Source organism: Methylobacterium sp. E-016, assembly GCF_022829745.1.
Lineage (GTDB): Bacteria > Pseudomonadota > Alphaproteobacteria > Rhizobiales > Beijerinckiaceae > Methylobacterium.
Genome location: NZ_JAKSYF010000202.1, coordinates 1 through 49,603, shown reverse-complemented (window position 1 = coordinate 49,603; position 49,603 = coordinate 1). Strand labels below are relative to the sequence as shown.

50 protein-coding genes and 1 tRNA gene are annotated in these 49,603 nt (G+C 70.7%); 26 read left to right on the top strand and 25 right to left on the bottom strand.

Annotation, left to right across the window (positions count from 1 at the left end):
• The first annotated feature begins 241 nt into the window (after window positions 1–241).
• The 6 genes from panB (at window position 242) to MKK68_RS28530 (ending at window position 4,823) form a co-directional block, all read left to right on the top strand.
• The gene (panB, locus tag MKK68_RS28555) at window positions 242–1,066 is read left to right on the top strand and encodes a 3-methyl-2-oxobutanoate hydroxymethyltransferase (protein ID WP_244033637.1); all 825 of its coding nucleotides are present in this window, start codon (window positions 242–244) and stop codon (window positions 1,064–1,066) included.
• Between the two features lie 101 nt (window positions 1,067–1,167).
• On the top strand, window positions 1,168–1,404 hold the full coding sequence (locus MKK68_RS28550; RefSeq protein ID WP_147841765.1) for a hypothetical protein: 237 nt from the start codon (window positions 1,168–1,170) through the stop codon (window positions 1,402–1,404).
• 105 nt (window positions 1,405–1,509) lie between these two features.
• The gene (locus MKK68_RS28545) at window positions 1,510–2,883 is read left to right on the top strand and encodes an MBOAT family O-acyltransferase (protein WP_244033636.1); all 1,374 of its coding nucleotides are present in this window, start codon (window positions 1,510–1,512) and stop codon (window positions 2,881–2,883) included.
• A 4-nt stretch (window positions 2,884–2,887) separates the two neighbouring features.
• The gene (locus MKK68_RS28540) at window positions 2,888–3,907 is read left to right on the top strand and encodes a hypothetical protein (RefSeq protein WP_244033635.1); all 1,020 of its coding nucleotides are present in this window, start codon (window positions 2,888–2,890) and stop codon (window positions 3,905–3,907) included.
• Window positions 3,908–4,083: 176 nt separating this feature from the next.
• The gene (gene dksA / locus MKK68_RS28535) at window positions 4,084–4,503 is read left to right on the top strand and encodes an RNA polymerase-binding protein DksA (RefSeq protein WP_147728054.1); all 420 of its coding nucleotides are present in this window, start codon (window positions 4,084–4,086) and stop codon (window positions 4,501–4,503) included.
• A 140-nt stretch (window positions 4,504–4,643) separates the two neighbouring features.
• On the top strand, window positions 4,644–4,823 hold the full coding sequence (locus MKK68_RS28530) for a hypothetical protein (RefSeq protein WP_147728053.1): 180 nt from the start codon (window positions 4,644–4,646) through the stop codon (window positions 4,821–4,823).
• 19 nt (window positions 4,824–4,842) lie between these two features.
• Here the strand turns inward: MKK68_RS28530 and flgH are convergent, their stop codons facing one another.
• Genes flgH through flgF form a run of 4 tightly spaced genes read right to left on the bottom strand, consistent with a single transcriptional unit; the run spans window position 4,843 to window position 8,295 of the window.
• On the bottom strand, window positions 4,843–5,607 hold the full coding sequence (gene flgH, locus MKK68_RS28525; RefSeq protein ID WP_147841768.1) for a flagellar basal body L-ring protein FlgH: 765 nt from the start codon (window positions 5,605–5,607) through the stop codon (window positions 4,843–4,845).
• Between the two features lie 33 nt (window positions 5,608–5,640).
• Window positions 5,641–6,726, bottom strand: coding sequence for a flagellar basal body P-ring formation chaperone FlgA (gene flgA, locus MKK68_RS28520; RefSeq protein ID WP_244033634.1), 1,086 nt, complete (start codon window positions 6,724–6,726; stop codon window positions 5,641–5,643).
• A 22-nt stretch (window positions 6,727–6,748) separates the two neighbouring features.
• Entirely contained in the window at window positions 6,749–7,540 is a 792-nt protein-coding gene (flgG, locus tag MKK68_RS28515; protein WP_147728051.1) for a flagellar basal-body rod protein FlgG, read from the bottom strand.
• 14 nt (window positions 7,541–7,554) lie between these two features.
• Complete coding sequence (gene flgF / locus MKK68_RS28510; protein ID WP_147841770.1) at window positions 7,555–8,295, bottom strand: flagellar basal-body rod protein FlgF; 741 nt, start codon at window positions 8,293–8,295, stop codon at window positions 7,555–7,557.
• Between the two features lie 280 nt (window positions 8,296–8,575).
• Between flgF and fliL the strand changes: the two genes are divergently transcribed.
• The 4 genes from fliL (at window position 8,576) to MKK68_RS28490 (ending at window position 11,760) form a co-directional block, all read left to right on the top strand.
• Window positions 8,576–9,091 (top strand): flagellar basal body-associated protein FliL, encoded by a 516-nt coding sequence (fliL, locus tag MKK68_RS28505; protein WP_244033633.1) that lies wholly within the window; start codon window positions 8,576–8,578, stop codon window positions 9,089–9,091.
• A 52-nt stretch (window positions 9,092–9,143) separates the two neighbouring features.
• Window positions 9,144–10,358, top strand: coding sequence for a flagellar motor switch protein FliM (gene fliM / locus MKK68_RS28500; protein WP_147728048.1), 1,215 nt, complete (start codon window positions 9,144–9,146; stop codon window positions 10,356–10,358).
• A gap of 17 nt (window positions 10,359–10,375) precedes the next feature.
• Entirely contained in the window at window positions 10,376–10,879 is a 504-nt protein-coding gene (locus MKK68_RS28495; RefSeq protein WP_147858121.1) for a DUF6468 domain-containing protein, read from the top strand.
• A gap of 128 nt (window positions 10,880–11,007) precedes the next feature.
• Complete coding sequence (locus tag MKK68_RS28490) at window positions 11,008–11,760, top strand: MotE family protein (protein ID WP_244033639.1); 753 nt, start codon at window positions 11,008–11,010, stop codon at window positions 11,758–11,760.
• A 70-nt stretch (window positions 11,761–11,830) separates the two neighbouring features.
• Here MKK68_RS28490 and MKK68_RS28485 read toward each other — a convergent pair whose 3' ends face one another.
• Both MKK68_RS28485 and MKK68_RS28480 read right to left on the bottom strand, forming a co-directional pair.
• Window positions 11,831–12,382 carry a GNAT family N-acetyltransferase gene (locus MKK68_RS28485; protein ID WP_147858120.1) on the bottom strand — a complete coding sequence of 184 codons (552 nt, stop codon included), beginning with the start codon at window positions 12,380–12,382 and terminating at the stop codon, window positions 11,831–11,833.
• Window positions 12,383–12,523: 141 nt separating this feature from the next.
• Window positions 12,524–13,690, bottom strand: a complete 1,167-nt coding sequence (locus MKK68_RS28480) for a type III PLP-dependent enzyme (protein ID WP_244033632.1) — start codon at window positions 13,688–13,690, stop codon at window positions 12,524–12,526.
• Between the two features lie 763 nt (window positions 13,691–14,453).
• Between MKK68_RS28480 and MKK68_RS28475 the strand changes: the two genes are divergently transcribed.
• Window positions 14,454–14,987, top strand: a complete 534-nt coding sequence (locus MKK68_RS28475; protein WP_244033631.1) for a GNAT family N-acetyltransferase — start codon at window positions 14,454–14,456, stop codon at window positions 14,985–14,987.
• Between the two features lie 10 nt (window positions 14,988–14,997).
• Here MKK68_RS28475 and MKK68_RS28470 read toward each other — a convergent pair whose 3' ends face one another.
• Window positions 14,998–15,234 carry a hypothetical protein gene (locus tag MKK68_RS28470; RefSeq protein ID WP_243934707.1) on the bottom strand — a complete coding sequence of 79 codons (237 nt, stop codon included), beginning with the start codon at window positions 15,232–15,234 and terminating at the stop codon, window positions 14,998–15,000.
• 188 nt (window positions 15,235–15,422) lie between these two features.
• Between MKK68_RS28470 and MKK68_RS28465 the strand changes: the two genes are divergently transcribed.
• From MKK68_RS28465 to glcF, 3 genes are all read left to right on the top strand, one after another.
• On the top strand, window positions 15,423–16,865 hold the full coding sequence (locus MKK68_RS28465) for a lipopolysaccharide biosynthesis protein (protein WP_243935445.1): 1,443 nt from the start codon (window positions 15,423–15,425) through the stop codon (window positions 16,863–16,865).
• Window positions 16,866–16,967: 102 nt separating this feature from the next.
• Window positions 16,968–18,152: an FAD-binding protein gene (locus MKK68_RS28460; RefSeq protein ID WP_244033630.1), complete on the top strand. Its 1,185-nt coding sequence runs from the start codon at window positions 16,968–16,970 to the stop codon at window positions 18,150–18,152.
• Window positions 18,153–18,283: 131 nt separating this feature from the next.
• The gene (glcF, locus tag MKK68_RS28455; protein ID WP_244033629.1) at window positions 18,284–19,624 is read left to right on the top strand and encodes a glycolate oxidase subunit GlcF; all 1,341 of its coding nucleotides are present in this window, start codon (window positions 18,284–18,286) and stop codon (window positions 19,622–19,624) included.
• Window positions 19,625–19,630: 6 nt separating this feature from the next.
• Here the strand turns inward: glcF and MKK68_RS28450 are convergent, their stop codons facing one another.
• A complete protein-coding gene (locus MKK68_RS28450) occupies window positions 19,631–20,611 on the bottom strand; it encodes an MBL fold metallo-hydrolase (protein ID WP_244033628.1) in 981 nt (326 codons plus the stop codon).
• A gap of 82 nt (window positions 20,612–20,693) precedes the next feature.
• On the opposite strand from MKK68_RS28450, the gene MKK68_RS28445 reads away from it, so the two are divergent.
• Window positions 20,694–21,467, top strand: a complete 774-nt coding sequence (locus tag MKK68_RS28445) for an AraC family transcriptional regulator (protein WP_244033627.1) — start codon at window positions 20,694–20,696, stop codon at window positions 21,465–21,467.
• Window positions 21,468–21,474: 7 nt separating this feature from the next.
• On the opposite strand, the gene MKK68_RS28440 is transcribed toward MKK68_RS28445, so the two are convergent.
• From MKK68_RS28440 to fumC, 3 genes are all read right to left on the bottom strand, one after another.
• Window positions 21,475–21,690, bottom strand: coding sequence for a ribbon-helix-helix domain-containing protein (locus MKK68_RS28440; RefSeq protein ID WP_147727339.1), 216 nt, complete (start codon window positions 21,688–21,690; stop codon window positions 21,475–21,477).
• Window positions 21,691–21,938: 248 nt separating this feature from the next.
• Complete coding sequence (locus tag MKK68_RS28435; protein ID WP_244033626.1) at window positions 21,939–22,130, bottom strand: DUF4169 family protein; 192 nt, start codon at window positions 22,128–22,130, stop codon at window positions 21,939–21,941.
• A 30-nt stretch (window positions 22,131–22,160) separates the two neighbouring features.
• Window positions 22,161–23,573, bottom strand: coding sequence for a class II fumarate hydratase (gene fumC, locus MKK68_RS28430; RefSeq protein ID WP_147842217.1), 1,413 nt, complete (start codon window positions 23,571–23,573; stop codon window positions 22,161–22,163).
• Between the two features lie 135 nt (window positions 23,574–23,708).
• On the opposite strand from fumC, the gene MKK68_RS28425 reads away from it, so the two are divergent.
• Window positions 23,709–25,103 (top strand): cytochrome P450, encoded by a 1,395-nt coding sequence (locus MKK68_RS28425; protein ID WP_243935435.1) that lies wholly within the window; start codon window positions 23,709–23,711, stop codon window positions 25,101–25,103.
• Window positions 25,104–25,115: 12 nt separating this feature from the next.
• On the opposite strand, the gene MKK68_RS28420 is transcribed toward MKK68_RS28425, so the two are convergent.
• Window positions 25,116–25,865 (bottom strand): phosphodiester glycosidase family protein, encoded by a 750-nt coding sequence (locus tag MKK68_RS28420; protein WP_409567339.1) that lies wholly within the window; start codon window positions 25,863–25,865, stop codon window positions 25,116–25,118.
• A 196-nt stretch (window positions 25,866–26,061) separates the two neighbouring features.
• On the opposite strand from MKK68_RS28420, the gene MKK68_RS28415 reads away from it, so the two are divergent.
• Complete coding sequence (locus tag MKK68_RS28415) at window positions 26,062–26,517, top strand: hypothetical protein (protein ID WP_244033625.1); 456 nt, start codon at window positions 26,062–26,064, stop codon at window positions 26,515–26,517.
• Window positions 26,518–26,578: 61 nt separating this feature from the next.
• On the opposite strand, the gene MKK68_RS28410 is transcribed toward MKK68_RS28415, so the two are convergent.
• The gene (locus tag MKK68_RS28410) at window positions 26,579–26,989 is read right to left on the bottom strand and encodes a DUF4174 domain-containing protein (protein WP_244033624.1); all 411 of its coding nucleotides are present in this window, start codon (window positions 26,987–26,989) and stop codon (window positions 26,579–26,581) included.
• 125 nt (window positions 26,990–27,114) lie between these two features.
• Here MKK68_RS28410 and MKK68_RS28405 point away from each other — a divergent pair, with 125 nt between their 5' ends.
• The 5 genes from MKK68_RS28405 to MKK68_RS28385 all read left to right on the top strand — a co-directional run bounded on the left by MKK68_RS28405 (window position 27,115) and on the right by MKK68_RS28385 (window position 32,187).
• The gene (locus tag MKK68_RS28405; protein WP_244033623.1) at window positions 27,115–28,131 is read left to right on the top strand and encodes an NADP-dependent oxidoreductase; all 1,017 of its coding nucleotides are present in this window, start codon (window positions 27,115–27,117) and stop codon (window positions 28,129–28,131) included.
• A 210-nt stretch (window positions 28,132–28,341) separates the two neighbouring features.
• Window positions 28,342–28,875: a single-stranded DNA-binding protein gene (gene ssb / locus MKK68_RS28400; protein ID WP_244033622.1), complete on the top strand. Its 534-nt coding sequence runs from the start codon at window positions 28,342–28,344 to the stop codon at window positions 28,873–28,875.
• A 362-nt stretch (window positions 28,876–29,237) separates the two neighbouring features.
• On the top strand, window positions 29,238–29,843 hold the full coding sequence (locus tag MKK68_RS28395) for a TadE/TadG family type IV pilus assembly protein (protein ID WP_147727330.1): 606 nt from the start codon (window positions 29,238–29,240) through the stop codon (window positions 29,841–29,843).
• Window positions 29,837–30,502 carry a TadE/TadG family type IV pilus assembly protein gene (locus tag MKK68_RS28390; RefSeq protein ID WP_409567338.1) on the top strand — a complete coding sequence of 222 codons (666 nt, stop codon included), beginning with the start codon at window positions 29,837–29,839 and terminating at the stop codon, window positions 30,500–30,502. Before MKK68_RS28395 ends, MKK68_RS28390 begins: the two co-directional genes overlap by 7 nt.
• On the top strand, window positions 30,493–32,187 hold the full coding sequence (locus MKK68_RS28385) for a pilus assembly protein TadG-related protein (protein ID WP_409567337.1): 1,695 nt from the start codon (window positions 30,493–30,495) through the stop codon (window positions 32,185–32,187). Before MKK68_RS28390 ends, MKK68_RS28385 begins: the two co-directional genes overlap by 10 nt.
• On the opposite strand, the gene MKK68_RS28380 is transcribed toward MKK68_RS28385, so the two are convergent.
• Window positions 32,188–34,860: an MGH1-like glycoside hydrolase domain-containing protein gene (locus MKK68_RS28380; protein WP_244033621.1), complete on the bottom strand. Its 2,673-nt coding sequence runs from the start codon at window positions 34,858–34,860 to the stop codon at window positions 32,188–32,190.
• A 191-nt stretch (window positions 34,861–35,051) separates the two neighbouring features.
• Here MKK68_RS28380 and MKK68_RS28375 point away from each other — a divergent pair, with 191 nt between their 5' ends.
• Entirely contained in the window at window positions 35,052–36,026 is a 975-nt protein-coding gene (locus MKK68_RS28375) for a phosphoribosylaminoimidazolesuccinocarboxamide synthase (protein ID WP_244033620.1), read from the top strand.
• A gap of 72 nt (window positions 36,027–36,098) precedes the next feature.
• Here the strand turns inward: MKK68_RS28375 and MKK68_RS28370 are convergent, their stop codons facing one another.
• Window positions 36,099–37,460 carry a nucleotide sugar dehydrogenase gene (locus tag MKK68_RS28370; RefSeq protein WP_244033619.1) on the bottom strand — a complete coding sequence of 454 codons (1,362 nt, stop codon included), beginning with the start codon at window positions 37,458–37,460 and terminating at the stop codon, window positions 36,099–36,101.
• Window positions 37,461–37,649: 189 nt separating this feature from the next.
• Here MKK68_RS28370 and MKK68_RS28365 point away from each other — a divergent pair, with 189 nt between their 5' ends.
• Complete coding sequence (locus MKK68_RS28365; protein WP_244033618.1) at window positions 37,650–38,192, top strand: hypothetical protein; 543 nt, start codon at window positions 37,650–37,652, stop codon at window positions 38,190–38,192.
• A 126-nt stretch (window positions 38,193–38,318) separates the two neighbouring features.
• Here the strand turns inward: MKK68_RS28365 and MKK68_RS28360 are convergent, their stop codons facing one another.
• Window positions 38,319–39,788, bottom strand: a complete 1,470-nt coding sequence (locus MKK68_RS28360) for a sensor histidine kinase (protein WP_244033617.1) — start codon at window positions 39,786–39,788, stop codon at window positions 38,319–38,321.
• A gap of 49 nt (window positions 39,789–39,837) precedes the next feature.
• Window positions 39,838–40,539: a response regulator transcription factor gene (locus MKK68_RS28355; RefSeq protein ID WP_243935262.1), complete on the bottom strand. Its 702-nt coding sequence runs from the start codon at window positions 40,537–40,539 to the stop codon at window positions 39,838–39,840.
• A gap of 300 nt (window positions 40,540–40,839) precedes the next feature.
• Between MKK68_RS28355 and MKK68_RS28350 the strand changes: the two genes are divergently transcribed.
• Entirely contained in the window at window positions 40,840–42,048 is a 1,209-nt protein-coding gene (locus MKK68_RS28350; protein WP_147842201.1) for an oxalate decarboxylase family bicupin, read from the top strand.
• Between the two features lie 10 nt (window positions 42,049–42,058).
• On the opposite strand, the gene MKK68_RS28345 is transcribed toward MKK68_RS28350, so the two are convergent.
• On the bottom strand, window positions 42,059–43,192 hold the full coding sequence (locus tag MKK68_RS28345) for a DUF2778 domain-containing protein (RefSeq protein ID WP_244033616.1): 1,134 nt from the start codon (window positions 43,190–43,192) through the stop codon (window positions 42,059–42,061).
• 225 nt (window positions 43,193–43,417) lie between these two features.
• A complete protein-coding gene (locus MKK68_RS28340; protein WP_409567336.1) occupies window positions 43,418–44,224 on the bottom strand; it encodes a lytic transglycosylase domain-containing protein in 807 nt (268 codons plus the stop codon).
• A gap of 152 nt (window positions 44,225–44,376) precedes the next feature.
• Here MKK68_RS28340 and MKK68_RS28335 point away from each other — a divergent pair, with 152 nt between their 5' ends.
• On the top strand, window positions 44,377–44,664 hold the full coding sequence (locus MKK68_RS28335) for an MTH1187 family thiamine-binding protein (protein ID WP_147725575.1): 288 nt from the start codon (window positions 44,377–44,379) through the stop codon (window positions 44,662–44,664).
• Between the two features lie 39 nt (window positions 44,665–44,703).
• On the opposite strand, the gene MKK68_RS28330 is transcribed toward MKK68_RS28335, so the two are convergent.
• The 6 genes from MKK68_RS28330 to MKK68_RS28305 form a co-directional block, all read right to left on the bottom strand.
• Window positions 44,704–44,907, bottom strand: coding sequence for a hypothetical protein (locus tag MKK68_RS28330; protein ID WP_147725574.1), 204 nt, complete (start codon window positions 44,905–44,907; stop codon window positions 44,704–44,706).
• Between the two features lie 362 nt (window positions 44,908–45,269).
• Window positions 45,270–45,359 (bottom strand) — tRNA-Ser (locus tag MKK68_RS28325).
• Window positions 45,360–45,469: 110 nt separating this feature from the next.
• On the bottom strand, window positions 45,470–45,814 hold the full coding sequence (locus MKK68_RS28320) for a hypothetical protein (RefSeq protein ID WP_147841394.1): 345 nt from the start codon (window positions 45,812–45,814) through the stop codon (window positions 45,470–45,472).
• A gap of 239 nt (window positions 45,815–46,053) precedes the next feature.
• Window positions 46,054–46,923 carry a MipA/OmpV family protein gene (locus MKK68_RS28315; RefSeq protein WP_243935265.1) on the bottom strand — a complete coding sequence of 290 codons (870 nt, stop codon included), beginning with the start codon at window positions 46,921–46,923 and terminating at the stop codon, window positions 46,054–46,056.
• Window positions 46,924–47,091: 168 nt separating this feature from the next.
• Window positions 47,092–48,543 carry an amidase gene (locus tag MKK68_RS28310; protein WP_244033615.1) on the bottom strand — a complete coding sequence of 484 codons (1,452 nt, stop codon included), beginning with the start codon at window positions 48,541–48,543 and terminating at the stop codon, window positions 47,092–47,094.
• Between the two features lie 22 nt (window positions 48,544–48,565).
• Complete coding sequence (locus tag MKK68_RS28305) at window positions 48,566–49,558, bottom strand: ABC transporter ATP-binding protein (RefSeq protein WP_244033614.1); 993 nt, start codon at window positions 49,556–49,558, stop codon at window positions 48,566–48,568.
• Between the last annotated feature and the right edge of the window lie 45 nt (window positions 49,559–49,603).

The following is a 49,603-nucleotide window of genomic DNA, read 5'->3' as shown; positions in this document are numbered from 1 at the left end:
CCGAATGGGCGCGCAAGCCCGTCTCCGCCGGCGAGCGCTAGCGCCTTCTCGAGCGCGCCGCATGCCGGCTCGCGTGGACGCGTCCCGCCCGGCGGAGCCTGACACCCTCCCGCAAAGGAAAAGCGGCGGGCGGGATTCTCGGCGCCGGACGGTGTAGAGGAGGCGCGCGGGCGATCCTGATCGGCCGCGAGCCTCCGGCCCGTCAGCCGCGGGCGAGGTGACGAGAACGGAGTCCAAGACCATGTCGCAGGTCGTGCAGTCGCGGCGCGTGATGGCGGTGGATCTCGCCAAGCGGAAGGCCGAAGGCGCCAAGATCATCGCGCTGACCGCCTACCACGCCCACACCGCCAGCATCCTCGATCCGTATTGCGACTTCATCCTCGTCGGCGACTCGCTCGGCATGGTGATGCACGGCCTCGAATCGACCCTGCCGGTCACGCTGGAGATGATGATCCTCCAGGCCCAGGCGGTGATCCGCGGCACCTCGCGGGCGCTGGTGGTGGTCGACATGCCGTTCGGGTCCTACGAGGCGTCGCGCGAGCAGGCGTTCATGAACGCCGCGCGGGTGCTGAAGGAGACCGGGGCCGGCGCGATCAAGATGGAAGGCGGCGCCCGCTTCGCCGACACCGTCGCGTTCCTGACCCAGCGCGGCATCCCGGTGATGGGCCATATCGGCCTGACGCCGCAATCCGTGAACACCATGGGCGGTTTTCGCGTCCAGGGCCGCGGCCCGGACGGCGAGCGCATCCTGATGGAGGATGCCCGCGCGATCAGCGAGGCCGGCGCCTTCGCGATCGTGCTGGAAGGCATCGTCGAACCGGTGGCCAACGCCATCGCCCGGTCGCCGGCCGTGACCGCGCCGACGATCGGCATCGGCGCCTCTGCGGCCTGCGACGGCCAGATCCTGGTGCTCGAGGACATGCTCGGCCTGAGCGACCGGGAGCCGAAATTCGTGAAGAGCTTCGGCTCGCTGCGTGCCCACATCGAGGAGGCGGTGCGTACCTACGCCGACGAGGTCCGGTCCGGGCGCTTCCCCGCCGAGGATCACACCTACGGGCCGCGTTGAGGGCCGGTTCACCCTGTTCGGGACGAAAACCCTCGATCGCGCATACCGGGCGATCGATCGGGCGTGGTCGTGCGTTACCCTCCCGATCATTCGGAGACGGCATGGACGCGCGCTGCATCACCCTGAACAACGAGGCGGTCCGCATCGGATCGGAGCGGCTGCTCAGCCACCTCCGCAGCGAGGGCCTGAATTACGACCTCTGGGTCACCGGCACTGATTGCGGGAGCACGGTGCACCTGCGAGTCGACGACCTCACCGACAGCCTGGACAGCCGGATCCGAGCGGTGCTGGTCGGAACCGCCACGACGCTGGACCTCGCGACCCGGCCCCACGCGTAAGGCGCGACGCCGTCGATTGACGCATCCCGGTCGATCCCCGACAAGGCGGCCGCCCGACGCTCGGTCCGAGCGGCGCGGCATCCCCCCGCCGCGCCGCCCCGGCCGATGCTGTTCAACTCCTTCGTCTTCCTCCTCGCGTTCCTGCCCGCGGCGCTCGCGCTGCACGCCCTCGTCGAGCGCCATCGGCCGGGCCTGCGGCTGCCGCTGCTCGTCCTGCTATCGTTCGTGTTCTATGGCTGGTGGGACGTGCGATTCGTGCCCCTGCTGCTCGGCTCGATCCTGGCGAACTGGCTCGTCGCCCGCGCCTTCGTCAGGGCGCCAACCCGCTGGCTGATCCCGGGTGCGATCGCGGCGAACCTCGTCATCCTGGCGCTGTTCAAGTACCTCGATTTCTTCGCCGACCTCGCCGGCCTGATCCCGGGGATCGAGGCGCCGCGGCTCGGCTGGGTGCTGCCGCTCGGGATCTCGTTCTTCACCTTTCACCACATCATGTACCTGACCGACCTTCGGGCCGGCCGCGCGCCGGCCTTCGGGCTGACCAAGTACGCGCTCTACATCGCCTTCTTCCCGCAGGTTCTCGCCGGCCCGCTCGTGCGCTGGAGCGAGATCATGCACCAGTTCGACGAGCGCCCCTATGCGCGCCCGGATGCGGCGGAGCGGATCGGCCGCGGGCTGATGCTGGTCACCGTCGGCCTGTCGAAGAAGGTCTTCTTCGGCGATCCGCTGGCGGGCTACGTCAACCCGGTGTTCCAGGCCGCCGCCGCCGGCAAGGCGGTGACGACCGCCGAGGCGTGGCAGGCCACCCTCGGGTTCACCTTCCAGATCTACTTCGACTTCTCGGGCTACACCGACATGGCGCTGGGCATCGCGCTGCTGTTCGGGCTCGTGCTGCCGCAGAACTTCGACGTGCCGTACCGGTCGGCGTCGCTGCGCGACTTCTGGCAGCGCTGGCACATGACGCTGTCGCGGTTCCTGCGCGACTACCTCTACATTCCGTTCGGCGGCAACCGCCGCGGCCTCGCCATCCAGGTCGCGGCCCTGTTCGCGACGATGACGCTCGGCGGCCTCTGGCACGGGGCCGGGCTGACCTTCGTCGCCTGGGGAGCGCTGCACGGGGCCGGCCTCGGGGCGGGCATCCTGTTCCGCCGGGCGAACCTTCGGATGCCGATGGTCCTCGGCTGGGCGCTGACGTTCCTGTTCGTGGTGCTGACCTGGGTGCTGTTCCGCGCCACCAGCTTCGAGGCGGCGCTGATCGTGTTCAAGGGGCTGGCCGGCTTCGGTCCGTCCGGCACCGGCTTCAAGTGGCGGACCATCGCCGTCGCCGCGGCCGTGGCGACGGTCGGGCCGAGCGCCTGGGCCGCGGTCCACCGCATGCCGCCGACCCGGCTCATCGCCGCCGCCTTCGCGCTGCTGTTCGTCGTCGTGCTCCTGAAGATCGGCGACGACGGCAATTACGACTTCATCTATTTCCAGTTCTGAGCCGATGCGGACCCCGTCGCCCGACACGGCCTGGCACGATTTCGCCCGTACCGCCGTGCTGACGGCGATCGGGCTCCTGTACGGCTACCTCGCCCTCGCGATCGCGATCGATCCCTACGACAGCGGGCGCTCCACGCTGTTCTCCGTCGGCGGCGTCCGGCCCCAGGGGCCGCGCACCGCGCTCGCGGTCCGCGGGCGCGACCCGGTCTTCACGGGGGCCGTCATCGGCAATTCGCACATCCAGCTCGTCGAGCCGGCCAGCCTCTCGGCCGCCACCGGCATTCCGTTCGTGCAACTCTCCGTGCCGGCGACGGGCCCGGGCGAGCAGCTGCTGGTTCTCGACTGGTACCTGCGCCATCATCCGAAACCCGCCGCCTTGGTGATGGCGGCCGACGACTTCTGGTGCACCGACGATCCGGCGCTGCCGCCCGGCAAACCGTTCCCCTTCTGGCTCCTGGAACGCGACCCCGTCGCCTACGCCTTCGGCCTGCTGCGCTTCAACGTGGCCCAGGAGGTCGTCGGCCGGATCGGGTGGCTGCTGCGCAGGAAGCGGCCGATGGCCCGCGCCGACGGGTGGTGGGATTACGAGCCGGATTATCTCAAGCTCGGGTTCGGCGGCGGCGACCGGCGCGCTCCGAGCGCGGGGCCGCCCGTGCCGGACATCCCCGATCCGCACAAGGCCGGCCGATTCCCCGCGGCCGCGCGCCTGACCGCGATGCTCGCTCGCGTCCCACCCGCGACCCCCGTCGTGCTGGTGTTTCCGCCGATCCATGCCTCGGCCCTGCCGCGCCCGGGGACCGCCCGCGCGGCGGCCGAGCAGGCCTGCAAGGCCGCCATCGCGGCGGCGGTCGCGACCCATCCGCTCGGCAGCGTGCTCGACGAGCGCCGCGACACGCCCGAAACGCACGAGGATGCGCAGTTCTTCGACCAGAGCCATTACCGGCACCCGATCGCCCGGGCGCTCACCGATGCCGTCGCCGCGGCGATCGTCCGCCTCCGCGGTCCGTCGGCAATCCACGATTGAGCAAACCAATCTCCGTCGCACGCGCGCGACCGTGGCACCTTTGCCGCATCAATTGGCGCAGCGTGTGCAAGCACCGCAGCTTGAACGCGGGTGCGTTGTAGCAGCAATCCACCTCGACTATACGGCAGGCAATTATCGCCGCGGACCGGCCGTACGGGACTATGGAAGGGCGACGAATGGCGAAGGTGACGCTGGAGGACGGCTACGTTCCGTCCGACGACGAGCCCTTCATGAACGAGCGTCAGCGCGAGTATTTTCGGCGCAAGCTGCTCGGCTGGAAGAGCGACATCCTGCGCGAGGCGCAGGACACCCTGGTTGCGCTGCAGAGCGAGAACGAGAACCACCCCGACCTCGCCGACCGCGCCTCGTCGGAGACCGACCGGGCGATCGAGCTGCGGGCCCGCGACCGGCAGCGCAAGCTCACCGGCAAGATCGATGCGGCCTTGGCGCGGATCGAGGACCGCTCCTACGGCTATTGCGAGGAGACCGGCGAGCCGATCTCGCTGCGCCGGCTCGATGCCCGGCCGATCGCGACCCTGTCGTTGGAGGCGCAGGAGCGCCACGAGCGCCGCGAGCGCGTCTACCGCGACGACTGAATTCTCTCGCGGTGCAGCATGCGGTTTTTCAGTAACCGGACGGTCTCGACTGTGCCGTAGCCCTGAAAATCGCAAGCTGAGCCGCGGGAACCGCCGGGCTTGACCGTGCTTTACCCGATCACATCATCGGAGGCACGTCCATGGACAACGATGTTCTGATTCCGGTCCTCGCCATCGGAACGATCGTGGTCGCGACGGTGATCGCGGTCTGGCAGCGGACGCGCGTCGCGAAGATCAAGCACGATCCCACCCGCTCTGCGGTGATCTCGGGGCACGGCGAGGCGCCGCGCCCCAACCGGCCCGGCACCGAGCACACCTGATCGGAGCGTTCGGCCCTGATCAGAACGGCAGCAGGATGTCGACGATCTGCTGGCCGTAACGCGGCTGCTGCACGTCGGTGATCTGACCGCGGCCGCCATAGGCGATGCGCGCCTGGGCGATCTTGGTCGATTCGATGGTGTTGTCCGACTCGATGTCCTCCGGGCGGACCACGCCGGCCACGATCAGCTCGCGCACCTCGAAGTTGATCCGGATCTCCTGCTTGCCCTCGACCACCAGGTTCCCGTTGGGCAGGACCTGCGTCACGATCGCGGCGACGTTGGTCGACACGGTCTCGTTGCGCTGGACCGAGCCGACGCCGTCGTTCGAGGAGCTCGACGTGGCGGCGAGCAGCTTGTCGGGCGAGACGCCGGCGGCGAGCACGGCGGCGTTCTTCTCCAGGCCGCCGGCATTCGGCAAGCCGAAATTCTCGGTGTTGCTGCGCGAGCGCTTGGTCTCGTTCGAGATGTTGGCCTGATCCGTGACGTTAACCTTCACCGTGACGAGGTCGCCGATCCGCGCGGCGCGCTGGTCCTTGAAGAAGGCACGCGAGCCGGTGCGCCAGAGCGAGTTCGGCGCATACGAGACCGGCTGCACGTCGGGCATCGGCAGGCGGACCGGCTTGTAGCCGGCCTGCGCCGTCGGATCCTCGATCGCCGACAGGTTGGGCTGCGCGCCGACCTGGGACAGGCGGTCCATGGTGTTGCAGGCGCCGAGCCCGGCGCAGGCGACCAGCGCCGCGGCGAGGGGCAGGGCGCGGCGCGGGGAGCGCGAAGGATGACGCATCGGATCGTCTCTGCCTGATCTTGATGGGTGCGGTCAGCGAAGCGTGGTCGGCGGCTCGGCGCTCGCCTGCCGCTGCAGCGGGGCCGGGCCGACCGAGACGCGGCCCGGGCCGATCACGATCGCCTGGAGAACCTTCTTCGAGGCGATGTTGACGACGTTGACCGTCGCGCCCAGCCGTCCGGCATCGGTGGCCTGGCCGCGCATCGCCAGGCTGATGCCGGGGGATTCGTAGACGATGGTCACCGCCTCGCCGCGGGCGACGAGTTCCGGCGGGGCGGTATCGCCGGTGCGGAGGATCGCGCCCTGGCTCAGCGTGCGCTGCGCGACCTCGCCGACCAGCGTCGCGCCCGAGGCCAGCGCGTCCGGCGGCGAGCCCTCCCGCGGGCGGCGCTCGATCGTCAGGTCGGCGGCGGTGACCGGCTCGCCGCGGTTGAGGGTGCGGCTGACGATGGCGACGTCGCGCATCTCGATCACCACGCCGGAGACCCGCAGCGAGGCCTGGCGCTCGCCGAGCGTCATCAACCCGCCGACGCGGCGCGAGCGCGGATCGTAGTTGAGATCGAGGGCGACGACCTGGCCGTCGAGATCGACCGGCGCCAGCAGCATCGGCCCGTCCCCGTCGAGGCGCACGCTCACCGATTTCGCGTCGACCCCGTAAGCGGTCTCGAGCGCGCGGCGCAGCGCCGCCTCGATCTCCTGGGCCCCGACTCGGCGCGCGGCGCGCTGCACCGCGACCTGGAGCCGGCCGCCCGTCTCGACGGCGCCGAGGTTGAGGGCGGCGACCGCCTCGAGGATGCGGCGGGCCTGGATCGTGCCGGTGGCGCCGAGCGCGGGCGCCCGGAACAGCGGGCGCTTGGCCGCCGAGCTCGGCGCGCCTTCGACGAGATCCTCGAGGGTGAGCACGTCGCCGCGCGCGGTGACGTCGCCGCGCAGGCGCATCGCCTCGTCGGCGAACGCCGGCAGCGTGTAGGCGCCGAGAACGGCCAGCGCGAGGAAGGCGAAGGCCGCGCGCAACAGCACGGCGACGCCGAGCGGGGCGGTGCGCAGGCCGGCGGAACGCGTGATCGGCCGCAGCTCGGCCTCCTGGCGCGGTTCGTCGTAGGCGGGGGAATGGAACATGACCGTCGGGCTCCGGGCGGCGCTAGCTGCGGAACATCTGCGAGGTGGTGGAGAGCATCTGGTCGGCGGCGGTGACGACCTTCGAGTTCATCTCGTAGGCGCGCTGCGCGGCGATCAGCGACGAGATCTCGGTGACGGCGTTGACGTTCGCCTCTTCCAGGTACGATTGCTGGAGGTTGCCGAAGCCCTCGCCGCCGGGCAGCCCACTGACCGCCGGACCCGAGGCCGCGGTCTCGATGAACAGGTTGTCGCCGATCGATTCGAGGCCGGTCTTGTTGACGAAGCGGGCGAGCTGGAACTGGCCGAGCGATTGCGGTGCGGTCTGCCCGGGCAGCGTCGCCTGCACCGCGCCGGTGGCGCTGATGGTGACGGCGGTGGCGGTGTTCGGCACGGTGATGCCGGGATCGACGAGGTAGCCGTCCCGGGTGACGAGCTGCCCCTGCGCCGACAGGTCGAAGGAGCCGTCGCGGCTGTAGGCGGTGCGTCCGTCCGGCATCGTCACGCGGAAGAAGCCCTCGCCGCGGATCGCGACGTCGTAATCCTTCTCCGTCGAGGTCAGCGTGCCCTGCGACATGATGCGGGCGGTCGACACCGTCTTCACGCCCGAGCCGATGGCGAGGCCGGCCGGGAGCTGCGTGTTCTGGTCCGAGGTCGAGGCGCCGGCGCGGCGCAGGTTCTGGTAGAGCAGATCCTGGAAATGCGGCTGCTGGCGCTTGTAGCCGGTGGTGCGAAGGTTGGCGATGTTGTTCGAGATGACCTGGACGTTGAGTTCCTGGGCCGCCATGCCGGTGGCGGCGGCGTAGAGCGCGCGCATCGTCTAGCTCCCGCTCAGGCGACGTCGGCGAGTCGGCGGATCGCCGTGCCCCGCAGATCGTCGAGCCGCGTGATCACGCTGGAGACCATGGCGTAGGTCCGGTTCACGTCCATCAGCCGGGTCATCTCGAGCACCGGGCGCACGTTGGACTTCTCCAGCGCACCCGATTCGAGGCGCCCCCTGATCCCCGCGGGCTGCGGCTGCGCGCTCGATTCGTAGAGGTTGGCGCCGGCATTGGTCAGGGTCTGCGGGTTGGCGAAGGTCACGAGCCGCACCTTCCCGCGCACGCCGAGATTGGTGGAGACCGTGCCGTCGGGGCCGATCGAGAGCCCGGTCTCCTGCGGGTTGACGGTGATCGGGCCGCCCTCGCCCTGCACCGCGTAGCCGTCGCTGGTGACGAGGGTGCCCTGCGCGTTCACCTCGAAGGCGCCGTTGCGGGTGAAGCGCACGCCCTGCGGCGTCTGCACCGAGAAGAACGCCTCGCCCTGGATCGCCACGTGGGTCGGGTTGCCGTCGGGCTCGATCGCGCCCTGGCCGAGGTCGAGCGCGGTGCCCTGGTCGATGACGTAGGAGAGGCGGCGATCCGAGCCGGCGAAGGTGTCCGCGCTCGCCGTCGGCATCAGGTATTCCTGGAAGCGCGTCGAACGGCCCTTGAAGCCGGTGGTCGAGACGTTGGCCATGTTGTTGGCGATGACGTCGAGCTCGCGCTGAAGCGCCATTTGGCTCGACACGCCGACGAGGAGGGCATTCTGCATCGTGGACTCGATCCGTCGTGCCGCGGTGGCGGCGAGGGGATATCCGCATCCCCTGTGCCAATGTGCGAAAACTGATTTTCGTGTTTTAAGGCAACGGCTTGGCTGCGCTATCGCGGGTCGGCCGGAACGACCGGATCGGTCCGGCGGCAAAGCCGACCCGGCAGATTGTGCCGGCTTAACGGCGCGTTAACCCTGCGGGCCGATACCGGAGCCTCGAAGGGGCGCGCACCCGATAGGCGTGGGCCCGGATGCTCACCCGACGGATCGCGGACCACCGCTCATGGCCAAGAAGCCCAAGAAAGCGGATGCCGCCGAGGGTGCCGGCGGCGAGGCCGCAGCCCCGAAGAGCAAGAAGAAGCTCATCATCATCGTCGCGGCCGCCGTGCTCCTCCTCGGCGGGGGAGGGGGCGCGTTCGTGATGAAGAAGCGCGCCGCCGCCGAGGCCGAGGCCGAGCACGCCGCCGAGGTCGCCGAGGTGAAGAAGCCGTCCATCTTCCTCGACGTCCGCGAGATGGTGATGAACCTCAGCCCCGAGGCCGGCGTCGAAAAGGCCAAGTTCGCCAAGGTCCGCATCGCCCTCGAGCTCAAGGACGCGAAGGTCGAGAGCGAGGTGAAGCCGCTGATGCCGCGGGTCGAGGACGCGCTGCAGATCTACATGCGCGACCTGCGCGGCAGCGACCTCTCCGGATCGCTCGGCCTGTATCGCCTCCGCGAGGAGCTGCTGAAGCGGGTCAACGTCGCGGTCTATCCCGCCCGCGTCGAGGCGGTGCTCTTCAAGGACGTGATCGTCCAGTAGCGACCGGCCGCAAACCCGAGCCCGACCGCGCCCCTCTGCAACCGAGCCCCTCATGGAACCCGACGACCCGAACGTGGAGGACGACTGGTCGGCAGCCCTGATCGAGCAGGGCGCCGAGGGCGGGGACGCGTCGCTCGCCGACGAGTGGGGCGCCGCGCTCGCGGAGCAGGGCACCACCCGCAACGCCAGCGACGTCGCCGCCGAGTGGGCGACGATGATCGAGGACGGGGAGAGCGACAACCTTCCCGAGCTCGCCGGCAACGACCGCATCCTCAGCCAGGACGAGATCGACGACGTCGTCGGCTTCTCGCTGCGCGAGCTGTCGGCCTCGGGCGCCGGCGGCGTCCGCGCCATCGTCGATTCGGGCGTCGTCCAGTACGAACGCCTGCCGATGCTGGAGATCGTCTTCGACCGGATGATCCGGTTGCTGTCGACCTCGCTGCGCAACTTCTTCCAGGACAACGTCGAGGTCACCCTCGACAACATCACCTCGGTCCGCTTCGGCGACTACCTCAACGCCATCCCGCTGCCGACCCTGCTCGGGGTGTTCAAGGCCGACGCCTGGGAGAATTCCGGGCTGGTCACGGTCGAGTCGAACCTCGCCTACTCGACGCTCGACCTGCTGCTCGGGGGCAAGCGCGGCGGCTCGTCGAGCCGCCTCGACGGGCGTCCCTTCACCACCATCGAGATGCAGCTGGTCCGGCGCCTGGTCGAGATCATCCTCGGCGACCTCGAGCTGTCGTTCCAGCCGCTGTCGCCGGTGCGGTTCGCGATCGACCGGATCGAGACCAACCCGCGCTTCGCCACCATCACCCGGCCGGCCAACGCGGCGATCCTGATCTCGCTCCGCCTCGACATGGACGGGCGCGGCGGCCTGCTGCAGATCCTGTTCCCCTACGCCACCATCGAGCCGATCCGTGAACTGCTCATGCAGAGCTTCATGGGCGAGAAGCTCGGCCGCGACCACGTCTGGGAAGGGCACCTCGCCACCGAGATCTGGCAGGCGGACATGACGATGGAGGCGGTGCTCCACGAGATGACGCTGCCGCTGAAGCGCGTCATGGCGCTGAAGGTCGGCGACACGCTGATGTTCGACGCCAAGCCGAGCGACCTCATCACGGTCCGCTGCGGCGAGTGGGCGCTGACGCAGGGGCGGATCGGGCGCGTCGACGACAGCATCGCCGTGCAGGTGACGCGGCCGCTGCGGCGCTCGCGCACCACGCTCCAGGCCTACGAGGCCTCGATGAACAACCGAAGCGACACCTGAGCGATGGATTTTCGGTCATGAGCCTCCTCGTCACGCTCGCCGCAGACGGCCTCGTCGCCGTCTTGCTCGTCGCCACCATCGTGTCGTCGATCAAGCTGTCGCGCCGCATCGCGCAGCTGAAGGGCGACGAGGCCGCCCTGCGCCAGACCATCGGCGACCTGATGGTCGCCACCTCGACCGCCGAGCGCGCCATCGCCGGCCTGCGCAGCACGCTGGACGAGTGCGACCGCACGCTGGCGGAACGCCTCGGCACCGCCGAGCGCTACGCCGCCGACATCGCCGCGCAGGTCGAGGCCGGCGAGGGCGTGATCGCGCGCATCGGGGCGATCGTCACGCAGATGCGCGGCGCCGCGCCTCGGCCCGTCGCGCCCGAGCCGGCCGTGCAGCGCCCGACGATGCGCGTCGCGAGCGAGACGCCGGCCTCCGACGGCCCGAACGGCGAGCGCCTCGGCGCCGCCGCCGCCGCCGCCCTCGCGATGACCGAGCGCGCCCTCCACAGGGTGCGGAGCCGCGCCGCATGAGTGCTGGGCCTCCCGCCCGGACCGACCCCGCCCGAACCGCGCTCGCGGCCGCCGAAGGCGCGCGCGCGGCCAAGGTCGTCCGGGGCGCCAACAATGCGAAGGCCCTGACCGCCCTGGCGCGCGCGCGCATGCGCGCGATCCGTCCGTTGCGCCTGCGGATGATCGATGCGGTCACGCTCGCCGCCGCCGGGCTGTTGGTGCTGAAGCTCATCGCGATGTCGGTCGAGACGCCGCAGGTCGACACCGAATTGCCGGCCCTCGCCCAGGTGCTCGCCAAGGCCCGCGCCGGCTACGAGCTGGCCGACCCCGCCACCACCGGATCGGTGACGCCCAAGGACGAGACGAAGGCGGATGCCAAGAAGCCCGAGCCGCCGCCCCAGGCTCAGCCGCCGATGCCCGAGCCGGTCTCGCCGAGCGAGCGCGCACTGCTGGAGAAGCTCGGCGCCCGGCGCGACGCGCTCAAGCAGAAGAGCGACGAGCTGGAGCTGCGCGAGAAGATGCTCGGCGAGGCCGAGCGCAAGCTCGAGACCGGGCTCGGCGACCTCAAGCAGGCCGAGGACAAGGTCGACACATCCGGCAAGGCCAAGGCCGAGGCCGAGAAGGCCGGCCTGAAGAACCTCGTGACGATGTACGAGACGATGAAGCCGAAGGAGGCCGCCCGGGTCTTCGACCGTCTCGGCCAGGACGTCCTGGTATCGCTGGTGCTGGCGATGAATCCGCGCAAGATGGCGGAGGTGCTGGCCGTGATGCAGCCGGATGCCGCCGAGAAGCTGACCGTGGCCCTGGCCAATCGCGCCCGCGGCGTCGCCGGCCCGCAGGCCGCGGCCGGCGGAAGCCTCGGCCCGAACGAGCTGCCGGCGATCGAGCCGGGCAGCCGCTGAGCCGCCCGGCTACGCTTCCGTTGCGCCACCCGGGTACGCGGCCGTGCCGCCCCGGCCGGCTCGGTCGCGCTCAGGCGGCGCGTCGTCGTCCGTCCGCCGCGCCCGCCGTGCCGAGATCCGCCGGGGCATCGAGGACGCCCGACGCCCGCACCAATCCTTCGGCGCCGGTGAGCGCGCCCGCCCGCAATTCGAGGCCGAGGAAGCGTTCGCGCGCGAACGGGCCGGGCAGCGTGAGGCCGGCCGCCAGCGCCCCCGAGAAGCCGAAGCGGTCGTAGTAGGGCGCATCGCCCACAAGCAGCACGGCGCCGTGCCCGAGGGATTCGGCCCGGCCGAGGGCGGCATGCATCATGACCCGGCCGAGGCCCTGGCGCTGCAGCGCCGGGTCGACGGCGAGCGGCCCGAGAAGCAGGGCCGGCCGGGCGCCGGCCTCGACGGTCCAGAGCCGCAGCGTCCCGATCAGGCGCCCGTGGCGGGTCGCCGAGAAGGCGAGGCCGCGGGCGGGCAGGCGGCCTTCCCGCAGGCGCTCCGAAGTCTTCGCGCGGCGGTTCGCGCCGAAGCAGGCGTCGAGCAGGCGCTCGCGCGCCGCGACGTCGAGATGATGCTCCGCCCGGATCTGGATCATGACCGTAACCGCCCCGTCATGGCGTGACGCTCGAGGATCCGCGCATCCCCGCCGGCGACCGGATGAGAGCCGGCCGATCGGGATGCGCGGTCTGGGTTCAGATGCCGTAACGACCCGCGGCCGCCGAAGGTGCGGATCGGGTCAGATCACGATCTGTTGCAGCGGCGGGAAACCGTTGAAGGCGACCGCGGCGTAGGTCGTGGTGTAGGCGCCGGTGCCCTCGATCAGCACCTTGTCGCCGATGGAGAGGGAGACCGGCAGCGGGTAGTGATCGCGCTCGTAGAGCACGTCCATCGAGTCGCAGGTCGGGCCGGCCAGCACGCACGGCGCCATCCGGTCGCCGTCATGCGCAGTGCGGACGGGATAGCGGATCGACTCGTCCATGGTCTCGGCCAGCCCCCCGAACTTGCCGATGTCGAGGTAGACCCAGCGCACCTCGTCCTCCGCGGCCGACTTCTTCGAGATCAGCACGACCTCGGCCTCGATCAGGCCGGCGTTGCCGACCATGCCGCGGCCCGGCTCGATGATCGTCTCGGGCAGCTGGTTGCCGAAGTGCTTGGTGAGCGCGCGGAAGATCGCGTCGCCGTAGGATTCCACGCCCGGCACCTGCTTGAGGTACTTCGTGGGGAAGCCGCCGCCGAGGTTGACCATCGACAGGCCGATGCCGCGGAGCGCGCACTCGCGGAAGATGGTCGAGGCGGAGGCGAGCGCTCCGTCCCAGGCCTCGGTGTTGCCCTGCTGCGAGCCGACGTGGAACGAGACGCCGTAGGCCGAGAGGCCCTGGCGATGGGCGTGATCGAGCACGTCGACCGCCATCTCCGGCTCGCAGCCGAACTTGCGCGACAGCGGCCAGTCGGCGCCGGCTCCGTCGCACAGGATGCGGCAGAACACCTTCACCGCCCCGGCCTCGATCCCGGCGGCGGCGGCGGCGCGGACGATCTTCTCGACCTCGGCCTCGCAATCGACCGCGAACAGGCGGATGCCGAGACGGAGCGCGCGGCCGATGCAGCGCTCCTTCTTGATGGTGTTGCCGAAGGAGATCCGCTCGGCGGTGGCGCCGGACGCGAGCGCCATCTCGATCTCGGCGACCGACGCGGTGTCGAAGCACGAGCCCATGTCGGCCAAGAGGCGCAGCACCTCGGGGGCCGGGTTGGCCTTCACCGCATAGAACACGCGGGTGTCGGGCAGCGCGCGGGCGAACGCGGTGTAGTTGTCCCGGACCACGTCGAGGTCGAGCACCATCACGGGGCCCTCGTCGCGGCCGAGGTCGCGGCGGACGCGCAGGAAGTCGCGGATGCGATCGGTCATGTCGGTTCCAACCCACGGGTTCGCTAGGCCGCCCACGGGGGAGCGCGCCGTCGAAGATGTGACGGTCCAGGCGGACCGCCGGCGTCTGGGGCCGATGCGTCGCGCAGACCCGCGCGCTGTGGAGACGCGACGATCCGTGCGGGCGCGAAAAGCACCCGGAGGCTGCCGTGGATTGGACGGGGTTTTCCCATCCGCACGCCGGGCAAGGAGAAACAAGCCTCTTCGGTGCCGGCCTTTGGAGGGCCGACGAGACCAAAAAAGCCCGTTCGTCGTTGCTTTAAGCTGCGTCCCCCGTGGAGAGCGGGGTTCGCCGGTTTCGCCTCCGGCTGCCGGTTGTTGTCGGGGTCCGGTGTCGCCACCTGGATGCCGGCCGGAGGGGATCCACCCTGTCGACCATCGATCCTTTAAGACCCCTGGCGGCTGTCCGGCAGTTGGCCGGATGCCCACCAACCGACACGCGGCCACAGGCACGTGCGAAATTGGGCAGGGCGGATATACGGACGCCGCCGCGCCATCACAAGGAGAAATCGCCGCCACGCGGTGGGATTCCCTGTGCAGAGCGGGCAGCTGTTGCCAAAACGCAGCGCTCGGCCGTGGCCGGGCTTCCCAAGCGCGCGAAGAGGGGGCATCTGACGCCGGTCGACGGTGGCGACGCCCTGCCGGTCCGCGGCATCCGGGCGTCGTGCTGCGCGTGCGGCGGGCGGTGAGCGGCGGTCATCATGGTCGGGGTGAGACGGCGGACGATTCGGCCCCGGGGGACCGCGTGAGCCCGCAAGCCGACGGCGAGCTGAAGATCCGCCCCGCGCTCCTCGACGATCTCGATGCCCTGGTCGCCCTGGAGAACGCGACCTTCTCGACCGACCGCGCGGAGCGGCGTGCGATCCGGCACGCGATCCGCTCGCCCTCGATGAGTGTGCTGGTCGCCTTGCTGGAGGAGGAGGACGGGACCAACGTCCTCATCGGCGCGGCGACGCTGGAGCGCCGCCGCAACAGCCACAACGCGCGGCTCTCGTCGATCGCGGTGTCGTCGTCCCGTTCGGGTCTCGGCCTCGGCGGGCGGCTGATGCAGGCGGTGGAGGACGAGGCCCGCCGCCACGGCTGCACCCGCCTGCGCCTCGAGGTCCGCGCCGACAACGGCGCCGGCCTGCGCTTGTACGAGCGGCGCGGCTACACCCGCTTCGACGTGCGCGAGGATTATTACGAGGATGGGATGGAAGCGTGGCGCTACGAGCGCCTGCTCGTCGACGACGCGCCGGGCACGGCGCAGGTGCCGCCCCGGCAGCGCCGGAGCGGCTGAGGCCGAAAGATCAGTCGCAGCGCTCCTTGCGCACCGTCTTGCGGTCGCCCTCGTCGTTGGTCGACGTGACCGTCTTCGTGGAGCAGCCGTCGCTGCTCTCGCGGGTCTCGACCGTCTTGCTCTCGGTCGCCGGGCGGTCGACCACGACGGTGTCCGGCGCGCCGCGCTCGATCACGGTGGTCTGGGCGGTGGCGGCCTGGATGCCCGCGAGGGCGAGGATCGCGGCGGCGGGAACGAGGATGCGCATCTGACGGGGACTCCGAGGAAGGTTTGGACCGGACGCGGAAACGGCCTTCGGCGCCAAACCGTTCCGGCGCGCCCTCGTCGTGCCGGATTCAGGGAATCTTACCGGCGCGGCGCTAGATCGAGGCCGCAGGCCGCGCTCGCCCGTGCCGGTTCGTCCCCGAAGGCTCGCTCGTCCCCGAAGGCTCGTCCATGGCCGTGATCGCCGCTTTCGTCCTGAATGCCGGGCTGAACTTCGTCCTCGGCCTGCTCATCGCCAAGCTGCTCGGGCCGGCCGATTTCGGACGGTTTGCACTGGCCACCGCGGGCACCCTGGTGATCACCACCGTGCTGTTCGAATGGCTGCGCCTGTCGGCGACGCGGTTCTATTCCGTGCGCGTGCGCCTCGACGAGCCGTGGATCCGCCACGGCCTCGACCGGGCCTACGCCATCCTCGCGGCGCTGCTGTTGTCCGCCGCGGCCATCGCCGGCGGCCTCGGTCTCGGCGACGGTCCCGACGGCCACGCCGCGATCCTGTCCGGCGCGATGCTGGCGGCGCTCGGCATCGGCGTGTTCGACTACCATGCCGCGCTCGCCCGCGCCCGCTTCGACGGCAAGCTCTACTTCGGCCTCGTCGCGGTGAAGAACGTGCTGGCCTTCGCGATGATGGCGGCGGCCGCCTGGTATCTGCGCCAGCCGGCCTGGGTGCTGGCCGCCGCCGGGCTGAGCCAGCTCCTCGCGGTGCTGATCCTGCGCCACCCGCTGCGCGACCCGGTGACGACGGTGGAGCATCATCGCCGGCGCGAGACCTGGACGCTGTTCCTGCGCTACGGACTGCCGCTGATCGCGGCCAACGCCGTCTACCAGCTCCTGCCGTTCCTCAACCGCGGCACCATCGCGGCGCAGGCGGGATTCGCCGAGGCCGGCTACTTCGCCCTCGCCGCCGACGTGACCGCACGCAGCCTGACCATGCTCGGCACGGCGCTCGACCTGCTGCTGTTCCAGCTCGCGGTCCGCGTCGAGGAGCTGCACGGACGTGCGGCGGCCGAACGTCAGGTCGCCGCCAACGCCGCCACGGTCTTCGCGCTGCTGCTGCCCTGCGCCGTCGGGTTCTGGGCGGTGCTGCCGGCGCTCGAGGCGCTCGTGGTGCCGGAGGCCTATCGCGGGCCGTTCGCCCTCTACGCGCTGCTGCTGATCCCGGGCCTGTTCTGCCTCGCGATGATGTTCTTCGCGATCAACCCGGTGTTCCAGATCCGTCGCCGCACCCTGCCGGTGATCGCGGCCGCGGCGGCCGGGCTCGCCGTCAACGGGCTCGGCCTGCTCGTCCTGCCGCCGCTGCTCGGCGGCGCCGGCGTGGCGCTGGCCCAGACGCTGGCGCTCGGCGCGGCCTTCGCCTGGCTGGCCGTGCGGGCCCTGACCGGACGCGACCGGCTCGTGCTGCCCTGGAGCGAGATCCTGTCTGCGAGCGCGGCCTGTGGCGCCATGGCCCTGGCGCTCACGCCGTTGCGCCATCTCGATCCGCCGCTCGCGCTCGGCCTCGCCGTGCCGCTCGGCGCCGGCCTCTACGCGGCCGTGGTGTGGATCTTCGACATCGCCGGCCTGCGCAGCCAGGTGGCCGGGCGCGTCCGTTCCGCCCATCCCCTGGCCGCAGAGTAGAGCGGTTCCACTTTGCAAGGCGGCCGCGATCCCGCATGATCGCGGCCACAAGGATGCCGCGCAGAAGGCATCCGCCGAAAACACGCGACCGGGCAGGAAACGATGCCATTCTACGAGCCCCGCGACGAGGGCGAGGCGGCCGAGATCGTCGGTGCGGCCGCCGGCCGGTCCGAGCGCCTGCGCCTCGTGGGCGGTGACACCATGGCCGGGATCGGCCGGCCGGCGCAGCACGAGGCGACCCTGTCGGCGCGGGCGCTCTCCGGGATCACCCTGTACGAGCCGGCCGAGATGGTGATCGCGGCGCGCGCCGGCACGCCGCTCTCCGAGGTCCAGGCGCTGCTCGCCGCGCGCGGCCAGATGCTGCCGTTCGAGCCGATGGACGCCCGGGCGCTGATGGGCAGCGCCGGCGCGCCGAGCTTCGGCGCGGTCGCGGCGGCCAACAATTCCGGGCCGCGCCGCATCAACGCCGGGGCCGCCCGCGACAGCCTGATCGGCGTGCGCTTCGTCAACGGCCGCGGGCAGGCGATCAAGTCCGGCGGCCGGGTGATGAAGAACGTCACCGGCCTCGACCTCGTGAAGCTGATGGCCGGCTCCTGGGGCACCCTTGGGCTGCTGACCGAGGTCACCTTCAAGGTGCTGCCGGTGCAGGAACGCGTCGCGACGCTGGTCTTCTCGGGGCTCGACGACGCCCGCGCCGTCGCCGCGCTCGCCGCCGCGCTGGGCTCGCCGTTCGAGCTCACCGGCGCGGCGCACCTCCCCGCGGGGATCGACGGCGAGGACCCCCGCACGCTGATGCGCCTCGAAGGCTTCTCCGATTCCCTCGACTACCGCATCGGCGAGCTGCGCAAGCTCCTGAAGCGCTTCGGCGCCGCCGAAATCCTGGATGGCGAGCCCGGCGCCGCCCTGTGGACGGCGATCCGCGACGCGACGCCGTTCGCCGGCTCGGCGGACGCCGTGTGGCGCCTCTCGACCGCTCCGACCCGCGGGCCGGCGCTCGCCGCCGCGATCGGCCGCGCGATGCCGGCCCGCTGGTTCTACGACTGGGGCGGCGGCCTGGTCTGGCTCGCCGTGCCGAGTGCGGGCGATGCCGGGGCCGCGGCGATCCGCGGGGCGCTCGTCGAGCACCGCGGCCACGCCACGCTGATCCGCGCGCCCGACGCGGTGCGCGCCGCGGTGCCGGTGTTCCAGCCGCTGTCCGAGCCGCTGATGCGGGTGACGCAGGGGATCAAGGCGGCACATGACCCCGCGGGAGTGTTCAACCCCGGGCGGATGTACGCGGGGGTTTAGCGCTTCCGCGCGGGGGCCCGACCTCGCGCGGGCCGTCCGCCGCATCGTGCCCGGCGCGAAACGGTGGCACAGACGATCGAACGACGGGGCCGACGCGATCGGCCTGAGACAGGACGCATCCAGAACGCGCCATGCAAACCAATTTCTCCCTCGCTCAGCTCGCCGACCCGGCGATGGCGACCTCCGAGAAGATCCTGCGCACCTGCGTGCATTGCGGGTTCTGCACGGCGACCTGCCCGACCTACCTGCTGCTCGGCGACGAGCTGGATTCCCCGCGCGGGCGGATCTACCTGATCAAGGACATGCTCGAGGGCGGCAAGGCGGCGAGCGCCGAGGTGGTCAAGCACGTCGACCGCTGCCTGTCGTGCCTGTCCTGCATGACGACCTGCCCGTCGGGCGTGCACTACATGCACCTCGTCGACCACGCCCGCAGCCATATCGAGGAGACGTTCTCCCGGCGGCTCGACGACCGCGCGCTCCGGGCTATCCTGGCCTTCGTGCTGCCCCATCCCGGCCGGTTCCGGCTGGCCCTGTGGGCGGCCAAGCTCGGCGCGCCGTTCAAGCCGCTGGTCGCGCGCCTGCCGCGGGTCGGCAACCGCCTCGCCGCGATGCTCGACCTCGCGCCCGCCGCGCTGCCGGGCCGCGAGCCGACGAACCGGCCCGCGACTTTCCCGGCCGTCGGCGCCCGGGCCGAGAGGAAGCGCGTGGCGCTGCTGCGCGGCTGCGCCCAGAGCGTGCTCCGCCCCGATTTCAACGCGGCGGCGATCCGCCTGCTGACCCGGCACGGCGTCGAGGTGGTGCATGCGGACGGGGAGGGCTGCTGCGGCGCGCTCACCCACCACATGGGCAGGACGGGCGATTCGCACGCCCAGGCCAAGCGCACCATCGACGCCTGGATCGCGGAGGCCGACGGCGCCGGGCTCGACGCGATCCTCGTCACGGCGTCCGGCTGCGGCACGACGATCAAGGATTACGGATTCATCTTCCGCGACGACCCGGCCTATGCCGACAAGGCGGCGCGGGTCTCGGCGCTGGCCAAGGATGTGACCGAGTTCGTCGCCACGCTCGGCATCGCGCCGGTGATCGAGAGCGACCTCGTCGTCGCCTACCATTCCGCCTGCTCGATGCAGCACGGCCAGGGTATCCGCACCGAGCCGAAGGCCTTGCTGAAGCAGGCGGGCTTCACCGTGAAGGACGTGCCCGAGGGGCACATCTGCTGCGGCTCGGCCGGCACCTACAACATCCTGCAGCCGGAGCTGGCGGGCAAGCTGCGGGCGCGCAAGGTCGCCAACATCGAGCGCATGCGCCCCGACGTGATCGCCACCGGCAACATCGGCTGCGCCACCCAGATCGGGAAGGGCACCGCGATCCCGATCGTCCACACGGTGGAGCTGCTGGATTGGGCGACCGGCGGGCCACGGCCGGCCGCGATCGGGCGATCGGCCGAGCCGGCGCTGCAGGCGGCGGAGTGACGAACCTCAGCGTTCGAGCTGATAGGTGACCGGGATCCAGCGATAGCCGGTGCCGCTGCGCCCGACGTAGCCGAGCGAGGGGAACGAGGTGTGGTAGCCGGCGACGACGAGGTCGTCGGTGGCTGCCATGTCGTAGATCCGCCGGCGCGTCGCGGCGCCCGCGGCCTTGTCCATGTCGAAAAGGGCGTGCCAGCTGGGCTCGGCGAGCGAGGCGACCTCGTGGTGGGCGCAATCGCCCCAGATCAGCATCCGCCGCCCTTCGCTCTCGACGTGAAAGGCGAGGTGGCCGGGCGTATGCCCGTAGGCCGCGAGCGCATGGATGCCCGGCACGACTTCGTCGCCATCCTTCACGAAGCGCGTCCTTGCGGCGAGCGGCATGAGTTGGGTGCGGAACACCAGCGCCGAGGCGTGCTCGTTGCCCGATGGCGCCGCCGCGAGCCGTTCGGGCTTCGCCCAGAACTCGTACTCGGTCGCGCCGACGACGAGGCGCGCGTTCGGGAATGCCGGATGCCCGTCGCGCATCAGCCCGCCGATGTGGTCGGTGTGGCAATGGGTGAGCACGACGACGTCGACCGCCTCCGGCGCGGTGCCGGCCGCCCGCAACCGCTCGACCAGCCGCCCCCCGGCGGGCGGCGGAACGAAGCCGACCGCGCCGTTGCCGGTGTCGAACAGGATGGTCTCGCGCCCGGTCTCGATGAGGACCGGCGTGAAGCCCGGCTGGAAGCGATCGGGCGGCAGGCGGTTGGCGCGCATCAGCGCCTCCACCTCGGTCTTCGGTCGGTCCTCGCCGACGATCGGCCACGGGCCGTCGATCAGCCCGGTGGCATCGAGCAGCATCGTCACCCGGAAGCCGCCGAGCGCGAAGCGGTACTGCGCGGGCGTCGCCGGGCCGAGCGGTGCGGCCCACGACGTCCGCACGAGGAGCGCGGGGGCGGCGAGCGCGGCGAGGCCGGTGGCCGCGAGATGCCTGCGTGTCTGTCCGATCATCGAAAGCGTTTCCCTTCGCCCGCGTGAGGCCGCAGACTGCGCGGCGCGGGCGAAGGCCTATCGGCTGCGGGGGATCGGGCGCTTGTACGAACGTGCTGCCGACCAGAAGCCGTTGCTCCCGATCTGGCACGTGGCCGGCGCGACGACCGTCTTCGCTGGCCCGCTGCGCTACAATGCCGGGCACCAGCACGGCGCCCCCGTCTTCCTTGCCGGCCTCTACGGCGACTTCCGCCTGCGTGTCGGTGCGGAGGGGTGGACCGTCTGCCGTACGGCACTGATCCCGGCCGGGTGCGTCCACGAGCTCGATCTCGGCGGCGATCCGCTCGGCGTGCTCTACCTCGAGCCGGACCGCTTCGGGACCGAGGCGCTGACGCCGCTCCTGGACGGCACCCGCACGGCGGCTGGTGCCCTCGTCGGCGCCGGCGGCGAGACGCGGCTGCTGCGCGACCTGTTCGAGCATCGCACCGGCGCCTCTGCCGCCGGGCCGGCCGTCGCCGACCTGCTCGCCTTCGCCGGGCGGCGGGTGGAGCCGCGGATCGACGGCCGAATCGCGCGATCGATCGGGCGCCTGCTTGCCGAGCCCGATGCGATGCCGTCGGCCGCCGCCCTCGCGGCCGTGTTCGGGCTGTCCGCCTCGCGGTTCCAGCACCTGTTCACCGACGCCGTGGGGGTGCCGTTCCGGCGCTACCGGGCTTGGCTGCGGATGCGCCGGGCGATCGGCGCTGTGATCGACGGCAGCAACTTCACCGGCGCGGCGCACGCGGCCGGGTTCGCCGACCAGGCCCATTTCGCGCACGACTTCCGGCGGACCTTCGGCGCGCCCGCCTCGCTGAGCCTTCGCGACATCCGGCGCTGACGACCGGTCAGGGCGCCCGCTCGCGAAACGCCGCCAGCACGAAGACCCGGATCGCCGAGGACAGGTTCTGGCCGTCGCGGCCGGCATCGATCGCCCCGATCAGCGCCTGCACCGATTGGCCGCGTGCTGCGGCGATCTCGCCCAGAGCGGTCCAGAACGGATCCTCCAGCGACACGCTGGTGCGGTGGCCGGCGATCATCACCGAGCGCTTGGTGATGCTCATCGCGGGCTCTTCCCTCCCTTCCCAACCTTCCCCGTCATCCCGGGGCGCCGAAGGCGAGCCCGGGATCCAGAACCGCAGGTCGTGCCTCGGATGGCGCCGTCGGCGGCTCTGGATCCCGGGCTCTGCTGCGCAGCCGCGGGATGACGGAGTGAAGCGGTATCAGAAGCAATCCACTTGGATCGGACGAGATCGGTGAACGCCGTGGCTCCCTCCAAGGAAACGGACGACGCGCGGCGGCGCACCCTCGCTCACGTCTCCGAATCCCGCCCGACCAGCTTGTGGCCCTCGTGGCGGGCGACCTCGATCGCCGTCTTGCGCTCCTGCAGGGTCCGGGCCTTCTTCGGGCGGCCGAAGGCGATGCGGTTGTCGGCCGCCTTCTCGTCCTTCTCGACCCGCAGGCGTGCCTTGCGGGCTTGGCGCAGGTTGATGATCTCGGCCATCGCGTCGATCTCCCGGGTCTCGGCTTCGGCCTACTCGGCGCTCGGGGCCAGCATGGTCTCGGGCCGCACCACGCGCTCGAACTCGGCCTCCGTCACGTAGCCGAGGCGCAGGGCCTCCTGCTTCAGGGTGGTGCCGTTCTTGTGCGCCGTCTTGGCGATCTCGGCGGCCTTGTCGTAGCCGATCGAGGGCGCGAGCGCGGTCACCAGCATCAGCGAGCGGCTCATCAGGTCGGCGATCTTGTCCTCGTTGGCCTTGATCCCGACGACGCAGTTGTCGGTGAAGCTCACCGCCGCGTCGGCGAGCAGGCGGATCGACTGCAGCACCGCGTTGGCGATCACCGGCTTGAACACGTTGAGCTCGAAGTTGCCCTGGCTGCCGGCGAAGCTCACCGTGGTGCCGTTGCCGATCACCTGCGCGCAGACCATCGTCAGCGCCTCGCACTGGGTCGGGTTGACCTTGCCCGGCATGATCGAGGAGCCCGGCTCGTTCTCCGGCAGCGACAGCTCGCCCAACCCGGAGCGCGGGCCGGATGCCAGCAGGCGGATGTCCTGCGCGATCTTGAACAGGCCGGCGGCGAGCGCCGAGAGCGCGCCCTGCGTGAACACCAGCGCGTCGTGGGTCGCCAGCGCCTCGAACTTGTTGGCGGCCGAGGTGAAGGGCAGGCCGGTCAGCTCCGCGACCTTGGCGGCGAAGCGCTCGGCGAATTCCGGATGCGCGTTCAGCCCGGTGCCGACGGCGGTGCCGCCCTGCGCCAGCGCCAGCACGCCGGGCAGCGTCGCCGCGATGCGCGAGCCGCCGAGCGCGACCTGCGCGGCGTAGCCCGAGAATTCCTGGCCGAGCGAGACCGGGGTCGCGTCCTGCAGGTGGGTGCGGCCGATCTTGACGATCGATTCGAAGGCCTTCGCCTTCGCGTCGAGCGCGGTGTGCAGGTGCGTCAGCGCCGGCATCAGGCGCTCGGTGATCTCGCGCGAGACCGCGATGTGCATCGCCGTCGGGAAGACGTCGTTCGAGGACTGGCCGCGGTTGCAATGGTCGTTGGGGTGGACCGGCGACTTGCCGCCGCGCTTGCCCCCGAGCCGCTCGTTGGCGAGGCTGGCGATCACCTCGTTGGCGTTCATGTTGGACTGGGTGCCCGATCCGGTCTGCCACACCACCAGCGGGAACTCGTCGTCGTGCCGGCCCTCGACCACCTCGGCCGCCGACGCCGCGATCGCCTCGGCCACCTTCGGGTCGAGGCCGCCGAGATCCTGGTTCACCAGGGCGGCCGACTGCTTGACGAGGCCCAGCGCGTGGACGAGCGGCGCCGGCATGTGCTCGGTGCCGATCTTGAAGTTCTGGATCGAGCGCTGGGTCTGCGCCCCCCAATACCGGTGCGCCGGAACCTCGATCGGCCCGAAAGTGTCGGATTCCGTGCGGGTGGCGGTCTCGGGCTGCGGCGACATCGTGGCCTCTACGTTCGGTGCGGTGCGGTGCCTACCTACGACAGGCGGCGGCAAATCGCGAAGGCGCTTTTCCGGCCGTGTCCCGACAAACGCGGCGGCCTGTTCCCCGTCGCGCCAAGCAAGGATGGCGCCCGAATGACGGCGACGATCGCGATCGACACGGATGCGCCGGTGGCGTCCCGCTTCCGGCCGCCGGTGCCGGCGCCGCGCCGCACGGCGATGGGCCTGTTCGAGTTCCTCAAGGCGGCGCGCAAGAACCCGATCACCACCTGGATGGAGGATCACTTCACCGCCCCCGTGGTGGCCGGCGACGGCGCCATGGGCCGCATCACCGTGGTCAGCGACCCGGCACTGATTCGCTACCTCCTCGTCGAGAACGTCGGCAACTACCGCAAGGACGACCTCCAGCGCCGCGTCCTGGCGCCCGGGCTCGGCAACGGCCTGCTCAGCGCCGAGGGCGACGCCTGGAAGCTGCAGCGGCGGACGCTGGCGCCGATCTTCTCGGCGCGCACCGTGCAGGGTTTTTCCGATGCGATGAATGCGTCCGGCGCCAAGCTCGCCCGCCGCCTGGTCCGGCGCGACGGCACGCAGGTCGACGTCGCGCTGGAGATGACCCGCGTGACGCTGGACGTGCTGGAGCGGACGATCTTCACCCAGGGCCTGCCCGGCGATCCCGATGCGCTCGGGCGGGCGATCACCCGCTTCCTCGAGGCCGTCGGGCCGATCGACCCGCTCGACGTGTTCGGCGTGCCCGATTTCGTGCCCCGGCTCGGACGCCTGCGGGCGCGGCCGGCGGGGCGCTACTTCGCCGAGGTGGTCGAGGAGCTGATCGCCCGCCGCAAGGCGCTGTTGGCGGCCGGCGGCGCGCCGCAGGACCTGATGACGCTGTTGCTGGCGGCGCAGGACCCCGAGACCGGCAAGGGCCTCACCGACCTCGAGGTTCAGGCCAACATCGTCACCTTCATCGCCGCCGGGCACGAGACCACGGCGAATGCCCTGACCTGGGCGCTGTACTGCTTGGCGAAGGACGACGCCGCCCGCGAGCGCCTCGAGGCCGAGGTCGACGCGGCGGGCGACGGCGACGTCGCGATCGAGGCGCTGCCCTTCGCCAAGGCGGTGATGGAGGAGGCGATGCGCCTGTTCCCGCCGGTGCCGTTCCTCAGCCGCCAGGCGATCCGCGACGATCGCCTCGGCCGCATCAAGGTGCCGCGCGGGTCGATGGTGCTGGTCGCGCCCTACGTGCTGCACCGGCACCGCACCCTATGGGACGATCCGGACGCCTTCGTGCCGGAGCGGTTCCTCGGTGCGAACCGCGACGCGATCCCGCGCTTCGCCTACCTGCCGTTCGGGGCGGGCCCGCGCGTCTGCATCGGTCAGAGCTTCTCGCTGCAGGAGGCGGTGATCGTGCTGGCCCACATCGTCCGCGCCGTGCGGTTCCGGATGCCGGCCGATCATCCGCCGATGACGCCGCTGCACCGGGTGACCTTGCGGCCCGAGCACGGCCTGCGCATGGATGCCACCCGCCGCTGAGGCGGGCCGTCCCTATCGTGCGACCGCCCCGACCATCGGCCCGAGCGGGCGGCTGATGTCGCTGCGCTTGAGCGCCGGCGCGTAGAGGCTCGACACGCTGCCGTCGAGGAACAGCGCGTTGCGGCAGCCGAGGTCGTCCCGGAACAGGCGGGCGAAGGCGCCGAAGGTGACGGGATGCTCCGAGATCGCGAACACCGCCACCCGCCCGTCGTCGCGGACGCCGACGCCGTTGCGGATCTTCTGGCTCGGCCCGTCGGCGGAGATCTTGGGGTGGATCTGCCCGTCGATCACCAGCATCGGGCCGGACTGCGTCGCGAAATCGGGCCTCAGGCGTGCCTTGAGGTAGTGCCCGGTGTCGAGCACGCCGGCGCGCTCGCCCTTCACGTAGAACACGCCGTTCGGCTTGAGGTGGAAGTTGCCCGGCCCGTTGGCGGTCGAGACGCCCTTCATCTCGCGGCCGTCCTCGACGTAGAGGCCGACCGGGGCCTGGCCCTTGTCGTACATGCCGGCGTTCATCGCGAAGCTCAGGCGCGGGCCCTGCTTCTCGGCGAGCGCCGAGAGCGACGAATAGGGCTGCCCGTCGGCGCCGAGCCAGAACAGCCGCACGCGCTGGCGGCGGAGATCGACGGTGCACACGGTGAAGCTGTCGCCCTGCGCCTGGACCGGCCGGCAGGCCTCGGGGACAGCCGTCTCCGCGCGCGTGCCGCCGCTCGAGACGGCCAGGAAGGCGAGAGCCGCCGCTAGGGTCGAACGTAACATCATCGTGAGGCCCCGAAGCAGCCGAGCCATTCGCACGCCTGCGGCGCGTCTCCTCACCTCAGAATGCGACGCTTTTCAAGCAGCCGCGATGGCCGCAGCGAGGAGGCGGTTTCGAATGTCGCAGCCTGAACCGAAATCGGCGCCTGCGCGTTTCTCGGATGATGGGGGTTACGGTCACGACTCTTCTGGAGATGGTTTGATGAAGCGTCTTCTTCTTGCTTCGACGTTGATGGTCGGAGCGCTCGCTTACCTGCCGGCGTCGGCCGAGGCGCGCGGCTTCGGCGGTGGCTTCCATGGCGGTGGGTTTCACGGCGGCGGCTTCGGCGGCTTCGGCGGGTTCCGCGGCGCCGGCTTCCGGGGCGGGTTCGGCGGCTATCGCGGCGGCTTCGGCGGATATCGGGGCTACGGTTACGGCCGCGGCTACGGGTACGGCCTCGGCGGCCTGGGTCTCGGTGTCGGCCTCGGCCTCGCCGCCGGCGGCCTCTACGGGGGATACGGCGGCTACGGCTACCCGGGTTACGGATACGGCTATGGCTACGCCCCGGCCGCCTACGGCGGCTATGGTTACGGTTACGGTGGCGAGTGCGTGACCGTTCCCCGGGTCCGCTGGACACCGTACGGCTATCGCCGCGTGCTGGTCGAGCGCTGCTACTGAGCGGATCGACGACGAAAACGAGAAAGAGGGCTGCCCGCGGGCGGCCCTTTTTTGTTTCGGCTCAGCGCTGGCGGCGCATCTCGTCCCGGCGCATCGGCATCGCGTCGATCGTCGAGAACAGCCGCGGTGCCGGGATCGGCTCCGCCGCCGTGATCTTGGCGCCGCCGTCCTTGCCGACGAGCACCGCGCGGAACGCGTCGGCCGGAAGGCGCAGCTGCCGCCGGATCGCCGCGGCGCTTTCCCCTTCGCCCACCGCCTCGACCACCACGAGATCCCGCTCGCCGAACCCGGCACGCGCCGCCTCGACGGCGGCGCGCTGCTCGGCGAGCCGGCGATCGTCGGCATCCGGGGCGGACAGGACGAGCACGCGCGACGCCTGGCGATAGCACGCCAGCAAGTCCTGCGCCGCGGCGGCCTGGCCGGCGAGGGCGATCGACGCGATGGCGAGGGCGAGGCCGGATCCGACGCGCATGCGGTTGCTCTTGTGTTTGGGGATCGGTTCGATCGGGCAACGCGGAACGCGCGCGACGGTGACATCGGGCCTCGCCGCTGCGACATGATAGGCCGATCGATCCTCGACCCTCACGGAGACCCGGCATGGCCGCCAAGAACCGCCGCATCGTCCTCGCCGCGCGTCCGCACGGCGAGCCGACCTTGCAGAACTTCCGCCTCGAGGAGGCCGTCGTCCCGACGCCGCGCGCCGGCGAGATCCTGCTGCGCACGCGCTGGCTCTCGCTCGACCCCTACATGCGCGGCCGGATGAGCGCGGCGAAATCCTACGCGCAGCCGGTCGGCATCGGCGAGCCGATGACCGGCGGGACGGTGAGCGAGGTGATGCGCTCCGAGCACCCGGACTTCCCCGTCGGCACCCTGGTCCAGGCCTTCGGCGGATGGCAGGAGTTCTCGGTGTCCGACGGCAAGGGTCTGCGAAAGGTCGATCCCGCGGTCGCACCGCCGACGACGGCGCTCGGCGTCCTCGGCATGCCCGGCATGACCGCCTATACCGGGCTCCTCAACATCGGCGAGCCGAAGCCCGGCGAGACCGTGGTGGTGGCCGCCGCCGCCGGGCCGGTGGGGTCGCTCGTCGGGCAGATCGCCAAGCTCAAGGGTGCGCGCACCGTCGGCATCGCGGGCGGCCCCGAGAAGTGCGCCTACCTCACGCGCGAGCTCGGCTTCGACGCCGCGGTCGACCATCGCTCCGACGACCTGCCCGGCGCGCTGGCCGCCGCCTGCCCGAAGGGCATCGACGTCTACTTCGAGAACGTCGGCGGCGCGGTCTTCGAGGCGGTGCTGCCGCTGCTCAACGACTTCGCGCGCATGCCGGTCTGCGGCCTGATCGCCGGCTACAACGCCACCGAGCTGCCGCCCGGCCCCGACCGGTCGCCGCTGCTGATGCGCGCGGTGCTAACCAAGCGCCTGCGGATCCAGGGCTTCATCGTCTGGGATTTCGCGAGCCAGATCGACGCCTTCGAGCGGGAGGTCGGCGGCTGGATCGCGGATGGATCGGTGAAGTACCGCGAGGACGTGGTCGAGGGCCTGGAGAACGCGCCCGAGGCCTTCATCGGACTGCTGAAGGGCCGCAACTTCGGCAAGCTCATCGTCCACGTCGCCTGAGCGGGACTTCGCAGCCGGCGCCGCGCGATGCGGCTCCGGCTTGCGGCGTAACCGGAACAAAGATAGAACACAGGAGGCCGGCGCCGCGTGTGGGTGATGGGGACAAGCGCCGCTGCGCCGGTTGCCCGGGCTCGTCCCGAGGCTCATGAAGAGCACCCGCGGGTTCGGCCGGACCGAGCCCTGTGAGATCCGACGGCGAAGGAGAGAGCGATGGCGGGCAGCGTCAACAAGGTCATTCTGGTGGGCAACCTCGGGCGCGATCCCGAGACGCGCCGCCTCGGCTCCGGCGATCCGGTGGTCAACCTGCGCCTCGCGACCTCCGAGTCGTGGAAGGACAAGGCGTCGGGCGAGCGCAAGGAGAAGACCGAGTGGCACTCGGTCGTGATCTACAACGAGAACCTCGCCCGCGTGGCCGAGCAGTACCTGCGCAAGGGCTCGAAGGTCTACATCGAGGGCCAGCTCCAGACCCGGAAGTGGACCGACAATTCCGGCGTCGAGAAGTACACCACCGAGGTGGTGCTCCAGCGCTTCCGCGGCGAGATGACGATTCTCGACGGGCGCGGCGGCGGTGGCGAGATGGCGGCTGACGACGAGGGCGGCGGCCAGGTCAGCCGCGGCGGCGGCGGCGGCGAGTATGGCGGCGGCCGTTCCCAGGGCGGCAGCGAGCGGCGTCAGCCCCCGGCGCCCGCGGGCGGCGGCGGTTCGCGCGGCAACTACGACCTCGACGACGACATCCCGTTCTAGGCAGCACCCGCCCTCCGGGCGCCGTCGGCATCTGCTCCAGATATCGTGAAGGCCCCGGATCGCGCATCCGGGGCCTTTTTCGATCCGGCTTCGAAAGCATCGTCGCTCACGGATCGAGCAGATCGCGAACGGCGGAAAGTCATATTTTCCCGGCCAACGCGATGCGCGGCTCTCCGCAAGTCTTTATCCCGGCCGATCGCCTTATTGTCCTAGATGAGGGGGCGCTTCGTGCGACCGAGGGTTGTGCTCATGTCGCGATGACGCCGCAGGATGTCATCTAGGGTTGGTAGGGCGATTCAACTTTGGTTTAGATCTTCGGGTGGATAGCGTCTGAATAACGTATCTCATCCGCCTCAGGTGTCATGCCTCGCCGCCTCGTCCGCGCATTTCGTCCGTCACCGATCCGCACGTTCGCCGCCGCCGCCGAGGGGGCCGCCGCGGTCGAGTTCGCCCTCGTGTCGTTGCCCTTCCTGGCGCTGGTCGGCGCGATCATCCAGATCGCGTTCGTGATCTGGGCCGGCCAGAACTTCGACCGCACCGTCCAGAACGCGGTGCGCGGCCTGTTCACCGGCCAGTTCCAGATCGCCAACAGTGGGACGACCAGCGCGGCGGTCCTGCTGCAGAAGCTCAACGACGCAATGTGCGGAACCGGCGCCAACCGGGCCTTCACGCTGTTCGACTGCTCGAGCGTGAAGATCGACGTGTCGCTGGCGAGCTCGTTCGCGGCCGGGTCGAGCGCGACGCCGATGAACGCCACCACGAGGACCTGGAACAACGGCTTCGGGACGAGCTACGCCTGCGCGAAGCCGGGATCGATCGTCGTCGTCACCGCGGCCGTGAAGGTGCCGGTGTTCTTCAGCCTGCTCGACCTCGCCCAGATGAGCTTCGCCGACGGGACGCATCTGCTGCAGTCCACGGCCGTGTTCCGCACCGAGCCGTACCAGACAACCGCCTCGACCGGATGCTGAGGGCCGGGATGGTGCGGTGTTCCCCTCTTCATAGCTCAGGCGCGTCCGAGCGGGCCTTCGCCCGGTTCGCACGCGCGTCCGGCGGCGTCTCCGCGATCGAGTTCGCGTTGATCCTGCCCGTGCTGCTCGCGATCTTCGTGGGCCTTTCGGAGTACGCCCACGCGGTCGACAACTGGCGGAAGGTCACGCAGCTCGCCCGGACGGTGTCCGACCTGACTGCGCAGGGCGACGCCCAGAACCCGATCGACGCGTCGCTGATGCGCGACATCCTCGCCACCTCGACCCTGGTGCTGAAGCCGTTCGACGCCAGCGGCGTGAAGATCGTGGTGAGCGCGATGGCGGTCGACCTCACGAACCTCAACCTGATCCCGCGGGTCTGTTCCAGCACCGCCAACGCCAACGCGTCGCCCCGCGCCACGGGCGCCGCCTCCGACCTCACCGTGCCGACCGGATTCCGCACCAACGGGGTCCGCTACGTCCTCACCGAGGTGAGCATGCCCTATACGCCGATGCTCGGCTCGGCGCTGGTCAAGCTCGTCAACGGCGCCACGAGCACGATCACGCTCAAATCCAGCATGCCCTGGCCGGCGCGCGGCGGGCAGCCCGCCAAATCCACCTACACCGAAGTCTGGATGCCGGGAGGCGCAGCATGCCCGTGACCCCGGCCCGCTCGACACCTCGAAGGATCTCGATGTGCCGACATCTCGGCCGCTTCGCGCGGCAGCGCGACGGCAACGTCGTCCTGCTGTTCGGGCTGCTCGCGCTGCCGCTCCTCGGCTTCACCGGCGCCGCGATCGATTACGGCTTCGCCACCTACATGGAGACCAAGCTCCAGGCCGCGACCGACGCCACCGCCCTCGCTCTGTGCCAGACGCCGATGGCGACGACGAACCCGGCTCTCCAGACCCAGGCCGTCGCGATGATGACGGGCTACATGGGCGCGACCGGCCTCACGGTCGACCCGCTGGCGGTGACGGCGAACCCGCGCCAGATCACCCTGACCACGCACATGGTCTCGCCGGTCTTCTACAGCCGCATCACGGGCGTGACGGCCCCGCGGCCGGGCGGGTCGGCGCGCTGCGCCACCCCGGTGCCCAAGACCTTCGAAATTGCCCTGGTGCTCGACAACACCGGCTCGATGGCGGAATCGAGCGGCGGCCAGAGCAAGCTCCAGGCGGTACAGACGGCGGCAACGAACTTCGTCAACTACGTCTACACGAACACCGCTTTCGCGACGGGAACCAAGATCTCGATCGTACCGTTCGCGGCCTCGGTCGCCTTGAATTCCACGGCCTACCGCTACGCGACCTGGATCGATCAGAACGCAAGATCCTCCTACCATTGGGACAACGTGCTTTCCCCGGCGGGGTCCGGTTTCACCAACCGTTTCGACATCTTCACCAAATTGCAGGCCGCTTATTCCGGTTGGGGTTGGGGCGGGTGCTTGGAGACCTTGCCCTATCCGCTGAACGTGCAGGATGGCGCGCCATCGAGCTCGAATGCCGATTCCTACTACGTCCCGATGTTCGCGCCCGATGAGCCGGGCAATGGCGGTACCGGCTATCGCGACTACAATGGCAGTCGCAGCTACAACAGCTACATCGACGACTCGACGTCGAGCTCATCCTGTCAGAGCCAGTCCAATGCGTCGTTCTTCGATACGGAGGGTCGGGCATGCAAGTACGTCAGCCCGAAGAACGCCTCGCCGACGAATTCCAATTCCTCAACGAAGGTGCCGAACGGGCCGAACTTCGGCTGTACGACGCAGCCGCTCCAACGCCTGACCAGCGACACCTCGGTGCTGAAGACGACGATCAGCGGCATGACCGCCCTCGGCTCGACGAACATTCACGAGGGCATGATGTGGGGGTGGCGTACGCTGTCTCCGATCAGCGTCTTCGCGGACGGCGCCGCTTACTCGTCGAGCACCGTCAACAAGATCATCATCCTGATGACGGACGGCGCGAACAGCTGGGCGACGAATGGGTCCTCCTCCAACGGCTCGCTGTACTTCGCTGCCGGCTACGTCAAAAACGTCGACGGCACCGGACCGGCATCGAGGCTCGTCCCGGGCACGCCGACCGTGAACGATGCCGACAGCGCACGCGATGCCGTCGACGCGTTGACCGCGTCGGCTTGCAGGAACGCGAAAGCCACGGGCATCTCGATCTACACGATCGGTTTCAGCGTCCCGTCGGATCCCATCGATCCGCAGGGCCTGAAGTTGTTGAGCGACTGCGCGACGACGGCGTCCCAATCGTTCGTCGCCAACGATTCGAACAGCCTCATCTCGGCCTTCAACCAGATCGCGGCCAGCATCGGCACGCTGCGGCTCACCCAGTAGTCACGAGGCGCCCGAGGGCGACAGCGCGTGGATCGGACCGAGCGCGCATTGCTGGATCAGCAGCGCGACCAGGCCCGACCAGCCGGTTTGATGCGAGGCGCCGAGGCCCCGGCCCGTGTCGCCGTGGTAGTACTCGTAGCAGAGCACGTGGTCGCGGAAATGCGGGTCCTCCTGCTTCAGCCTGCTCGTCGCTTGGAACGGGCGCGTCCCGTCCGGCCCGCGGGTCGAGAGCGCGATCATGCGGTTCGCCAGCTCGTCGGCGATCTCCTGAAGCGACAGGAAGGTCCCTGAGCCGGTCGGGGCCTCGACCCGGAAGTCGGGCCCGTAATAGCGGTGGAACCGGCGCAGGCCGTCGATCAGCAGGTAGTTGATCGGCAGCCAGATCGGCCCGCGCCAGTTCGAGTTCCCGCCGAACAGCCGCGTCCGCGACTCGGCCGGCTCGTAGGGCAGGGTCAGGTCGGCCCCGTCCCAGACGAAGTGGAACGGCGTGCGCTCGTAGACCTTGGAGACGCCGCGGATACCGTGCGGCGACAGGAACTCGCCTTCGTCGAGCATCCGCCGCAGCAGCGCCTTGAGGCGATGGCCGCGCAGCAGCGACAGCAGGGCCGTGCCGCCTTCGCCCGGCTCCTGCCAGCGCGAGACCAGGGATGCGAGGTCTGGCCGGTTCTCCAGGAAGAAGCGCAGCCGCTTCTGCAGCCCGGGCAGTTTCACGAGGTCGGTCTCGCGCAGCACGGCGACCGCGCAGATCGGGATCAACCCGACGAGGGTGCGGGCGCGGATCGGGATGCGCTCGCCGCCCGGCGTCTCGATCACGTCGTAGAAGAACTGGTCGGCCTCGTCCCAGAGGCCGCCCCTGCGCGCGGCGGCATCGGCGATCAGCAGGAAGTGCTCGAAGAACTTTTCCGCCATGTCCTCGTAGGCGGGATCGCGCAGCGCAAGCTCCACCGCGATCCGCATCAGCTCGAGCGCGTTCATCGCCATCCAGGCGGTCGCGTCCGACTGCGTCAGCGCCCCGCCCGTGATCGGCTTCGAGCGGTCGAACAGGCCGATGTTGTCGAGCCCGAGGAAGCCGCCCTGGAACAGGTTGCGCCCGGATGCGTCCTTGCGGTTCACCCACCAGGTGAAGTTCATCGTCAGCTTGTTGAACACCCGGAGCAGGAAGTCGTGGTCCGGCCGCCCGGTCAGCGCCTGGTCGAGGGAGAACACCCGCCACGCGGCGAAGGCGTGCAGCGGCGGATTGGCATCGGAGAAGTTCCACTCGTAGGCCGGCACCTCGGCATTGGGGTGGCCGTAGGCGTCGTCGAGCAGCAGCAGGATCTGCCCCTTGGCGAAATCGGGGTCGATCGTCGCGAAGACGAGGCTCTGGAGCGCGAGGTCCCAGGAGGCGAACCACGGGTATTCCCAGGCATCCGGCATCGAGATGATGTCGTGCGCCCGCACGTGGCGCCAATCGGCGTTGCGGCCGGCCTTGCGCGCCTCGGGCGGGGCCGGCTGGGCCGGGTCGCCGTCGAGCCACTCGCGCACGTCGTAATGGTAGAGCTGCTTCGACCACAGCATCCCGGCCAGGGCCTGGCGCTGGACCGCCCGGCGGTCGGCATCCGCGATGTCGGCCTGCAACGCGGCGTAGAATGCGTCGGCCTCGGCGATGCGGGCGGAAAACACCGCGTCGAAGCCGGCGAAGGCGTCGCCGGGCGCCTCCGCGGCGCGGAAGCGCAGGCGCACGCTTTGCTCGCCGCCCGGCGCGATGGTCAGCCGGTGCACGCCGGCGCATTTGGTGCCGGACCGGTCAGGATTGACCGCGTCCATCTCCCCGTCGACCACGCGACGGCCGATTCCGTCCTTCGGGTATCCGGATTGCGGCGCGCCGAACAGGCGGTGGGCGTTGGTCTCGTTCTCGCAGAACAGCCATTCCGGTGCCCCGTCGGCATGGAGCCGCATCGCCGGCATGGCATGGTGGACGGCGAGCACGGTGCCGTCGGCGGCGAGCCGCAGGTCGGGGCGCGGGCCGTTCGCCCACGACCACGTGTTGCGCGAGAACAGCTGCGGCAGCAGCGCCAGCGTCGCTTCATCCGGGCCGCGGTTGATCGCGGTCACCCGCATCAGCACGTCGTCGGGCCCCGCCTTGGCGTACTCGATGGTGACGTCGCAGTAGCGGCCCGCGTCGAACAGGCCGGTATCGATCAGCTCGAACTCGCGGTCGTCGAGGCCGCGACGCGCGTTCTCCTCGATCAGGCGAGAATACGGAAACGCGTCGTGCGGGTACTTGTACAGCATCCGCATGTAAGCGTGGGTCGGGACGCCGTCGAGGTAGTAGTACAGCTCCTTGACGTCTTCGCCGTGATTGCCCTCGGCATTGGTCAGGCCGAATAGGCGTTCCTTGAGGATCGGGTCGCGGCCGTTCCATAGGGCGAGCGACAGGCACCAGTTCAGGTCCTTGTCGGCGAAGCCGCCGATGCCGTCCTCGCCCCAGCGATAGGCGCGCGAGCGGGCATGGTCGTGGGGCAGGTAGTCCCAGGCCTCGCCGTCGGCGCTGTAATCCTCCCGCACCGTGCCCCATTGCCGATCGCTGAGATACGGCCCCCACAGGCGCCAGGCGGGGTCGGTCCGCGTCTCGGCGAGGCGCCCTCCCTCGACGGTCTCGAAGATGCGCGGCGGTCGATGGGTGTGGGACACGTCGAGAATCCCTCGCTTCACGTTCGTCGGATCGAGCCGGGCCTGCGGACCGCGCGCAGGTCGGAGCGGTTTCATGAGCGGCGCCGTCCTGCAAGGCTCGCGCCCCGCATCGGAGGCGGGGGCTGGTCACGCCGCGTGCGCTGGTTCACACCGCGTCCGGTCATCCGCGCAGCCTGATGGAGCAACCCGGTTTGGACACGGCATCCCTCGCCCCGCACGCCCACCAAGTCCTCGAGGACGCGACGCTGCCGGAATGGCCGAACCATTATCGCGGCAAGGTGCGCGACAACTACGACCTGCCGGACGGGCGTCGCATCCTGATAAGCAGCGACCGGATCAGCGCCTTCGATCGGGCGCTCGCCGCGATCCCCTTCAAGGGCCAGGTGCTGACGCAGACCGCCCGCTACTGGTTCGAGGCGACCGCCGACCTCTGCCCGAACCACGTCCTCGCCTATCCCGACCCGAACGTGCTCGTCGGGCAACGCCTCGACATCCTGCCGGTGGAGATCGTGGTGCGGGGCTACCTCGCCGGCAGCACTGCGACCTCGATCCTGACGCAGTACAAGGCCGGCGCGCGCACGATGTACGGCCATACCCTGCCGGACGGGATGCGCCCGAACGAGCGGCTGCCGCAGGCGATCATCACCCCGACCACCAAGGCCGCCGACGGTGCCCATGACGCGCCGCTGACCGCCGACGCGATCCTCGACCAGGGCCTGCTCACGCCGGCGCAGTGGCGGACCGTGTCGGAGACGGCGCTCGCGCTGTTCGCCCGCGGCCAGGACCTCGCGGCGCGGCGCGGGCTGATCCTCGCCGACACCAAGTACGAGTTCGGCACCGACGCCGACGGCCGCATCGTGCTCGCCGACGAGATCCACACTCCCGACAGCAGCCGCTACTGGTTCGCGAAGACCTATCCCGAGCGCTTCGCCGCCGGCGCGGCCCCGGAGAGCTTCGACAAGGATTTCGTCCGCAACTGGGTGGTGGCGCGCTGCGACCCCTACAACGACCCGATCCCGGAAATCCCGGCCGAGATCGTGCTGGAGACGGCGGCCGTCTACATCAACGCCTACGAGACGATCACCGGCGCCACGTTCACCCTGCCGGACCCGGCCGAGGTCCCGCTCGACCGTATCCGCCGGAACCTGAAGGCGTATCTGACTTAGGAGGTCGGATCGAACCGGAAGGTCGGGTGCGTTTCCCCTCCCGCAAAGGGGGGAGGGAAGACCGCGCCGCCATCACGCCGAGATCACGATCTTCGCGGTCAGCCCGCGGCTGCGAAGCGCATTGCGGCAATCGACGACGATCCGGGCGCTCCCGCAGATCGCGGGGTAATCGACCGCGTCGTGGTCGGTCACGATCAGCACGGCGTCGAACGATGCCAGCGTCCCGTCCGTCAGCGCGACCGATCTCGCGCCCTGTAGCGTCCTGTATTCCCGCGTCGCGGGAACCGCGGGCACGAACGGATCGTGGTAGGCGACCCGCGCGTCGCGCGCCTCCAGCATCGACCAGAGCCTGAGCGCCGGGCTCTCGCGGATGTCGGAGATGTTCTTCTTGTAGGCCAGGCCGACGATCAGGATCCGGCTGCCCGACAGGCCGCGTCCGGCGTGGGTGTCGAGGGCGCGGATCAGCTTGTCGAGCACGAAGCCCGGCATCTGCTGGTTGATCTCGCCGGCAAGCTCGATGAACTTCGTCGCGATACCGAACTCGCGCGCCTTCCACGTGAGGTAGAACGGATCGATCGGGATGCAGTGCCCGCCGAGGCCGGGGCCCGGATAGAACGGGGTGAAGCCGAACGGCTTGGTCTTGGCCGCCTCGATGACCTCCCAGACGTCGATCCCCATCGCGTCGAAGATCACCTTCAGCTCGTTGACCAGGGCGATGTTGACGGCGCGGAAGATGTTCTCCGTCAGCTTCGTCGCCTCCGCCGTCGCGGTGGACGACACCATCACCGTGCGGGCGACGAACGGCGCATAGAGCGCCTCGGCGAGCCGCGCCGCCGCAGGGCCGTCGCCGCCGACGATCTTCGGGATCGTCGCGGTGCTGAAGGCGCGGTTGCCGGGATCCTCGCGCTCGGGCGAGAAGGCGAGGAAGAAGTCCGATCCGCTGCGATAGCCGGTGAGCGCCTCGAGCAGCGGCCGCACGACCTGATCGGTCGTTCCCGGCCAGGTGGTGGATTCGAGCACGACCAGCTGCCCCGGCCGCAGGCGCTTCGCGATCTCCTGCGTGGTCGTGCGCACGAACGACAGGTCGGGCTCGCGCTGCCGGGTGAGCGGCGTCGGAACGCAGATCAGGATCGCGTCGACCTGCGCCAGACCGTCGAAATCGGTCGTGGCGCGGAAGCGGCCGCTTCCCGCCATCGCCGCCACCGCCGGCGCCGGAATGTGCTCGAGATAGGTCTCGCCGCGCATCAGCATCGCCGGCTTGTCGGCGTCGATGTCGAAGCCGACGACGGCGAAGCCGGCCTCCGTCGCCGCGAGGCAGAGCGGCAGGCCGACATAGCCGAGCCCGACGACCCCGATGGTGGCGGCGCAGCGCTCGAAGCGCGCGGCGATCGCGTCGATCGAGACGTGGGGGACGGCGGCTGGGTCTTCGGTCATCGCATGCGTTCCAGCGCCGGGCTCGTCGCAGCGGCCCGGCGATCGTGTCTTACCCGGTCCGCGGCCTCAGGCGAGGGCGTCGGCATCCGCAGGGCGGTTTTCCTGACGTACAGATGGCAATGCCCTTGCCGGTCTTGACCCGTCTTGGCGCCTATGAGTTATGGCCCCCATTCGAGAGTAGAGGCGGCCATGGCAGAAGATCACACCATCACGAAGGCACTTGCGGAAATCAGCCAGCGCCGTGATCTCCTTCAGGCCGAGTACGAGCGGATCGGGACCGAGCTGGCAAAGCTGCAGATGGCCGAGGGGGCGCTGCGGTCGATCGTCGACAACACGCCGCTCGATGCCGCCGTGTCGCTCGGCGACGGCCCGGCCCGAAGGAGCGCCGAGCGCGTCGCGACGCCCGGCCAGACCTCGACGCGCGGCCCGCGCGGGCCCCGGGCGAACTCGGCGAAGGGCCGGCTCCGCGCCCTCCTGGAAAGCGCCGGCCCGCAGGGCCTGTCCACCGCCCAAATCGCGCAGCGCCTGCCCGACGTCGCGCCGGCCACGCTGAACGCCTACCTCAGCACCATGGCCTCGGGCGGCGAGGCGATCCGCCGGGGCGACTTCATCAGCATTGCCAAGGCGACGTCCGCCGACGCGGATGCGGAGGCCGATGCGGAACTCGAGAACGAGGACGCGTCCGAGGACAAGGCGGCTTCGGAGACCGACGAAGCGACCGCCGAGAGCTGAGGGCGCGCATCCCGCGATCGTGCCGGTTGCCGGCCGACGCACCGGCGGGTGACGATCGCGGGCCGGTTGGTCCGCGCTTCGTCGCGCAGGCCGCCCTGTCCCGGCCGGCGAAAGTCGCCGTCGCGATCAGGCCCCGCCCTCCGACGGAGCGTCCGGGCTCCGCCGGTTCGCGGCGCCCTCCGCCGGCAGGGCGATCGCCACGCGCAGGCCGGGCGCGTTGTCCTCCAGCGTCAGGCGCCCCTGATGCAGGCGCACGACGGCGGCGACGAGGCTCAGGCCCAGGCCGAAGCCCGGTGCCGATCGGGCGTCCTCCAGGCGCACGAAGCGGTCGAGGACGCGCCCGCGCTCGGCTTCCGGGATGCCCGGGCCGCGATCGGCCACCGTGACGACGATTTCCGCACCGATCCGCGACGCCGCCATTACGATCCCGCCCGGCGACCCGCCGCGGGCCTCGGCGCCGTACTTGATCGCGTTGTCCAGGAGGTTGGCGAGCGCCTGCCCCGCCAGCTCGCGGTTGCCGTCGACGATCAGGCCGTCCGGCGCCGACACGTCGAGGCGCTGGCCGCGCTCCTCGGCCAGCGCCTCGTAGAGCTCGCCGATCGCCCGCACGGACGGTCCGAGATCGAACGGCGCCATCATCTCGCGGGCGTTGCCCGCCTCGAGCCGCGCGATCATCAGGAGCGCGTTGAACACCCGGATCAGGCCGTCGCTGTCCTCGATCACCCCGTCCAGCGCCGCGCGCAGGGCGTCCGGCGAGCGCTCGCCGCGAAGCGCCTCGTCGGCGCGGTTGCGCAGGCGCGTCAGCGGCGTCTTCAAGTCGTGGGCGATGTTGTCGGAGACCTCGCGCAGGCCGCGCATCAGCTCGCCGATCCGCTCCAGCATCAGGTTCAGGTTCTGGGCGAGGCGATCGAGCTCGTCGCCGTTGCCCGCGACTGGCAGGCGGCGGCCGAGATCGCCCGCCATGATGGTGCCGGCGGTCTCGGTCATCGCGTCGACCCGCTTGAGGACCCGGCCGGCGACCACCCAGCCGCCGATGACGCCGAGCAGCACCACGACCGCGAGCGAGGTGCCGAAGGTGCTTGCGATCACCCCGCGCAGGCGGTCGCGCTCCTCGACGTCGCGGCCGACGAGCAGCCGGAAGCCGCCGGGCAAAGTGAAGATGCGCACGATCGCGCGATGGGTCTCGCGCCCTTGCGTCTCGCGGCTGCGGCCGTAGACGGTCTCCGCCTGTCCCGGCGTCGCCAGCACGCTCGCGGGCAGGTCGCCGACGTTGCCGACCACGTGGTCGCCGTTGGCCGTGGTCACGAGGTAGAGCGAGGCGCCGGGCTCGGCCGCCCTTCGCTCGACTGCGGAGATCAGCCGGCGCAGGCCGCCGCCGTTGTACTGCTCGGCGAGCCCGTTGATCTCGGCGTCGATCGTCGAGACGATCTGGTCGTCGAGGACGCGACGGGCGCTCCAGGCGATGGTGCCGAGCGCCACCCCGGCGCAGGCCGCGAACACGACGAGGTACGCGATCGACAGCTTGAACGCCGTCGTCCGGAACAGCTTCTGGATGCGGACGAAGGCGCTGTCCGGGGTCGGGACTTGCGGCGTCACGGGATGAGGATGCCGGCGATCGCGCGGGCTCGATCCGTCCTCGCGGGCATCATGATGGCGGTCGCGCCTCGTCGGCGCGCAGGATGTAGCCGGCGCCGCGGATGGTGTGGATCATCGGCGTGCCGAAACCCTTGTCGAGCTTGGCCCTGAGGCGCGAGACGTGCACGTCGATGACGTTGGTCTGCGGGTCGAAGTGATAGTCCCAGACGTGCTCCAGGAGCATGGTCCGGGTCACGACCTGGCCGGCATGGCGCATCAGGTACTCCAGCAGCCGGAACTCGCGCGGCTGCAGGGCGACGTCCTGGCCCGCCCGCGTCACCCGGTGGGAGAGCCGGTCGAGCTCGAGGTCGCCGACGCGGTAGGCGGTCGCCTCGGCGCTCGCGGCGGACGAGCCGCCGCGCCGGGCCAACACCTCGACGCGGGCGAGCAGCTCCGAGAAGGCGTAGGGCTTCGGCAGGTAGTCGTCGCCGCCGGCGCGCAGGCCCTTCACCCGGTCGTCCACCTGCCCCAGCGCCGACAGGATCAGCACCGGCGTCGTCACCCTCTGCTCGCGCAGGGAGCGGATCAGCGAAAGCCCGTCGAGCTTCGGCAGCATCCGGTCGACGATCAGCACGTCGTAGGCGCCGTCGCAGGCGAGGCCGTAGCCGTCGAGGCCGTCGGTCGCGTGGTCGGCGAGGTGCCCGGCCTCCCGGAACGCCTTGACGAGGTAGGAGACCGCCTCGCGATCGTCCTCGATGATCAGGAGCCGCATGGATTCGGTCCATAGCGCGGACCGGGACGGGGCGGAATGGGCTTGGACGGTCACGGTCGGGCTGCCCTCCATCATTCGGTCGTCCGCATCCTGCACCCGCCCGGATGACCGGGAGATCGCGGGAAGATGACCGTTCGGACAGGTTCGCCCGCCACGCGTTGCAGCCATGCCGGGAATGGCGGGATCGGATCGCAACCATGCGGCTTGTCCTGCCGCGCACGCCGTCGCCACGCCGACGATCCACCGACGGACCCGGGCCGGGCGACGGCGCACGACCCATCGCATCCACGGACAGGCCGCATGAACGACATCTCACGCCGTACCCTGATCGCCGCCGGCACCGCGCTCGCTGCCGGCGGTGCCCGCGCCGCCGAAGGGCCGATGCCCGAGCGCGCCGGCAAGGGGGCGGACATCCTCGGGCCGCGCAACCCCGCCCGCGAGGCCGAGGATCCCTATACCGTCGCGCCGCCCGCCACCGACCACGGCACGATGCCGAACCTGAAATGGTCGTTCGCCGACAGCCACATGCGCCTGGAGGAGGGCGGCTGGGCCCGGCAGACCACGGTGCGCGAGCTGCCGATCTCGAAGGCGATGGCGGGCGTGAACATGCGCCTGAAGGCCAACGCGGTGCGCGAGATGCATTGGCACAAGGAGGCCGAGTGGTCGTACATGATCAAGGGCCGTGCCCGGATCACCGCCATCGATCCGGACGGGCGGACCTTCGCGGACGACGTCGGCGAGGGCGACCTGTGGTACTTCCCCTCCGGCATCCCGCACTCGATCCAGGCGCTGGAATCCGACGTCGACGGCTGCGAGTTCCTGCTGGTGTTCGACGATGGCGGCTTCTCGGAAGACTCGACCTTCCTGATCACCGACTGGCTGGCGCACACCCCGAAGGAGGTGCTCGCCAAGAACTTCGGCCTGCCGGAAAGCGCCTTCGCGAACATCCCCGAGCGCGAGCTCTACATCTTCCCCGGCCCGAAGCCCGGCCCGCTGGCGGGCGACCGGATGGGGGGCGCCGGGCCGATCCCGAAGTCGTTCAGCCACCGGATGCTGGCGCAGGAGCCGATTCGCACGAAGGGCGGAACGGTGCGGATCACCGATTCGACCAACTTCCCGGCCTCGGAGACGATCGCCGCGGCGCTGGTCGAGCTCGAACCCGGCGCGATGCGGGAATTGCACTGGCACCCGAACGGCGACGAGTGGCAGTACTACCTCTCCGGCAAGGGGCGGATGACGGTGTTCGGCTCGGAGTCGAAGGCGCGGACCTTTGACTACCAGGGCGGCGACGTCGGCTACGTGCCGTTCGCCATGGGCCACTACATCGAGAACACCGGCGACACGCCGCTGACCTTCCTCGAGATGTTCAAGAGCCCGCGCTACGCCGACCTGTCCCTGCGCCAGTGGATGGCGCTGACGCCGCACGCGCTCGTCCAGGCCCACACCAAGCTCGATCCGAAGCTGATCGACGGGCTGTCGGCGAAGAAGGGCCCCGTGGTGCCGCTCTAAGGCGGCGCCCCTACACGTCGTTGCCAAGCCGGGCCGAACGGCCCGGCGTCGGGGCCGGAGCCGGGGGGCTCTGCTGGGCGACGCTCGGCGGCGCGTCCTGGCCGCGGCCGGGCACGACGACGAGGCGCTGGACCTCGCCGCGCAGGTAGGCCTGCAGGAAGGCCTGGTAGTCCTTGAACGACACGCAGCCGTTCGAGGCCCCTGTCGGCCCCAGCATGTAGGTGTGGGCGAGGAGCCCGACCCGGCCGTAGACCGCGGCGGTGCCGCCGACCGGCGTGAGCCGGATCGCGCGGACGCCGTGGAACAGGTCCTCGCGCTCGGTGAGGTCGTATGTGCCGGGCGGCGTCGCCCCCCGCATCCGCACGTGGACGTTGCGCGGGTCGTCCATCATCTCGCCAAGGCCGGAATGCGCCTCGAGCTTGGTGCCGTTGGGCAGCGTCACGATCCGCGCGCTGATGTCGTAGATCGCGACCGCCGCCGGGTCGGGGTTGGCCGGGGGCACGATCCGCTGGCGCGGCAGGTTCGCGGGGGAGGGCGTCTCCAGTGCGGCATAGGCCAACGCCGGCGTCGCGGTGCGCTCGATGCCGAAGAACTTCTCCAGGAAATTGCGATCGTCGGGGGCGGGCGCCGGGATCTGCGCCGTCCGGCTGCGGCGGGACGCCTGCCGGTCGGCGCGGCGGGTCGTCTCGGGACCGATCGGGCGCCGGAACTCCGGCGGCCGCGGCACCGGGAGCGGCACGGTCTGCGCCAGCAAGTTCGGCTCGGCAGCAGGCGGTGCGCCCGGAGGCGGCGTGTCCTGCGGGACCGGCTCCTGCTGCGCGAACGGGGTCGCCGGCTCCGGCGGCGCCTGCGGGCGCTCGGCGGACCAGTCGGGGAACGCTTCGAGCAGGGCCTCCCGCCACCGCGCGCGGGCTTCCGCTCCGAGCGTCGGCGCCGGGTCCTGAGCGACCGCGCCGGGCACGGCGCCGGCCGAGGCGACGAGGGGGTCCGATGTCGGTGCGGTGCGCAGGCCGCCGAGGACGACGCTTCCCGAGACGAGGGCGGCGACGGCTGCGACCGAGGCCGCCCTGAGGGCGACGCGGCGCAGGCTCGTGCTCGACCGAAACCGTTGCGCCTGTGGGCCGGAGGAGGGATCTTCGACCATGCGGGCACCGCCTGTTGCCAAACGGATGCCGTCGATCCGATCCCGCGACTGCCGGACGTATCCGTGCAAGCGGGCTGATCCGCACCCTCCCGGCCCGATCGGCCGAGCGGTGAGATGGCTCAGCCCGCCCGGTTTTTGTGGGGCGGCTTTATGGTTAACCGGCGACGAATCGTGGCCGTTCTCGGCCGGGGTTCGTCGCCGTGGCGGCCTGTCCGATCGCCGAGGTCAGTCCCCGTCGATCTGCCGGCCCATCAGGGCGATGGCGCGCTGGTACACCGAGGCGGCGTTCCAGCCCTGGAGCGCGGCGAAGTTGGGCTCGCCGGGCTGGTATCCGGCGCCGGCCTGCCAGCCGTGACCCTTCAGGAAATTCGCCGTCGAGCTGAGCGCCGCGCCGACGTTGTTGAGGTCGCCGGTGCCGTAGGTCAGCACGTTCTTCGGCAGGAACTGGGTATGCCCGACCTCGCCGTGGGCCGCGCCGCGCGTGGCGGACGTGATCAGGCCGCGGTCGACCAGGGTGAGGGCCGCGTAGAGCTGGTCGGTGAAGTAGGCCGAGCGGCGGCAATCGTAGGCCAGCGTCGCCACCGCGGACAGCGTGTTGACGTTGCCGCGCACCGCGCCGAACCCGGTCTCCATGCCCCAGATCGCCAGCAGCGGGCCGGGGGGAACGCCGTAGCGCTGCTCGATCTGCGCGAACAGCGCCGCGTTCTGGCGCTTGAGCGCCCGCCCGCGCGAAACGATGGTGGTGGCGCCGCGCTTGGCCAGGAACTGATCGAGCGAGAGCTTGAAGCTCTTCTGGCCCCGGTCGGCCGAGATGGTCGGCGTCGAGTAGGAGGTCTCCTGCAGGGCGGCGAGGCTCGCGGCGCTCGCCCGGCCGCGGGCTTCCTCGGCGAACTGGGTCTTCCAGGCCTCGAAGCCGCTCGCCGAGTTGCCGCACTGGGCCGCCTCGGCGCCGCCGGCGAAACAGGCGAGCGCCACCGCGGCAACGGCCGCCAGGGAGGCGCGGCGCTTGGGGTCGGTCACGAAGATCTCCATCGACAGTCGGTTGGGTTGGGGGTTGGGTCGGGCTGGGAAACGCGGCACGGTTCGGCCAGAACGGCGCGGTGCCGGCTTCCTGCGGTCTGGCTCGCTATGTAGCGGGCGTTGCAGCCGGACATAACCCCGCGCCCGCCACCGAGGACAAGTTCATGAAGGTTGTTGCAGATCTGTGCATCGTGCCGATGGGCGTCGGCCCCTCGGTCTCGCCCTACGTCCGCGAGATCAAGACGATCCTGGAGACGAGCGGGCTCGACGCCGAGATGCATGCCAACGGCACCAACATCGAGGGCGAGCTCGCCGACATCTGCCGGCTGATCGAGCTGTGCGAGGAGCGGCTGAGCCAGATCGGCGTGCAGCGCGTGTTCTACACGATGGCGTTCTCGTCGCGCCGGGACAAGGCGCAATCGATGGCCGACAAGCTGACCGCGGTCTCGTAGCGCTCGGAGATCCCCACCGCGCGCGGCAACCGGGCCGGCTCAGAGATAGTGGCGGAACACCGTCTGGCCGACCGTCGACTCGTGCTCCGCCGACAGCAGGTCGGCGAGGCAGCGATAGGCCAGCAGCAGGCCGGTCGCGAGGGCGGCCAATGCCAGGAGGAGCGGGTTGGCGAGCGGCGTGACGGCGAAGGCCAGGGCCACGAGGACGACGGGAAGACGCAGGAGCCGGGTCGCGATGGTCATCTGTGCTGCCTCGCCGTCGTCGGGTCATCGAACGCACCCACGGTAGGCGCCGCGGGTTGCACGAATGTTTCCTGCGCCCGACGCAGCCGCTTCGGGGTGCTCCAGCGCACCTCGGCTCTCCGAAGCCGGAAATTTCGTGCCGAATGCGTCGGCGCGGCCCGACGAGCCCTCGTCGGGCCGGCGCATCGGCAGGATGCCATCGCGACGGCTCGGCCAGTCGTCGGCGTCGCTGTTGCTGCCCGCCCCGCCGAGACGTTGTGGATTGCCGGTATGATGCGAGACAAACGCCACGGTCGAGCGACGCTCGAGACCGAGGGCGCCGTGCCACGGGAGACGGCGAAAAACCGAAAGTCAGCGGTCCGTGGCGGAGGGAGCGGGATTCGAACCCGCGATACCGTTTCCGGTATACACACTTTCCAGGCGTGCGCCTTCAACCACTCGGCCACCCCTCCGTGCCCGGCAAGCGTCGGCGCCGCGCATCGCGCGGGCGGCGGACGGTTCGACCGGGTGGCGTGCTGTACCCGCCGCGTCGCCCGGGTGCAAGCGGCTTGACCGCTGCGCTCTAGGAGCGTGCGCGGCGCGACACGAGCGTGGTGGTGGCGATGGCGAGGCCGGTCCCGAGCATCGCCGCGCCGCCCTTGACGACGAAATCGGCGAGGCGGCCGTGCCGGGTCAGGGTGAGACCCTGCCCGAGCTCCAGGATGGCCGCGAGGGCGACGACGCCGACGAGGACGACGAGCCATCGGCGCGGATAGGCGAGGGCGAACAGCATCCCGAGCGCGCCGTAGGCGAGCGCGCGCTCGACGTTCGCGGGCGCCACGGACGGCCGCAGGTCGATCGGCGACAGGGTGACGAAGACGAGCGCGGCCACCACGAGCCAGGCCGTGACGCGGAAGAAGGATTGCATCGGGTCGTGTCGCCCGAGACCGGCCTGCGGGTCAATGCAGGCGATCGATGAGCTTGGCGTGCGGACGCGAAGCTAAGTCACCGCCCGTGGGCTATCGGCCTCCATGGCTGCCGAGCCTCACGGTTCTCGATGCGGGCGCCCGACGCTCCGGCCGACGCTCACGGTCGCCCGCGAGCCGCCTCGGACGTCGGTGCGGCAGGAGGGGCCGTCTGCCGGACGCGCCGACGGTCGGCGCGCGCTCAGAACCAGGACCGCGTGGCGAAGGAGTAGTCGACCTTCAGGCCGAACAGGAACTGGTCTGGGTTGCCGAACGGGCGCCGCACCAGCGGGCTGTCGCCGGAGGAGCCGAGGATGCGCGAGTAGCCGGCGTAGCCGGTATAGGCCCAGGTCGCGTCCTGGGTGTAGGTGACCGCGCCGAGCACGCCCGCGGAGAAGAAGCTGCCGGGGTCGTAGGCGGCGACGCGACCGTTCACGGCGGCTTCGTCGGCGGTGACGCCGAAGTACTTCCGCGCGTAGGAGGCGTCGCCGATGTTCAGGCGCGGTCCGATCGAGAACTGGAAGCGGTCGACCGGCAGGATGTAGTCCGCCCCGACCGAGCCGACGGTGCCGTGGTGCCCGTACACGCCCTGCCGGACTTCCACCCGCGTGCGGATCGACGGGATCGGGTAGAACTCGATGAACAGGCCCGGCTCGACGGCGAAGCGCGCATCGCGGAAGCCGAACAGGTGCCGGCGGTCGTCGCCGTAGTAGCGGCCCGGCACGAAACGCGCGGTCGGGCCGATGCGGAACACCGCGTTGTCGTAGAGCGAGAAGCTGAACCCGTCGTCGGGCGCGGAGAAGCGGCGCGGCTCGCCGGCGCGGCGCACGTCGATCGCCGGGTAGCCGATCACCGTGTAGTCCTCCGAGCCGGGATAGCGCGGCGTGAACTGGAGGTTGCCGGTCAGGGTCACGATCCAGGTGTCGGGATCGACCTGCGCGAAGGTCGGCACTGCCCGCGGCATGATCGCGCCGAGGTCGGCGGCGAGGGCCGATCCGCCGAGGGCGATCGCGAGGGGGAGGGCGAGATAAGCCGCACGCGGCTTCGAGGAGGGGCGAACCGCATTGCTCATGGCCGATCTTATAGACACGCCGAACCGCGCTCCGCCCGCGTTTCATCCCGTTGCGGCCGCAAAAACCCCGATTGTGTCCGCGACGCAACGAACGCTTGCAACCGGCCGAACGGGTGATCGCGTCCGGTGCGTCTCAGGATTGCAGGGCTTCGGGTCGAAGGGTCGGGGTCATGCCCCGAGCAGCGGCGGCGGCCGGCGCGAGACCCAGCCGGCCGCCGCGTCGTAGGCGGCGCCGAGCTGCAGGCAAGCCAGCTCGCCCCGGTTGGGGCCGACGATCTGGATGCCGGTCGGCAGCCCGCCGGGGCCGAACCCGGCCGGAACGTTCAGGGACGGCAGGCCGCTCATGGTCGCCGGGATCACCACCTGCATCCAGCGGTGATAGGTGTCCATCCTGCGCCCGCCGACCTCTTTCGGCCAATCGAGGCCGATCGCGAACGGGAACACCTGCGCGCTCGGCATCACCAGGAAGTCGAAGCGCTCCATGAAGGTCCGCACGGCCTCGTACCAGGCGGTGCGACCCTCCTGCGCCGACCTGATCTGGTCGGCGGTGAGGGCCAGCCCGTGCTCGACCTCCCAGATCGCCTCGGGCTTGAGCAAGGCGCGGTGCGCCGGGTCGTCGTAGAGCGGGCGGAGGCTCGACGCATTCATCCAGGCGCGCAGCAGGACGTAGTCCTGCCACAGCCGCTCCATGTCGAAGGCGGGCTGGGCGTGCTCGACGCGGCAGCCGACCGCCTCGAAGGCCGATAGCGCCTCGGCCCCGCATTCCAGCACCCCGGGATCGAAGGGCAGCTGCCCGTCGAGGTCGCCGAGCCACGCGATCCGCGTGCCGGAAAAATCGCGCTTCAGGTCCTCGGCGAAGATCGCCGGATCCTGCGGGATCGAGAACGGCACGCGCGGGTCGGCGCCGGCCTGAACCGACAGCATCAGGCCGATATCGGCCGGCGAGCGGCCGATCGCACCGGAGACGCCGAAGCCCGGCGTGAACACGTCCGGTGCGGCGATCGGGATCCGGCCGTAGCTGGTGCGCAGGCCGAACAGGTTGTTGAAGGCCGGCGGGTTGCGAAGGCTGCCGGCATGGTCGCTGCCGTCGGCCACCGGCTGCATCCGCAACGCCACCGATACCGCGGCGCCGCCGCTCGAGCCGCCCGCGGACCTGCTCTGGTCGTAGGCGTTGGCGGTGGCGCCGTAGACCGGGTTGAAGGTGTGCGAGCCGAGGCCGAATTCCGGGACGTTGGTCTTGCCGATGAACACGGCGCCGCCGCGGCGAAGCCGTCCCGCCATGATCGAGTCGGCCGGCGCGATCCGGTCGCGGAAGATCGGCGAGCCCTGCGTGAACGGCAGGCCGCGGACCGCATCGAAATCCTTCACCGCCAGGGGAAAGCCGTGAAGCGGGCCGGCGCTCTCGCCGCGGGCGAGGCGGGCGTCGCGTTCCGCGGCTTCCGCGATCAGGCGGCCCGGGTCCTGCAGCGCGACGATCGCGTTCACCGCCGGGTTCAGCCGCGCGATCCGCGCGAGCGCGGCTTGCATCACCTCGACGCAGGACACCGCCTTCCGGTGGATCGCGGCGGACAGCGCGACCGCGCTCATGTCGAGGATGTCGGACGGCGCGCTGGATGTCATCGGAACTCCATCGGGCAGGCGGTCAGGTCAGCCGCCCTTCCTGATAGGCGTGGCAGGCGACGCCATCGATCAGCGCCGGCACCTCGGCCCGGCAGCGGTCGTCGGCGAAGGGGCAACGCGGGTTGAAGCTGCAGCCCGGCGGCGGGTCGATCGGGTTGGGGATCTCGCCGGAGACCGGCGTGCGCTGCCGCCCGGTCAGGCCGATATCGGGCACCGCGTCGAGCAGCATCCGGGTATAGGGATGCTTCGGATGCGTGAACAGCTCGCGCCCGCCGCCGATCTCGACGACGCGGCCGAGATACATCACGCCGATCCGTGTCGCCATGTGGCGCACCACGGCGAGGTTGTGACTGATGAACAGGTAGGTCAGCCCGAGCCGGTCCTGCAGGTCGCGCATCAGGTTGAGGATCTGTGCCTGCACCGACACGTCGAGCGCCGAGGTCGGCTCGTCGCCGACCAGGAACTCCGCTTCCGACGCGAGCGCGCGGGCGATGGCGATGCGCTGGCGCTGCCCGCCGGAGAAGGCGTGCGCGTACTTCACCCGGTCGTCGGGATGCAGGCCGACCAGCGTGAGCAGCTCCCCGACGCGGTCGGCGATCGCCGTCTCGCCCCGGATCAGGTCGAAGGCCCGGATCGGCTCGGCGACGATCCGTCCGACACGCCAGCGCGGGTTCATCGACGCGTAGGGGTCCTGGAACACCATCTGGATGCGTCGCCGCAGCCGGCGGCGGGCCGCATTCTGCGCCGGATCGGTCATCGAGACGCCGGTGATGCGGACGTCGCCCGCGCTCGGCGGAAGCAGGCCGACCACCATGCGCGCGACCGTCGACTTGCCGGAGCCGGATTCGCCGACCAGGGCGAAGGTCTCGCCGCGCTCGATCGTGAAGGCGACGCCGTCGACCGCCTTCAGCCACTGCTTCGGCTGCCGCTCGATCATCCGGTTGAGCCACGGCTTCGACACGTCGAACAGCCGTCGCAGGCCCTCGACCTCGACGTACGGCGCGGGCGCGCTCATGCCGCCACCTCGGCGCGATCGTAGAGGTGGCAGGCGACGCGGTGC

Bases quoted from the DNA above. Each gene is read 5' to 3' on its own strand.
- MKK68_RS28340 (WP_409567336.1), bottom strand. From the start codon at position 44,224: ATGGAGATCTTCGTGACCGACCCCAAGCGCCGCGCCTCCCTGGCGGCC.
- MKK68_RS28335 (WP_147725575.1), top strand. From the start codon at position 44,377: ATGAAGGTTGTTGCAGATCTGTGCATCGTGCCGATGGGCGTCGGCCCC.
- MKK68_RS28530 (WP_147728053.1), top strand. From the start codon at position 4,644: ATGGACAACGATGTTCTGATTCCGGTCCTCGCCATCGGAACGATCGTG.
- MKK68_RS28395 (WP_147727330.1), top strand. From the start codon at position 29,238: ATGCCTCGCCGCCTCGTCCGCGCATTTCGTCCGTCACCGATCCGCACG.
- MKK68_RS28390 (WP_409567338.1), top strand. From the start codon at position 29,837: ATGCTGAGGGCCGGGATGGTGCGGTGTTCCCCTCTTCATAGCTCAGGC.
- dksA (WP_147728054.1), top strand. From the start codon at position 4,084: ATGGCGAAGGTGACGCTGGAGGACGGCTACGTTCCGTCCGACGACGAG.
- MKK68_RS28370 (WP_244033619.1), bottom strand. From the start codon at position 37,460: ATGACCGAAGACCCAGCCGCCGTCCCCCACGTCTCGATCGACGCGATC.
- flgF (WP_147841770.1), bottom strand. From the start codon at position 8,295: ATGCAGAATGCCCTCCTCGTCGGCGTGTCGAGCCAAATGGCGCTTCAG.
- MKK68_RS28410 (WP_244033624.1), bottom strand. From the start codon at position 26,989: ATGCGCGTCGGATCCGGCCTCGCCCTCGCCATCGCGTCGATCGCCCTC.
- MKK68_RS28365 (WP_244033618.1), top strand. From the start codon at position 37,650: ATGGCAGAAGATCACACCATCACGAAGGCACTTGCGGAAATCAGCCAG.
- MKK68_RS28330 (WP_147725574.1), bottom strand. From the start codon at position 44,907: ATGACCATCGCGACCCGGCTCCTGCGTCTTCCCGTCGTCCTCGTGGCC.
- MKK68_RS28425 (WP_243935435.1), top strand. From the start codon at position 23,709: ATGACGGCGACGATCGCGATCGACACGGATGCGCCGGTGGCGTCCCGC.
- MKK68_RS28435 (WP_244033626.1), bottom strand. From the start codon at position 22,130: ATGGCCGAGATCATCAACCTGCGCCAAGCCCGCAAGGCACGCCTGCGG.
- MKK68_RS28460 (WP_244033630.1), top strand. From the start codon at position 16,968: ATGCCATTCTACGAGCCCCGCGACGAGGGCGAGGCGGCCGAGATCGTC.
- fliM (WP_147728048.1), top strand. From the start codon at position 9,144: ATGGAACCCGACGACCCGAACGTGGAGGACGACTGGTCGGCAGCCCTG.
- MKK68_RS28415 (WP_244033625.1), top strand. From the start codon at position 26,062: ATGAAGCGTCTTCTTCTTGCTTCGACGTTGATGGTCGGAGCGCTCGCT.
- fliL (WP_244033633.1), top strand. From the start codon at position 8,576: ATGGCCAAGAAGCCCAAGAAAGCGGATGCCGCCGAGGGTGCCGGCGGC.
- MKK68_RS28545 (WP_244033636.1), top strand. From the start codon at position 1,510: ATGCTGTTCAACTCCTTCGTCTTCCTCCTCGCGTTCCTGCCCGCGGCG.
- panB (WP_244033637.1), top strand. From the start codon at position 242: ATGTCGCAGGTCGTGCAGTCGCGGCGCGTGATGGCGGTGGATCTCGCC.
- glcF (WP_244033629.1), top strand. From the start codon at position 18,284: ATGCAAACCAATTTCTCCCTCGCTCAGCTCGCCGACCCGGCGATGGCG.
- MKK68_RS28385 (WP_409567337.1), top strand. From the start codon at position 30,493: ATGCCCGTGACCCCGGCCCGCTCGACACCTCGAAGGATCTCGATGTGC.
- flgH (WP_147841768.1), bottom strand. From the start codon at position 5,607: ATGCGTCATCCTTCGCGCTCCCCGCGCCGCGCCCTGCCCCTCGCCGCG.
- MKK68_RS28310 (WP_244033615.1), bottom strand. From the start codon at position 48,543: ATGACATCCAGCGCGCCGTCCGACATCCTCGACATGAGCGCGGTCGCG.
- MKK68_RS28440 (WP_147727339.1), bottom strand. From the start codon at position 21,690: ATGAGCATCACCAAGCGCTCGGTGATGATCGCCGGCCACCGCACCAGC.
- ssb (WP_244033622.1), top strand. From the start codon at position 28,342: ATGGCGGGCAGCGTCAACAAGGTCATTCTGGTGGGCAACCTCGGGCGC.
- MKK68_RS28305 (WP_244033614.1), bottom strand. From the start codon at position 49,558: ATGAGCGCGCCCGCGCCGTACGTCGAGGTCGAGGGCCTGCGACGGCTG.
- MKK68_RS28355 (WP_243935262.1), bottom strand. From the start codon at position 40,539: ATGCGGCTCCTGATCATCGAGGACGATCGCGAGGCGGTCTCCTACCTC.
- MKK68_RS28345 (WP_244033616.1), bottom strand. From the start codon at position 43,192: ATGGTCGAAGATCCCTCCTCCGGCCCACAGGCGCAACGGTTTCGGTCG.
- MKK68_RS28350 (WP_147842201.1), top strand. From the start codon at position 40,840: ATGAACGACATCTCACGCCGTACCCTGATCGCCGCCGGCACCGCGCTC.
- fumC (WP_147842217.1), bottom strand. From the start codon at position 23,573: ATGTCGCCGCAGCCCGAGACCGCCACCCGCACGGAATCCGACACTTTC.
- MKK68_RS28550 (WP_147841765.1), top strand. From the start codon at position 1,168: ATGGACGCGCGCTGCATCACCCTGAACAACGAGGCGGTCCGCATCGGA.
- MKK68_RS28320 (WP_147841394.1), bottom strand. From the start codon at position 45,814: ATGCAATCCTTCTTCCGCGTCACGGCCTGGCTCGTGGTGGCCGCGCTC.
- flgA (WP_244033634.1), bottom strand. From the start codon at position 6,726: ATGTTCCATTCCCCCGCCTACGACGAACCGCGCCAGGAGGCCGAGCTG.
- flgG (WP_147728051.1), bottom strand. From the start codon at position 7,540: ATGCGCGCGCTCTACGCCGCCGCCACCGGCATGGCGGCCCAGGAACTC.
- MKK68_RS28450 (WP_244033628.1), bottom strand. From the start codon at position 20,611: ATGATCGGACAGACACGCAGGCATCTCGCGGCCACCGGCCTCGCCGCG.
- MKK68_RS28420 (WP_409567339.1), bottom strand. From the start codon at position 25,865: ATGATGTTACGTTCGACCCTAGCGGCGGCTCTCGCCTTCCTGGCCGTC.
- MKK68_RS28540 (WP_244033635.1), top strand. From the start codon at position 2,888: ATGCGGACCCCGTCGCCCGACACGGCCTGGCACGATTTCGCCCGTACC.
- MKK68_RS28485 (WP_147858120.1), bottom strand. From the start codon at position 12,382: ATGATCCAGATCCGGGCGGAGCATCATCTCGACGTCGCGGCGCGCGAG.
- MKK68_RS28465 (WP_243935445.1), top strand. From the start codon at position 15,423: ATGGCCGTGATCGCCGCTTTCGTCCTGAATGCCGGGCTGAACTTCGTC.
- MKK68_RS28495 (WP_147858121.1), top strand. From the start codon at position 10,376: ATGAGCCTCCTCGTCACGCTCGCCGCAGACGGCCTCGTCGCCGTCTTG.
- MKK68_RS28490 (WP_244033639.1), top strand. From the start codon at position 11,008: ATGCGCGCGATCCGTCCGTTGCGCCTGCGGATGATCGATGCGGTCACG.
- MKK68_RS28480 (WP_244033632.1), bottom strand. From the start codon at position 13,690: ATGACCGATCGCATCCGCGACTTCCTGCGCGTCCGCCGCGACCTCGGC.
- MKK68_RS28405 (WP_244033623.1), top strand. From the start codon at position 27,115: ATGGCCGCCAAGAACCGCCGCATCGTCCTCGCCGCGCGTCCGCACGGC.
- MKK68_RS28470 (WP_243934707.1), bottom strand. From the start codon at position 15,234: ATGCGCATCCTCGTTCCCGCCGCCGCGATCCTCGCCCTCGCGGGCATC.
- MKK68_RS28315 (WP_243935265.1), bottom strand. From the start codon at position 46,923: ATGAGCAATGCGGTTCGCCCCTCCTCGAAGCCGCGTGCGGCTTATCTC.